Annotated in this window: 53 protein-coding genes and 1 pseudogene (1 of these 54 running past the window's edge); 28 read left to right on the plus strand and 26 right to left on the minus strand. The window is 44.3% G+C overall.

The window, feature by feature from the left end:
- Nucleotides 1-898: 898 nt before the first annotated feature.
- The 3 genes from AC1DV1_RS14800 to trxA all read right to left on the minus strand — a co-directional run bounded on the left by AC1DV1_RS14800 (nucleotide 899) and on the right by trxA (nucleotide 3,352).
- The gene (locus tag AC1DV1_RS14800) at nucleotides 899-2,266 is read right to left on the minus strand and encodes an ABC1 kinase family protein (RefSeq protein ID WP_477360462.1); all 1,368 of its coding nucleotides are present in this window, start codon (nucleotides 2,264-2,266) and stop codon (nucleotides 899-901) included.
- Nucleotides 2,267-2,291: 25 nt separating this feature from the next.
- Complete coding sequence (locus AC1DV1_RS14805) at nucleotides 2,292-2,927, minus strand: TetR family transcriptional regulator C-terminal domain-containing protein (RefSeq protein ID WP_477360464.1); 636 nt, start codon at nucleotides 2,925-2,927, stop codon at nucleotides 2,292-2,294.
- 128 nt (nucleotides 2,928-3,055) lie between these two features.
- Nucleotides 3,056-3,352 (minus strand): thioredoxin, encoded by a 297-nt coding sequence (gene trxA, locus AC1DV1_RS14810; protein ID WP_090652262.1) that lies wholly within the window; start codon nucleotides 3,350-3,352, stop codon nucleotides 3,056-3,058.
- A gap of 147 nt (nucleotides 3,353-3,499) precedes the next feature.
- On the opposite strand from trxA, the gene AC1DV1_RS14815 reads away from it, so the two are divergent.
- Nucleotides 3,500-4,396, plus strand: a complete 897-nt coding sequence (locus AC1DV1_RS14815; protein ID WP_477360466.1) for an alpha/beta hydrolase — start codon at nucleotides 3,500-3,502, stop codon at nucleotides 4,394-4,396.
- 313 nt (nucleotides 4,397-4,709) lie between these two features.
- Here the strand turns inward: AC1DV1_RS14815 and AC1DV1_RS14820 are convergent, their stop codons facing one another.
- The 4 genes from AC1DV1_RS14820 to AC1DV1_RS14835 form a co-directional block, all read right to left on the minus strand.
- Nucleotides 4,710-5,654 (minus strand): hypothetical protein, encoded by a 945-nt coding sequence (locus AC1DV1_RS14820; RefSeq protein WP_477360468.1) that lies wholly within the window; start codon nucleotides 5,652-5,654, stop codon nucleotides 4,710-4,712.
- 192 nt (nucleotides 5,655-5,846) lie between these two features.
- Complete coding sequence (locus AC1DV1_RS14825) at nucleotides 5,847-6,215, minus strand: hypothetical protein (RefSeq protein WP_477360470.1); 369 nt, start codon at nucleotides 6,213-6,215, stop codon at nucleotides 5,847-5,849.
- A gap of 97 nt (nucleotides 6,216-6,312) precedes the next feature.
- Complete coding sequence (locus tag AC1DV1_RS14830) at nucleotides 6,313-7,197, minus strand: hypothetical protein (RefSeq protein ID WP_477360472.1); 885 nt, start codon at nucleotides 7,195-7,197, stop codon at nucleotides 6,313-6,315.
- 81 nt (nucleotides 7,198-7,278) lie between these two features.
- Nucleotides 7,279-7,710, minus strand: a complete 432-nt coding sequence (locus tag AC1DV1_RS14835) for a hypothetical protein (protein ID WP_477360474.1) — start codon at nucleotides 7,708-7,710, stop codon at nucleotides 7,279-7,281.
- Nucleotides 7,711-7,922: 212 nt separating this feature from the next.
- Between AC1DV1_RS14835 and AC1DV1_RS14840 the strand changes: the two genes are divergently transcribed.
- The 3 genes from AC1DV1_RS14840 to AC1DV1_RS14850 all read left to right on the plus strand — a co-directional run bounded on the left by AC1DV1_RS14840 (nucleotide 7,923) and on the right by AC1DV1_RS14850 (nucleotide 10,031).
- Nucleotides 7,923-8,066 carry a hypothetical protein gene (locus AC1DV1_RS14840; protein ID WP_477360476.1) on the plus strand — a complete coding sequence of 48 codons (144 nt, stop codon included), beginning with the start codon at nucleotides 7,923-7,925 and terminating at the stop codon, nucleotides 8,064-8,066.
- 687 nt (nucleotides 8,067-8,753) lie between these two features.
- Nucleotides 8,754-9,194 carry a hypothetical protein gene (locus AC1DV1_RS14845; RefSeq protein ID WP_477360478.1) on the plus strand — a complete coding sequence of 147 codons (441 nt, stop codon included), beginning with the start codon at nucleotides 8,754-8,756 and terminating at the stop codon, nucleotides 9,192-9,194.
- 318 nt (nucleotides 9,195-9,512) lie between these two features.
- Nucleotides 9,513-10,031 carry a hypothetical protein gene (locus AC1DV1_RS14850; protein ID WP_477360480.1) on the plus strand — a complete coding sequence of 173 codons (519 nt, stop codon included), beginning with the start codon at nucleotides 9,513-9,515 and terminating at the stop codon, nucleotides 10,029-10,031.
- Nucleotides 10,032-10,077: 46 nt separating this feature from the next.
- On the opposite strand, the gene AC1DV1_RS14855 is transcribed toward AC1DV1_RS14850, so the two are convergent.
- A complete protein-coding gene (locus AC1DV1_RS14855; RefSeq protein ID WP_477360482.1) occupies nucleotides 10,078-11,247 on the minus strand; it encodes a hypothetical protein in 1,170 nt (389 codons plus the stop codon).
- A 376-nt stretch (nucleotides 11,248-11,623) separates the two neighbouring features.
- Here AC1DV1_RS14855 and AC1DV1_RS14860 point away from each other — a divergent pair, with 376 nt between their 5' ends.
- The 3 genes from AC1DV1_RS14860 (at nucleotide 11,624) to AC1DV1_RS14870 (ending at nucleotide 14,595) form a co-directional block, all read left to right on the plus strand.
- Complete coding sequence (locus AC1DV1_RS14860) at nucleotides 11,624-11,941, plus strand: hypothetical protein (protein WP_477360484.1); 318 nt, start codon at nucleotides 11,624-11,626, stop codon at nucleotides 11,939-11,941.
- Nucleotides 11,942-12,050: 109 nt separating this feature from the next.
- The gene (locus AC1DV1_RS14865) at nucleotides 12,051-14,237 is read left to right on the plus strand and encodes a TonB-dependent receptor (RefSeq protein WP_477360486.1); all 2,187 of its coding nucleotides are present in this window, start codon (nucleotides 12,051-12,053) and stop codon (nucleotides 14,235-14,237) included.
- A gap of 34 nt (nucleotides 14,238-14,271) precedes the next feature.
- Nucleotides 14,272-14,595 (plus strand): hypothetical protein, encoded by a 324-nt coding sequence (locus AC1DV1_RS14870; protein ID WP_477360488.1) that lies wholly within the window; start codon nucleotides 14,272-14,274, stop codon nucleotides 14,593-14,595.
- Between the two features lie 43 nt (nucleotides 14,596-14,638).
- Here the strand turns inward: AC1DV1_RS14870 and AC1DV1_RS14875 are convergent, their stop codons facing one another.
- From AC1DV1_RS14875 to AC1DV1_RS14890, 4 genes are all read right to left on the minus strand, one after another.
- Nucleotides 14,639-14,881, minus strand: coding sequence for a hypothetical protein (locus AC1DV1_RS14875; RefSeq protein ID WP_477360490.1), 243 nt, complete (start codon nucleotides 14,879-14,881; stop codon nucleotides 14,639-14,641).
- A 22-nt stretch (nucleotides 14,882-14,903) separates the two neighbouring features.
- On the minus strand, nucleotides 14,904-15,296 hold the full coding sequence (locus AC1DV1_RS14880; protein WP_477360492.1) for a DoxX family membrane protein: 393 nt from the start codon (nucleotides 15,294-15,296) through the stop codon (nucleotides 14,904-14,906).
- 244 nt (nucleotides 15,297-15,540) lie between these two features.
- Entirely contained in the window at nucleotides 15,541-15,831 is a 291-nt protein-coding gene (locus AC1DV1_RS14885; RefSeq protein ID WP_477360494.1) for a putative quinol monooxygenase, read from the minus strand.
- On the minus strand, nucleotides 15,797-16,435 hold the full coding sequence (locus AC1DV1_RS14890) for an NAD(P)H-dependent oxidoreductase (protein ID WP_477360496.1): 639 nt from the start codon (nucleotides 16,433-16,435) through the stop codon (nucleotides 15,797-15,799). The genes AC1DV1_RS14885 and AC1DV1_RS14890 overlap by 35 nt, the downstream gene beginning before the upstream one ends.
- Nucleotides 16,436-16,534: 99 nt before the next feature.
- Here AC1DV1_RS14890 and AC1DV1_RS14895 point away from each other — a divergent pair, with 99 nt between their 5' ends.
- On the plus strand, nucleotides 16,535-17,431 hold the full coding sequence (locus tag AC1DV1_RS14895) for a LysR family transcriptional regulator (protein ID WP_477360498.1): 897 nt from the start codon (nucleotides 16,535-16,537) through the stop codon (nucleotides 17,429-17,431).
- 15 nt (nucleotides 17,432-17,446) lie between these two features.
- Here the strand turns inward: AC1DV1_RS14895 and AC1DV1_RS14900 are convergent, their stop codons facing one another.
- From AC1DV1_RS14900 to AC1DV1_RS14910, 3 genes are all read right to left on the minus strand, one after another.
- Complete coding sequence (locus tag AC1DV1_RS14900; protein WP_477360500.1) at nucleotides 17,447-18,244, minus strand: polysaccharide deacetylase family protein; 798 nt, start codon at nucleotides 18,242-18,244, stop codon at nucleotides 17,447-17,449.
- Nucleotides 18,225-19,193, minus strand: a complete 969-nt coding sequence (locus AC1DV1_RS14905) for a glycosyltransferase family 2 protein (protein ID WP_477360502.1) — start codon at nucleotides 19,191-19,193, stop codon at nucleotides 18,225-18,227. Before AC1DV1_RS14905 ends, AC1DV1_RS14900 begins: the two co-directional genes overlap by 20 nt.
- Before the next feature lie 299 nt (nucleotides 19,194-19,492).
- Nucleotides 19,493-20,665, minus strand: a complete 1,173-nt coding sequence (locus AC1DV1_RS14910; protein WP_477360504.1) for a glycosyltransferase family 87 protein — start codon at nucleotides 20,663-20,665, stop codon at nucleotides 19,493-19,495.
- Nucleotides 20,666-20,994: 329 nt separating this feature from the next.
- Between AC1DV1_RS14910 and msrA the strand changes: the two genes are divergently transcribed.
- The 5 genes from msrA to AC1DV1_RS14935 all read left to right on the plus strand — a co-directional run bounded on the left by msrA (nucleotide 20,995) and on the right by AC1DV1_RS14935 (nucleotide 24,913).
- Nucleotides 20,995-21,546 (plus strand): peptide-methionine (S)-S-oxide reductase MsrA, encoded by a 552-nt coding sequence (gene msrA, locus AC1DV1_RS14915; RefSeq protein ID WP_477360506.1) that lies wholly within the window; start codon nucleotides 20,995-20,997, stop codon nucleotides 21,544-21,546.
- Between the two features lie 368 nt (nucleotides 21,547-21,914).
- A complete protein-coding gene (locus AC1DV1_RS14920; protein WP_477360508.1) occupies nucleotides 21,915-22,718 on the plus strand; it encodes a 5'-nucleotidase, lipoprotein e(P4) family in 804 nt (267 codons plus the stop codon).
- Between the two features lie 76 nt (nucleotides 22,719-22,794).
- Nucleotides 22,795-22,923 carry a DUF2256 domain-containing protein gene (locus AC1DV1_RS14925; RefSeq protein ID WP_477360510.1) on the plus strand — a complete coding sequence of 43 codons (129 nt, stop codon included), beginning with the start codon at nucleotides 22,795-22,797 and terminating at the stop codon, nucleotides 22,921-22,923.
- 48 nt (nucleotides 22,924-22,971) lie between these two features.
- Nucleotides 22,972-24,267 (plus strand): DASH family cryptochrome, encoded by a 1,296-nt coding sequence (locus tag AC1DV1_RS14930; RefSeq protein ID WP_477360512.1) that lies wholly within the window; start codon nucleotides 22,972-22,974, stop codon nucleotides 24,265-24,267.
- A 46-nt stretch (nucleotides 24,268-24,313) separates the two neighbouring features.
- Nucleotides 24,314-24,913 (plus strand): hypothetical protein, encoded by a 600-nt coding sequence (locus AC1DV1_RS14935; protein ID WP_477360514.1) that lies wholly within the window; start codon nucleotides 24,314-24,316, stop codon nucleotides 24,911-24,913.
- A 35-nt stretch (nucleotides 24,914-24,948) separates the two neighbouring features.
- Here AC1DV1_RS14935 and AC1DV1_RS14940 read toward each other — a convergent pair whose 3' ends face one another.
- Nucleotides 24,949-25,164, minus strand: a complete 216-nt coding sequence (locus AC1DV1_RS14940; protein WP_147053055.1) for a hypothetical protein — start codon at nucleotides 25,162-25,164, stop codon at nucleotides 24,949-24,951.
- Nucleotides 25,165-25,451: 287 nt separating this feature from the next.
- Here AC1DV1_RS14940 and AC1DV1_RS14945 point away from each other — a divergent pair, with 287 nt between their 5' ends.
- The gene (locus tag AC1DV1_RS14945) at nucleotides 25,452-28,280 is read left to right on the plus strand and encodes a 2-oxoglutarate dehydrogenase E1 component (RefSeq protein WP_477360516.1); all 2,829 of its coding nucleotides are present in this window, start codon (nucleotides 25,452-25,454) and stop codon (nucleotides 28,278-28,280) included.
- Nucleotides 28,281-28,423: 143 nt separating this feature from the next.
- A complete protein-coding gene (gene odhB / locus AC1DV1_RS14950) occupies nucleotides 28,424-30,016 on the plus strand; it encodes a 2-oxoglutarate dehydrogenase complex dihydrolipoyllysine-residue succinyltransferase (RefSeq protein ID WP_477360518.1) in 1,593 nt (530 codons plus the stop codon).
- Between the two features lie 64 nt (nucleotides 30,017-30,080).
- Here the strand turns inward: odhB and AC1DV1_RS14955 are convergent, their stop codons facing one another.
- On the minus strand, nucleotides 30,081-32,417 hold the full coding sequence (locus tag AC1DV1_RS14955; protein ID WP_477360520.1) for a M1 family metallopeptidase: 2,337 nt from the start codon (nucleotides 32,415-32,417) through the stop codon (nucleotides 30,081-30,083).
- On the minus strand, nucleotides 32,414-33,004 hold the full coding sequence (locus AC1DV1_RS14960) for a HupE/UreJ family protein (protein ID WP_477360522.1): 591 nt from the start codon (nucleotides 33,002-33,004) through the stop codon (nucleotides 32,414-32,416). Before AC1DV1_RS14960 ends, AC1DV1_RS14955 begins: the two co-directional genes overlap by 4 nt.
- 66 nt (nucleotides 33,005-33,070) lie before the next feature.
- Here AC1DV1_RS14960 and AC1DV1_RS14965 point away from each other — a divergent pair, with 66 nt between their 5' ends.
- Nucleotides 33,071-33,547 (plus strand): DUF6702 family protein, encoded by a 477-nt coding sequence (locus AC1DV1_RS14965; protein ID WP_477360524.1) that lies wholly within the window; start codon nucleotides 33,071-33,073, stop codon nucleotides 33,545-33,547.
- A 180-nt stretch (nucleotides 33,548-33,727) separates the two neighbouring features.
- Here the strand turns inward: AC1DV1_RS14965 and AC1DV1_RS14970 are convergent, their stop codons facing one another.
- Nucleotides 33,728-34,090: a nuclear transport factor 2 family protein gene (locus tag AC1DV1_RS14970; RefSeq protein WP_477360526.1), complete on the minus strand. Its 363-nt coding sequence runs from the start codon at nucleotides 34,088-34,090 to the stop codon at nucleotides 33,728-33,730.
- Nucleotides 34,091-34,387: 297 nt separating this feature from the next.
- Here AC1DV1_RS14970 and AC1DV1_RS14975 point away from each other — a divergent pair, with 297 nt between their 5' ends.
- Nucleotides 34,388-35,383, plus strand: a complete 996-nt coding sequence (locus AC1DV1_RS14975) for a hypothetical protein (RefSeq protein WP_477360528.1) — start codon at nucleotides 34,388-34,390, stop codon at nucleotides 35,381-35,383.
- Between the two features lie 137 nt (nucleotides 35,384-35,520).
- Here AC1DV1_RS14975 and AC1DV1_RS14980 read toward each other — a convergent pair whose 3' ends face one another.
- Nucleotides 35,521-36,060, minus strand: coding sequence for a 5' nucleotidase, NT5C type (locus AC1DV1_RS14980; protein ID WP_477360530.1), 540 nt, complete (start codon nucleotides 36,058-36,060; stop codon nucleotides 35,521-35,523).
- A 90-nt stretch (nucleotides 36,061-36,150) separates the two neighbouring features.
- Here AC1DV1_RS14980 and AC1DV1_RS14985 point away from each other — a divergent pair, with 90 nt between their 5' ends.
- The 3 genes from AC1DV1_RS14985 to AC1DV1_RS14995 all read left to right on the plus strand — a co-directional run bounded on the left by AC1DV1_RS14985 (nucleotide 36,151) and on the right by AC1DV1_RS14995 (nucleotide 39,068).
- A complete protein-coding gene (locus AC1DV1_RS14985; protein ID WP_477360532.1) occupies nucleotides 36,151-36,900 on the plus strand; it encodes a DeoR/GlpR family DNA-binding transcription regulator in 750 nt (249 codons plus the stop codon).
- A 6-nt stretch (nucleotides 36,901-36,906) separates the two neighbouring features.
- Nucleotides 36,907-38,076, plus strand: a complete 1,170-nt coding sequence (locus tag AC1DV1_RS14990) for an MFS transporter (protein WP_477360534.1) — start codon at nucleotides 36,907-36,909, stop codon at nucleotides 38,074-38,076.
- A gap of 512 nt (nucleotides 38,077-38,588) precedes the next feature.
- Nucleotides 38,589-39,068, plus strand: a complete 480-nt coding sequence (locus AC1DV1_RS14995) for a M15 family metallopeptidase (RefSeq protein WP_477360536.1) — start codon at nucleotides 38,589-38,591, stop codon at nucleotides 39,066-39,068.
- 305 nt (nucleotides 39,069-39,373) lie between these two features.
- Here the strand turns inward: AC1DV1_RS14995 and AC1DV1_RS15000 are convergent, their stop codons facing one another.
- Nucleotides 39,374-40,831 carry a serine hydrolase domain-containing protein gene (locus AC1DV1_RS15000; RefSeq protein ID WP_477360538.1) on the minus strand — a complete coding sequence of 486 codons (1,458 nt, stop codon included), beginning with the start codon at nucleotides 40,829-40,831 and terminating at the stop codon, nucleotides 39,374-39,376.
- A gap of 190 nt (nucleotides 40,832-41,021) precedes the next feature.
- Between AC1DV1_RS15000 and AC1DV1_RS15005 the strand changes: the two genes are divergently transcribed.
- Nucleotides 41,022-41,321 carry an ArsR/SmtB family transcription factor gene (locus AC1DV1_RS15005; protein ID WP_477360540.1) on the plus strand — a complete coding sequence of 100 codons (300 nt, stop codon included), beginning with the start codon at nucleotides 41,022-41,024 and terminating at the stop codon, nucleotides 41,319-41,321.
- 29 nt (nucleotides 41,322-41,350) lie between these two features.
- On the plus strand, nucleotides 41,351-42,454 hold the full coding sequence (locus tag AC1DV1_RS15010) for an NADH:flavin oxidoreductase (protein WP_477360542.1): 1,104 nt from the start codon (nucleotides 41,351-41,353) through the stop codon (nucleotides 42,452-42,454).
- Between the two features lie 133 nt (nucleotides 42,455-42,587).
- Here the strand turns inward: AC1DV1_RS15010 and AC1DV1_RS15015 are convergent, their stop codons facing one another.
- Nucleotides 42,588-44,615, minus strand: a complete 2,028-nt coding sequence (locus tag AC1DV1_RS15015; RefSeq protein ID WP_477360544.1) for a glycoside hydrolase family 127 protein — start codon at nucleotides 44,613-44,615, stop codon at nucleotides 42,588-42,590.
- 5 nt (nucleotides 44,616-44,620) lie between these two features.
- Nucleotides 44,621-47,056 carry a 3-keto-alpha-glucoside-1,2-lyase-like domain-containing protein gene (locus AC1DV1_RS15020; RefSeq protein WP_477360546.1) on the minus strand — a complete coding sequence of 812 codons (2,436 nt, stop codon included), beginning with the start codon at nucleotides 47,054-47,056 and terminating at the stop codon, nucleotides 44,621-44,623.
- A gap of 113 nt (nucleotides 47,057-47,169) precedes the next feature.
- Here AC1DV1_RS15020 and AC1DV1_RS15025 point away from each other — a divergent pair, with 113 nt between their 5' ends.
- Nucleotides 47,170-48,051, plus strand: coding sequence for an AraC family transcriptional regulator (locus AC1DV1_RS15025; protein WP_477360548.1), 882 nt, complete (start codon nucleotides 47,170-47,172; stop codon nucleotides 48,049-48,051).
- An 85-nt stretch (nucleotides 48,052-48,136) separates the two neighbouring features.
- Here AC1DV1_RS15025 and AC1DV1_RS15030 read toward each other — a convergent pair whose 3' ends face one another.
- The gene (locus AC1DV1_RS15030) at nucleotides 48,137-48,541 is read right to left on the minus strand and encodes a winged helix-turn-helix transcriptional regulator (RefSeq protein WP_477360550.1); all 405 of its coding nucleotides are present in this window, start codon (nucleotides 48,539-48,541) and stop codon (nucleotides 48,137-48,139) included.
- Nucleotides 48,542-48,685: 144 nt separating this feature from the next.
- On the opposite strand from AC1DV1_RS15030, the pseudogene AC1DV1_RS15035 reads away from it, so the two are divergent.
- A pseudogene (locus tag AC1DV1_RS15035) lies at nucleotides 48,686-49,288 on the plus strand (FMN-dependent NADH-azoreductase).
- A gap of 271 nt (nucleotides 49,289-49,559) precedes the next feature.
- On the opposite strand, the gene AC1DV1_RS15040 reads toward AC1DV1_RS15035, so the two are convergent.
- Nucleotides 49,560-51,938 (minus strand): ABC transporter permease, encoded by a 2,379-nt coding sequence (locus tag AC1DV1_RS15040; RefSeq protein ID WP_477360552.1) that lies wholly within the window; start codon nucleotides 51,936-51,938, stop codon nucleotides 49,560-49,562.
- 446 nt (nucleotides 51,939-52,384) lie between these two features.
- Between AC1DV1_RS15040 and AC1DV1_RS15045 the strand changes: the two genes are divergently transcribed.
- Entirely contained in the window at nucleotides 52,385-53,725 is a 1,341-nt protein-coding gene (locus AC1DV1_RS15045; protein WP_477360554.1) for an alpha-L-fucosidase, read from the plus strand.
- A gap of 283 nt (nucleotides 53,726-54,008) precedes the next feature.
- On the opposite strand, the gene AC1DV1_RS15050 is transcribed toward AC1DV1_RS15045, so the two are convergent.
- Nucleotides 54,009-54,134, minus strand: a complete 126-nt coding sequence (locus AC1DV1_RS15050; RefSeq protein ID WP_477360556.1) for a hypothetical protein — start codon at nucleotides 54,132-54,134, stop codon at nucleotides 54,009-54,011.
- A gap of 710 nt (nucleotides 54,135-54,844) precedes the next feature.
- Here AC1DV1_RS15050 and AC1DV1_RS15055 point away from each other — a divergent pair.
- The 3 genes from AC1DV1_RS15055 to AC1DV1_RS15065 all read left to right on the plus strand — a co-directional run.
- The gene (locus AC1DV1_RS15055) at nucleotides 54,845-55,426 is read left to right on the plus strand and encodes a hypothetical protein (RefSeq protein ID WP_477360558.1); all 582 of its coding nucleotides are present in this window, start codon (nucleotides 54,845-54,847) and stop codon (nucleotides 55,424-55,426) included.
- 216 nt (nucleotides 55,427-55,642) lie between these two features.
- On the plus strand, nucleotides 55,643-56,863 hold the full coding sequence (locus tag AC1DV1_RS15060) for a GmrSD restriction endonuclease domain-containing protein (RefSeq protein ID WP_477360560.1): 1,221 nt from the start codon (nucleotides 55,643-55,645) through the stop codon (nucleotides 56,861-56,863).
- Nucleotides 56,856-57,671: the 5' portion of a DUF3696 domain-containing protein gene (locus tag AC1DV1_RS15065; RefSeq protein WP_477360562.1), read on the plus strand. Its footprint extends 303 nt past the window's final position; only the first 816 of its 1,119 coding nucleotides appear in the window; it begins with the start codon at nucleotides 56,856-56,858; its stop codon lies off the right edge, out of view. Before AC1DV1_RS15060 ends, AC1DV1_RS15065 begins: the two co-directional genes overlap by 8 nt.

Consider the following 57,671-nt stretch of genomic DNA (forward strand, 5'->3'; position numbering starts at 1 on the left):
TTCCGTGTTACTCTACATGATTTTCTATTTCTTAAAAGAACTTTCTCGCTGTGTTACTCTACATGATTTTCTATTTCTTAAAAGAACTTTCTCGCTTCATCATCCGAATCCGCTATATGTTGTCGAAGTTTTACCTTCTTAACTCTTCATTTTTATTACCGGAATCGCTCCGGCTTTTTAACTTCTTTTGCTCCTCAAAGCAACCCTCCGTTTGGGTCTGCAAAGGTAGTAAACCTTTTTACTTTTCCAAAACTTATTTTTTCTTTTTTTTATCTCTCGATCTCTAAAGAATCTCTTCCGTTTTGTCTGCCTAACCCTCTCTCTTTTCTCCCTCCGTGGCGGGGTGCAAAAGTAGTAAACTTTTTCGCTTTCCGAAATTTTATCTGAAGTTTTTTTGARCCTTCGTTTTATTCTCTCTCACCTACCCCCGCTTCAAAAAAGMCCTTCAGTAACCTTTCTAAGAACAATCCCGCTTCCTTATTTGCGGGCTGCAAAGGTASAYRCTTTTAACACTTATCCAAACTGTTTTTAACATTTACTTTACAATAAAMKRTAACTMGCTATYGATCAGAGAATAAAAATAAAGCGAGTACCTATTATTAGCGAATTATTGAGGGATATGCAGCGGCTAACTTAACTATATGGTATACCTATATATTAATAGTATCATTCACCACAACTTTGCCGCATAGCCTTTTTTGTGTTATTCTCGGAAAATCATGTGGCCGTAATCAACATTGTAGGTCTCCTGCTGCACAGGGCCATCAAAAATAAGATACCGCACAACAGTCAATCTTATTCCGGTTAATATATATCAACACACCAATATGAAACCACTTAATAAAACTTGATATGTAAATTCAAAAGCCCCCTCCAGAAAGAGAGGGCTGGGTAAGTGTCAATATTCCAAAACCACGTGTGGTTTAAATGTATCTGTCTTTACTTCGGCCTTCAATTCATGCAATATATTGTATAGGCCAAAGTTGGTGCGGTTTACATATATAAAGTGTTTAACGCCCCGCGCCTGTTTAAACTCGGGCATTTTGGATAGGCGCTCGCCAAAAGCAAAAAGCTTGTCGAAGAACTCTGATTGGCTGAAATCGAAGTGATCATCAATATAAGGCATGGCAAACAGGCTTATCATTTCTTTAAACTGGCCGTAAAAAAACTCAACCTGCGCCGGGGTATCATCTTTACGGATCATATCCAGCAAACGGAAGGCTTTAATAGTTTCTTCCTTATTATCCAACAGATTGGTTGAAGTAAGCGAGAAGAAAGGGTAGTAAAAATCCTCCGGCATCTCTTTAATACAACCAAAATCGATACATCCCAATTTACCTTCGGGAGTTATCAGGAAGTTGCCAGGATGCGGGTCGGCGTGCACAGCGCGCATCTCGTGTTGCTGAAAATTGTAAAAATCCCAAAGGGCCTGCCCTATCTGGTTCCGCAATTCCTGCGATGGGTTGGCGGCTAAAAACTCTTTAAGGTGTTTACCTTCCAACCAATCCATAGTAATAATACGCTTGCTGCTCAACTCCGGGTAATAAGTAGGGAATACTACATTATCCAAATTGGCGCATGCGGTAGAAAATTCAATAGAGCGGCGTACTTCCAGTTCGTAGTCGGTTTCTTCCAGCAGGCGCTCTTCAACCTCGCTCATGTACACATTCAATTCCTTTTCGCTCATGCCCAGCATCCTGAAGGCAAATGGTTTGATAAGTTTCAGATCGGACGAGATAGATTCGCCCACACCGGGATACTGAATTTTTACGGCCAGTTTCTTACCGTTGAGTTCGGCCTGGTGAACCTGCCCTATCGATGCGGCATTGTTTGACCGGATGTTGAATTTATCGTAGATCTGATCGGGATTTTTCCCAAAATATTTCCTGAACGTTTGCACAATCAGCGGCCCCGAAAGTGGCGGCGCATTGTATTGCGATTGTGTGAACTTATCTACATATGCCTGTGGCAGCAGGTTTTTATCCATGCTAAGCATCTGTGCTACTTTAAGGGCGCTGCCTTTAAGCTCGCTTAATGATTGGTAAATATCAGCTGCATTATCCTCGTTCAGCTCAGATTTATCCATATCCGGTTTAAACAATTTTTTTGAATAATGCTTAATATAATTGCCGCCTATTTTAAAACCAGTTTTTACAAACTTGGCGCTGCGTTCTACTTTGGTTGTCGGTATGCTATTTTGTTCGGGCGAAGCTCCCTGTGAATATTCTCCACCGGCCGATGGAAAATCTGTTTCGCTATCTGTCATAATAATTTTTAAAGTCCATACTCCTTTACATCCCGCCGTTTTTCACCAGGAATTTTCCGTATTCAAATAAATTGTCGATGGGTGAGCGTTGGAAAAGGTCGAACGTTACATTGACGCCTTTTTCAATAGCCTCATCCGTTTTCTCAAATCCCGTAGAATTATCATTTACCCAAAAGTTGAGTACAAATACAAATTGTACCCAAAGCGCATCTTTATAGCGTTTGCTGAAAAATTTACGGTCGGTAAGTTCCGTGGTTTCTATGCCTTCCTTCAATATATCTTCGGCAAAGCTTTCGAAAGCAGTTTTCATCGGTTCAAACACGCGGGGCGTAGTAAAACCTCTTGGCTGTTTTTTGATGGAATATATTGCAAAGCTGCGGCCGCCCTTAAGCAGCTCAAAAAAACCGTAAAAGTAAGATAAAGCCCTTTCGCGGGCAGAATATTGTGCCCAAACTTCCTGGCTTTTTATTTCGGCGATTGTTTTAGTTGTAAAACCTGCCCAAATAGCTTGCTCCACGGCTTCAAACGAGCCATAAAACTGGTAAAACTCAGCCTCGGTCATTTCATTTTGCTTGGCGAATACATATACCGAGTTAGGCTCCGAGCCTTCGGTTAGCACATAATCAATATATGCGTTCTGGATACTTTCGATAGTTGCCATATTTGATTTGGTTGGCCTCACCTAAATCCTCTCCAAAGGCGAGCACTTTTGATTGGCGCGTTAGTTATAAATTTATTTTTCAAATTGTTATTTGTACCCGTCCCCTCTAGAGAGGGCCCGATTGAAGCTTATATAAACATCTCCACAGTACGCTGCAGCTCTCTTGCCTGTACAACACCCGCCTGGCGCCATTTGGTTTGTCCTTTTTGGAATATCATTAACGTTGGTACACTTTGTACACGGTATGCGCTTGCCGCTTGCGGGTTTTTATCAATATCAATTTTGATGATTTTTACTTTATCGCCAAGGGCGTGTTTTACATCCTTTAGTATAGGAGGCATCATTTTACAGGGGCCGCACCACTCGGCCGAAAAATCGACCAATACCGGAATTTCTGAAGCTATTATATCCTGGAAATTTGCCATGATTTTTTTGCTGTTTAGTCGATTGCTGATGGTTAATAGTTATCTGCTATCATTATCAATAATAACCATTATTTTAGATAAAAGTTTACTGAACAGACGCTTAATTGGAAATATGACTTTCCGACTATGAACCCTTAACTATTGACTATGAACAAGACCACAGCAACCAGCATTTACCTAACGCTGGCACTTTTTATTACATCGTTTGGGGCGTTTGCGCAAGACAAACCCACCGTTATACCACTTTGGCCAAATGGTGCACCCGGCTTTGAAAACAGGCGAAATGAGCCCGAGCAGGCTAAGGATTACTGGGTAAAAAACATTGACAATCCCTCGCTTACAGTTTTTACTCCGCCGGCAGGTAAAGCCAATGGCACGGCTGTGGTGATATGCCCTGGCGGCGGCCACCGGTTGTTAGTTTATACCGCCGAGGGGATTGAACCGGCAAAATATCTTAATGATCTGGGTATTACTGTATTTGTGCTAAAGTACCGTTTAGGCCGTGATACCCTATCGCCATATAAAATTGATGTGCACGCCAAACAGGATGGGTACCGGGCAATGCGCCTGGTACGCAGCAAGGCGGCCGAATATGGCCTGGACACCAACAGGATAGGCCTGATGGGCTTTTCGGCAGGCGGCGAGGTTGTTGATATGGTTGCTTTTGGCGATGGCAAAGGCGATCCTAATGCCCCCGACCCAGTTGACAGGCAGAGCGCCGGCCCTAAGTTTATCATACAGATTTACCCCGGCCCCTTATACATACCGGACGTGGTACCGGCCAACGCCCCTCCAGCCTTTTTATTAGCAGCCAATGACGACCCATGTTGCGCGGTGCCGGTGGTAAGTTTGATGCAAAAATACCGCGATGCTAAGGTGCCCATCGAAGTGCATTTGTATGCCCGGGGCGCCCACGGTTTCAACATGGGCAAACGCTCAAAATTACAAAGCATCAGTACCTGGCCACAACGTTTGGCCGACTGGCTGGCCGACAACGGTTACCTAAACCCGGCAAGTAAGGAACGGAAGAAAATTTTGCATTAATTATCAAGAAAACTTCTTAAAAGGCCATTTCCATGCCAAAATAGGGTAAAAAACAGTAAATTTTGAGCATTAAATTGGCACCCATTAATAAAAAAACATGCAAAAATCTTACAAAAAATACATTTTTTGCAACTTTAAAAAGCACCCATCCAACTGTCGACAATCAATGAACCCGGCACACCGTTTCATCGTCGGCTAATCATAAAAACAGCCCTGCTATCACCATCGATAACCGGGCTGTTTCGTTATTATTTTCCTTCCCCGACATGCATCCCTGCAAATCAAAAACACCCCCTTCAGGGGGCTGGGGGGATTATTGTATTTTATAACAACTTTCGGTAAAGGCTGTGCTTCTGGAAGCTGCGTATACTACGTTGTTTAATATTTGGTAACCGATGGTAACACTTCGCATCTGGCGTACCAAAACAACGCCGGTAGCATTGTCAATCACATAAACACCGTTGGTATTGCTATTTGAATAAGTTTGGCGCTGTGCGCTTTCAAAGGCGATAGTAGTGGTTTTATCTGTTTTCGATTCTATCCAGAACGTATTTTTTACACTATTACCAGCGCCGGCGGTGGTGGTATCCACCCAGGTGTAACCTTTTTTCATGGTTTGAAACGCTGCGTAATCTACGGTTAACCCTAAAGAGCTGCCTTTAACCAACTGATCATTTTGTAAACCTGTAAATGCAAATAGCGTATCATTAAAGGCCTGGTTACCGCCACCTTTGATATCAAAAATAGTGTCGCGGGTGCCCAGGGTAACATTAGCCGTTTGCCCAACCATAGCGGTAAGCCGTTTTTGGATATACGAACTGGTATCTGATGGCAGATCGGAGTTATAGGCCATCGATTTGCCCATAGCAAACAACGTATCGGCAATGCGTTTGGTAGTAACCGCAACCGCGAAACCCGACTTTGTGGCATCGGTAACATTGTAGTTTTTTGTCACCGATGAGTTGCTGCTGATACTAAACTTTTGATCATACCGCTGCAAAACGGTGTTTGAGTTTACCAGGGTAGTTTTTTGATACCCATCGCCTTTTTTAAACGCAAGCTGCCGGTGCTCATCAGCAACTGCCGCAGGCAGTATTAAAGGTGTAATCACTGTAGCATTTAACAGGGCGCTTGCCGGCAGTTCCGTCGCTTTTTTCATATCAAGCTTGCGGGGTGCCGTTTGTGCAAAGCATATTCCGGCTACCACCGCAAGCGATAGCGTTAAAATGGCTTTTAGTTTTTTTATATGTGTTCTCATTTTATCTTTTTTATGATTGAGGCCGTAATTTGATTTTGTTTATGGCTTGTTCATGGTCCATAAGTCATGGTTCATAGTTTTGTCCGTGGCTTATTTAAATCATCGTTCATGGTTCATAGCGCGAAAAATTGCCCTAAACCTGTTCTGTAGAATTTAAAAAAAGGCTATGAACCATGAACAAACAACCGTGAACTACCCCACATTTACCATTAATGCAACGGTTTTAAGCCAGGTATTGGCGGCGGCATTTTTATCGGCGGCGGCGTTGGTATCGGCGGCGGCGGTACTATCGGCGGCACCTGCGGTATCGGCGGCGGCGGCGTTATTGGCGGCGGCGGCGTAATCGGCGGTGGCGGCGTTATTGGTGGCGGCGGTGTTATCGGCGGCGGCGGCGTTATTGGCGGTGGCGGCGTTATCGGCGGCGGTTGCGTTATCGGCGGCGGCGTTGGTATCGGCGGCGGCGTTGGTATTGGTGGCGGCGTCGGTATTGGCGGCGGCGTTGGTATTGGTGGCGGCGTTTTTATGGGCGGTACCGGCGGTATCGGCGGTGGTACGTTCCAATCCGAGCGGTTGCTTTGCGCTTTGGCATGCTTTACACCTGCCAGTAATGTTGCCATGGCAAACATTGATGTGATGATTATCTTTTTCATAATGTAAATTATTTGGTCATTAATCGGGTAAGTGAAAGTGGTAGTCCAATCGAAAAAACCATATTGGCCCTATCTGATGAGTATTTTGTTAAGTTGGCCACACCAATGCCCAGGCTAATTGGCGTTTTAAATGGACGTATACCAGCCGATAGGCCTAAGTTCATACCCGTCCACTCGGCGTTGAAAGTTAAATGGCGCACTACTTCAAATGATACGCTTCCAAACACAGCTGTGCCGTGCTTGCCTTTGCCGGCAGCAATATCTTTGGGGCTTTTTTCATAAAACCGGCCACTACCCAGGCCAATGGTATAGCTAAGCCTCGAACTGCCAGGCGTTAACGACGGCACCGTTTGTACCGCATGGCTTATCGCCATAAAAAAGGTTGCTCCCGGCGAATCCGAATATTTATCGGCTGCAAATACCTGAAGCGCCCCCGCCGCTATACTTGTACCGGTAAACAGTTTACGGCTCAGGATAAAATTTGCCGAAAAATTCTGGAGCCTGTGTACATCGGTCATGTTTAAGCTGGCTGCAAAATTTACCGCTTCAACCGGGTCACCTACGCAAGCGCCCAGCGAGGCAATTAAATCGGCTTTATTGTTTCTGTACACTTCGGGGTACGCACCGCCCAGGCCGCCAAAAATATACATCCCGTAACCGCCAAAGCCGGTTGGCGTTAAAAGGGCCGACGGTGCATCGCTGGGGTAAAGTTCGCGCTGGCCCACCTGGGGCACTTCCTCCGTGACAACCACATTGGGTTTCACTGCTAAAAACGAATCGATTTGTTGCTTTAATTCTTTTTCGAATGAGTTTTGGCTAAATGCTGATTGAGCTAACAGGCAAAGCGCTATTACCGCACAATACAGGAATGGCAGCCGTGATTTACAAATCATGGTGATGAAAATTAGGTTAAGTAATAAGTAGGTTGATAATTATAGCACCTGCTGATTGGCAACAGGCTGGTTATGCTTTAACTAAGTTGTAATTTTTTTATGACAAAACAATATTCTTTGCCAAATAAATTCAGCGGGCTTAAACTGTAGCAATGTGGCCATATATCCTCCTGTTTCTGTTGAGTTACTAACGGCGGATGGCTGCTGATAACGGTATGCCCACGGCGATTGCAGCATCGTTACATGGCCATGCCGGGCAGGCAAATACAGGCTTACCGCCCGGCCCCCGTTTATCGGGACTGCATCCAAACAAAGCATGCCGGTAAACTCAGGCAAATTTGTAAAGGGCAGGGCGCAAATATGTTTTGCCATTTGCTTTGCATACGCCTTGCTTGTTTTTAGGGGCTTGGGCTTATCCCTTGATATTATCATTGCGCTTTCGGAAGATTTTTCCTGCGCAAGCGCTGTTATACAAAACAGCATAATTACAATTGTGGCTATCAGGTATTCCATTTTTTTAGGTTAATGGGGTTTTAAAAAAGGGGTGTAGGGAGCGGGTGTGTAAGCAATTCACCTGTGCGGTTAAGGGCTAAATAAGTATATTTTTATCATGGTGGTTTTGGTTGTTTGTTAGTACAATTTTACGGCGCAGCGAGGGGGCGCGCAATACAAAGTAGTTTGTATTTTTGGGGGAGATTGGGGCTCGGAGCCTAAGGTATGAAACCATGATTTTAGCATTAGATGTACATTATAAAGCAGCAGGGGCCAAAGCAGTTGGCGTTTTGTTTAATTGGGAAGATACTTTTGTTGAAGAAGTAATCATCGAGTACATAAACGAGGTAGCCGACTATGTACCCCGCCGACGTTGATGAAGCCAACAACAGGGGCCCCGCGGATACGCCTCACCGAAGTTTGAGCTTTTTAAACAACATGTTTTACTGAGAGGCACCACATCGGGTGGGAATCCAATGCAGGATGCAGGCAAAACGAATTAATATAATGAAGCCGATGATGAGCTGGTGGCTTTTTTGTAGACCTATAAAACTATGCCATTGCGAGCAACAAAGCAATCGGCGACTGTGCAGGGATTTGCAAGTGGGAGATTGCTTCGTACCTCAATGACGGTAGTTTAGTACATTCGTTTAACTATATCCGTAGCACATCATAACGATTTTTTTCAGATTTTACCTGATAGGCAACTCGCAATTACGCATGAGTATTTATGATCAAAAAACTTGATACTTACTACTTGCTATTAAGAGGGCGTTGCCTGCGGCCAGGCTCTATGCTCATACTGCACAGGCCTTAACCACCTTGGCCGGTATCCGCGCCGATCCTTAACGCAAAAATTGTCTGAACCGGGATTTTAAGCAGATTTATCAGATTTTTGGATTTTGAGTCCTGCATAGCGGATGGCCCATATATTAGCAACGGGTTTTAACCTGTTGACCCGGGACAACGCGACTGGAGTTGCGTAGGAACGGCACATATCTGTGCTGAACCGATGAGGCTTTCTCAACAACAGCGAAATTGGTTACATTTGGTTTTGAAGCATTATGGAAACAACAACCTTTACCTACACAAAAGTGCGGCCTATACTGGGTATAACGTTTTTTGGCAGCTTTACAATTTTGTCACTTATTTTGGGCATTCTTATTCAGGACATAAAATTTCGGTTATTTCTTGCTCTTCCTGTTGCATGTTCAATATGGGCAATTATTTATAGTATAAAATACCGCCTCATTCCCGCCATCAGGAATTATCCCATACTCGAAGTTGATGCCGAAAAGTTGGTATTTTATTTAACCGACCGCACCATTTACTGGAAAGACGTGGTTGAGATATCATGGTATTTTAACAAAGGCAGATACCTGTCATTTGAAATGGTGGATGGAAGCAGCAATTTAACCGTGGGAGTTAGCTGGATTGCAGGAAGCGATGATGTAATTTACAGTACTGTTCAGCAGTACTTCGGCCAATCGTTGCAGGAAAAATAAAAAATGCATGGATAGTTATATCGCAAACTGGCATATTGTGTGCAACAATAAACAATTCGATGGTGAGTTTTTATTCCTTGGTAGCAATAGCCACAGATTACCTTCCAATCGTCAGTACAAATAGATAGTGGGATCAATTATCTCCCAGTTTGTAAGATCTTCATAATATATGAACGTTTTTGGCGTATTTGTTTTCATTTAATTGTGTTGATAAGGCCGCGCAATAAAATTATTCTTTTGCCTCGTATTGCCGTTATTTGTGCTGACCTTAAGTGAAAAAGATTTTAAATTTATCTGAACCTGCCAACCAAGTTTCCTATGACACCCAACGACAAAGTTTTAATTGAAGCATATTCACAACAGAAAATTTCACGAGAAAAGCTTTTGGCAAACTACTCAATTGATTTACTTACAGACAAGCAATACGTAATTACCGAACTGGAGGGTGCAATGAAATCAAAGGATTCAACTTATATGGAACATGCCATCACTCTTCTTTATTTATCGGATGTTACTACTGAGTTTGTCGATATATTGAATAGGTTACTTGTATATCCGTATCATTTCCATCATCAGGCAATAACGAAGTTTATACAGGAGTTAAAAAGTCCAAAAAGTATTGCCTATATTGAAAAAGTACTGGCAACAAATTTTGATTTCTTGAAATATACAGCATCAGAAAACGGGGCAATAGCAAAATGGTTTAGTTGGGCTTTATACAGCATCGGCACCAAAGAATCATTTGATATAATCGAAAAATATTCCAACTCTTCGGATGAAGGGATCAGTAATGAAATGCTATATAGATTGAAAAAGATGTCAGTTGATAATTCCTAATCAAGCCGATACGGTTAACAGTTCGCCGGCTTTATTAACTTGCCATCTACAACTCATATGACGATTTCCTGCTCACCTCACTTACCAATTCTTTAATCAACTCCCGTCCGCTTTTCCAGCGTTTTAAGCGATTGGTTTGTTGAATATCCAGCCTGGTTTTAATTTCATTGTCGGGTTGGTAGTAATCCTGCATTATGGTTTTCATAGCATCGTGTACATCAGCTGCAATGCCGTTTAGCAGGAGCTCCGGGTTGGTTTTCACCAGGTCGGCAAGCGCATCGGCCATGCTGGTGGCGTAGTAGGGGCAGTCCCAATCGTGGCGGTAGGGGTTATCGCCTTTAATGTTTACTTTTTGTAAGGGGTGCGAAAGGTCTTCTATTATCTCGGCTATCGCGTCGCCAAATACATGCGAGTATTCGGCAATAAAATGGTTCCACCAGCGCGGGTGATGGGGCAGGTCTTTAAGCAGGGTATCGCAAACCATTACACGGCGGGGGAAATCGGGATTCGCAGGATCCATGATCACCAGCGATGTTCCAAAATGTCCCTCTTCGGGCGAATGTCTGCTGTAGATGACAAAAAACTGGAGTTGGGTCTCTCCTGCTTCATGCATTTGGGCTGTAAGCTCTTTTACATCATATAAACGGTCTTCCAAAAATCCACGCTTAAAAAGCACGTGCAAATTGCCTGCCGACTTTGCCGTGCAGTGCCTGCTATGCTCATCAAATACGTTTCCGTTTGCCGGGCGGCTGCTAAAATGATTGCCACTGTTATACCGGATTTCTTCCGATCCTTCGGGATAGGTGCTGATATCCGCGGTATCGCCAGCCTCGGTTTGCTTGTTGGGATGAACCGAGCGGAAAGGCACATGCATGCGTTCGCTGTCCATCCTGCGGGCAAGGTTATAAATACGCTGTTCAGTGGGCGCCAATAAGGGGTCGCCGGTTATCGGATCAAAATAAACAGCCCGTGCACGCCGACCCAGGTGGCAGGCTATTGACCGGTTGGTTAATAATTGCTGTATAGGGTGCCGCGTATTCAAAAATAAATCGCGCAGCGCGTCATTTGCTAAATAGTCGTCTAATGGCTGATCAAACTGGAGCAGCGTTTTATCCTCGTGGTTATGCACCCATGTGCGCAAAAAATTGTGCACTTCCCACTCGAAACTGCGGTTGGCAGCTTCTGCTATCTCCTTAATACAAGTGCGTTGCTTCATAAACTCCATGGGGGCCAACAGTATCGCGGTGAAAAGCGCGATAAAGGCCAAAAGATACTCATAAATAACAGGATTCTCTTATCTGAACCGGAATTTATCGAATTAAAGAATTAACATTTTTTTGTCTGAACCGGAATTAAACGAATTAGAGAATTAACAGAATTTAAAAGCAAATTCGAGAAATTCTAAAAATTCGTTTAATTCCGGTTCAGACAAAAGTATTAGCGATAGCAGCGGATACCGGCCCAGCGCCTAAGGCCATGTGCGCGAGCGCGGCCCGCAGGGAATGCCATAATTGGAATTATTACTCACCTATAATAAATTCATCCTGCTTACATAGCTTTCACTTATCGTTAAATCTTATACCTTTGCCCCTGTGAAATTCCTTTGTTATCTATCGGCTATTATTGTGCTGCTGCTTACAGCAAAGCCTTGTTGTGCCGATAATGATTGTGGCATTAAAAACACTATCACCAAAAACACCCCGGCCAAATCGTCATCCAAAGAAAAAGATTGCCAGGGTTGTTCGCCATTTTTTGCGTGTGGCGCGTGTACCGGGTTTATTGTTGCCAAAGCGGTTAATCACAGTCCGTTTTTATTGCCCGAAACGCATGTTAAGCATGTTATTGCTTATCATCGCCCATACCCCGAAGATGTTGCCCTTTCCATTTGGCAACCACCCCAGATAAGTTAGTACAATCCAAATTACAGCTATGCAGCTGGCCATTTTGAATTACAATAGAGTCTATTAGCTTTAAGCTTTGTGCATTCTGCTTTTAGCCTCTACATAACTAATTATATTTATGAAAAAAATCATAGTGCTTTTTACAGCACTTTCATATACCGCTACGGCGTATGCCCAGGATACGTTTAAAGCAATTATTAAAGACGCCAAAACTAACGAAACCCTTATTGGTGCAACAGCATTACTACAGGGAATTAATAAAGGGGCTACTGCCGATGCCGCAGGCCTTATAATATTAACCAATATACCCACCGGTAAACAGGTTATCCGCTTTAGTTATATAGGATATGAAAGCCGGCTGGATACCTTAACTTTCCCGTTTACCCAAACAGAACCAATAACCATATTGTTGCAACCTAAAGGAAAAGGCGATGGCGAGGAGCTGGGCGAGGTTACCGTTTCATCCACCCGAAGCAGCCGTACTATTGCCAATATTCCTACCCGGGTAGAGGTGATATCGGGCGAAGAACTGGACGAAAAGGCCAACATGAAGCCCGGCGATATCCGTATGATGCTGGCCGAAAGCACGGGCATACAAACACAGCAAACATCGGCTACCAGCAATAACTCCAGTATCCGCATCCAGGGGCTCGATGGCAAGTACACGCAAATTATACGGGATGGATTCCCGCTGTACTCCGGCTTTTCGGGCGGTTTGGGTTTGCTGCAGATAGCCCCGCTCGATTTAAAACAGGTGGAGGTTATCAAAGGGTCATCGTCAACCCTGTACGGTGGTGGTGCCATAGCGGGCTTGGTTAACTTAATATCTAAAACACCAACAGATCAAAGGCAGCTCAACTTCCTGTTAAACGGCACATCGGCATTGGGTTTGGATGCCAGCGGTTTTTATTCGCAGAAGTTTAAAAAGGTGGGCGCCACCATATTTGCGGCCTATAATCATGGCACAGCTTACGACCCGGCCCATATAGATTTAACGGCCATTCCTAAGTACAACCGTTTTACGCTTAACCCTAAAGTGTTTTTTTATCTTGACGATAAAACCACGCTGATAACAGGGATAAACAGCACTATTGAAAACCGCATAGGGGGCGACCTGCATTATATTGAAGGCGATGGCAATGCGCAGCATAGTTATTTCGAAAAAAACAAAACGGGCAGGTACAGCACCCAACTGGAGCTTGACCGTAACCTGAGCGATAAAGAAAAACTGGTGGTTAAAAACAGCGTAAGCTATTTTGACAGGGCTATTGACCTGCCAGGCTATCGCTTTTCGGGCCTGCAGTTTTCTACCTATAGCGAGGTCGCTTATTCGCGTAAAAGCGAAAGGTCTGACTGGGTTGCCGGGCTAAATTATCTTTCAGAAAAATTTAGCGAGGATAAGAACAGTAGTTTCGCACCCAGGGACTACAGTTACAATACCATTGGCGGCTTTATACAAAACACCTGGGATGCTACCCAAAAGCTAACGGTTGAAAGTGGCTTGCGTGGCGACTATCACAACAGGTATGGCTTTTTTATCCTGCCCCGTATATCGGCTTTGCTGAAGATCAACTCCCATTTTTCGACGCGTTTAGGAGGCGGGCTTGGTTATAAAGCGCCTACGGTATTTACCGAGGACGCCGAACGCATTCAGTTTAGGAACGTGTTGCCTATTGATGTTAAAAACACCACAGCCGAGCGGTCATACGGCGCCAGCTATGACCTTAATTACCGTACCGGTTTATTTGACGATAAGGTGAGCTTTAGCATCAATCAATTGTTTTTTTATACCCGGATAGAGAAACCCATCCTGCTTGCCTCGCTGCCGGATGGTAACCTGCAATACCAGCAACCCCGCGGCGACCTGAACACAAAGGGATTGGAAACCAATGTAAAGCTAACTTATGCCGATTTTAAGCTTTTTATAGGGTATACGCTGGCAGATGTAACACAGCATACAGGCAGCAGCATTACAACATATCCGTTGGTATCCAAACACCGGCTAAATAACGTATTGGTGTATGAACTGGAGAATAAGTTAAAAATTGGTTTGGAAGCTTATTATTTTAGTCCGCAACGTTTAAACGATGGCAGCGCCGGCAGGGGCTACTGGACAACCGGGCTGATGGCCGAGAAGATATGGGAACGTTTTTCGCTATTTATTAACTTTGAAAACCTGACCGATACACGGCAAACCAAGTTCGATTCCATTTATACTGGCAGTATTGCCAACCCGGTGTTTAAGGATATTTATGCGCCCTTGGATGGTTTTGTTATAAATGGAGGGATAAAGATCAGGTTGTAATAATATTTTGTGGTAGTAATCGTTTAAAAAGCCAATGAAAGCAATTTCTTTTGTGATGTTAGTTTGCTTGCTGCTACTTTCCGTTATTTCGGCAAGGGTGATGGCTGTTGCTAATACGCCCAAAAAGGATTGCTGCCACAAAATGGCTTCTGCCCCTTGCGGGCACAGTTCAAAAAAAGCCTGCGATGGCGGTATGTGCGCTACCATGTTATCATGCGGCACGTGCTGCTTTGTAAAAACAGAGCCGATTATTGTTGCACCAATTACTGCCACTTTTGGGGCTAAAAATGTTACGCCATACCGTATGGGCCATTTGTCTGATTATTCCATCACCTGCTGGAACCCGCCAAAAGTTTAATAAAAACATCTGCCTTTTTCAGAACGTATTTTTTTATTAAACATTAATCATTCAAAATCATGAAAAAAATTCTTTTCATCACAACGTTGGTGCTTTTTACTATTTGTAATATATCATTTGCCAATACACCTTGCTGCAATACCAAAATGAACCAATGCAACAAGTGTGCTAAAGCATGTACCAAACCAAACTGTTTGGATACCTGTGGCAAAGCCTGCAAAGCATCGGGCGAATGCACACGGAAGTGTGGTAAATAACAAAAATGCCCCGGCCAAGGCCGGGGCATTTTGTTATGCTTAAAAAGAACCTTACAACGTTGGTTTTGCCGTAAAAATACTTTTGTAATATTTAAAGTAAGCAATGCCTAAAAACAGGTTTAAAATAACTACCCCTAAACCCATTGGCATACCGGCAGGTGCCAGCAGGGTATGAAAAAGAAAGATATTTAACGAAATAGGAAAAAGTACAAGTACAAACAGGGCGGTGTAACGGTTAATGAGCAAAAACAGGCCGCCAACAATCTCAATAACTTTCATGTATTGGAAAAAGTAGCCCGAGCCAAACAATCCGCCGCTAAAGGCCTGTGCTTTATCGCTCATAGCCGGCTGCGCCATGGGGATAAAGTGGAAAAAGAAATTAAGACCAAATACTACGAATACCAGGCCCAACAATATGCGGGCAATTAATACAGCAATTTTCATAATGTGTTAGCGTAAAGTTTAAACACTAAGTTTGTTAATTTAAGCGACAATACCAAATTGTCATCCGGCTAATTAACTAACCTACAAGTTACTTGCATGTAGTTTAGTATCAAATTGTTTCTGCTGTTTACAGCGGCATTAAACGAAAGTGACTCAAATCGCGTCAATTCAATATATCGGCACAGTCCTGGAAAATGCAAAAGCCCGGAGCAAAGCCAGGCTTTTATTTATACAATGCGGCTGCTTAGGCTACCCTGTCTGTTTTATAAATGGTAACTCCACCATCAAGTATCGGGCTGGCTTGCGCTACAAATTTTTTGATGTGCGGTTGCTGGTTGTGCACATCCAAGCCTTCCTGGCTGGCCCAGGTTTCGTGGAAAATAAACTGGGTATCATTATCGGTTGATTGGTACAGCTCATACTGCAGGCAGGCCTCCTCTTTGATCGATGCTGCTACCAACTGCTCAAGGTAACCTTTTAGCTCGTCGGTATTACCTGGTTTACACTTCACTAAGGCTGTTAAGTATACTTTCATGGTTGTTGTGGTTTTTGATAAATAGCTTGTTTAAATGCTCCTGGTAATGTTGCAGGTTGGCTGCAATGTTAGCGTTTTTCATCACATCATAAAAATGAATACTTTCCAATGGTTCCATACCTGTAAAGGCATTCATGCGGTGAAAGCCAAACAAAGGGCCTTCATCAACGCTGTGCTCATTAAAAAATTCGCCGGGTAGGGTAAAAGCTGTTACCGGCGCGTTCCATGAAGTGGTTAGCAGGTATTTTTTGCCATGCATTAAGCCGCCGGTACCATAGTTAATGCCGGGGTTCTCGGCCGTGCGGCCGTCGCTGCGGTATATGCCATTTTGGTAGCCCGCTGTAAAAACCTCATCAATATACTTTTTAAAACCATGAGGTAGCTGAAACCACCAAACCGGTGTATGGTAAATAATTACGTCGGCCCATTTGTAGTTTTCGGCCTCCTGTGCGGGGTCATAAGCGTTGTTGATATCGGTCGACCGCACTTCAAAATCAGGGTTTTCCTCAAAGTATTTTACGGTTGTATCCAGCAATGTTTTATTGAACAGGCCGCCGGAATGGGCGAATATCTGCCCGCCATTTATAACAAATATATTTTTCATTTTTTATCTCGTGTTAACTGGCATCAAAATTACGGCACTATTTTCTATAATTAAAATAACATAAATCATACATTTGTATTATAATTATAATGATTGATTATGGTGAATTTAGAATGGTTCCGTACGTTTAAGGCGATATATGAAACAGGTTCGTTAACCGGCGCGGCCGAATCTCTGTTTATTTCGCAGCCAGGGGTAAGCCTGCATTTAAGCTCGCTTGAAAGTTACGTGGGTTACAAGCTGTTTGATCGCTCATCGCGCAAAATGGTATCAACAGAGCGGGCAAAGATTTTGTATAACTATATACAGGAGTCGATTTGTAAATTGGAAGAGGCCGAGCGGCATTTTCATAAAAGTACCGAGAAGGATGTGCCTACCATCAGCATTGGCATGTGTTTTGAAACTTTTCAGTTCACGCTGGAATCGTACCTGCCCACACTGCCTTTTAACGTGATCATTAAATTTGGCGATTATCCTCAAATGCTGGCCGATTTGGATAGCGGTATTCTTGATATGATCATTACCCCGCAAAAGGGTGATTATAAGGGTTTGGAATATAAGCCTTTTTTTAAAGAGCGTATTGTAGTACTGGCGGGGCCGCAAACCGATGTAGATGAATTTAATAAGCTGCTCAAAACAAAAGATTTGCCCAAAATACAGGATTGGCTAAAGGCCCAACGCTGGTACGGCTCATCGGGCGACATGGAGCACCTGCGGCGTTTCTGGCACACCAATTTTGGTAAACGCCCCGATTTTAAACCCAATTTTATAGTGCCCAACATGGGTTCCATTATCCGCTGCCTTAGCGGTGGGAAAGGTATTGCCGTAATCCCCGATTTCCTGTCAAAAACCGAGCGCGACCTGGGTAACATTAAACTGCTTTGGGAAGGTTATAATATTATAGAAAACACGCTGTATTTTGGCACTCGCAAAAAATCAATCTATGCCAGGGAAGTGGCTATGGTGCAGGAAATTTTTGAACGCGAAATGGCGTAAATAAAAGGTAACCGCCTAAGCAACTAAGGTGAGCTTCTTTTTATCTACCCCTTTGGCAAATTCATCTGTCCGCATAAATTCGTAGCCCTTTGACTTTCCCCAGCTGATAAACTCTTCCAGCCTGTTTGCAAAAGGTTGCCCCGAGTTTTTAACCACATATTTGGGAAATCCAAATCGGGCATCGTGCAGGTTAGTAAATTCCCAGGGGTGAAAATACAGGTTAAGGTAGCCATCTTTTTTATGGGTGATACCGCTCATCCACTTTAACAGCCCCATGGGCAGGTTATGAAAGCTGAGCCAAAATAACGGGAAACGGATCAACGGCGATACGGATGCCGGTATCTGCAACACATCCTGATCGTAAAACCAGCTGCGGGACTTGCCAAAGTTATTGTACCTGCCGGGGATAAATGTGGGATTGATGGATGAATTGTAGGTATAGCCAGCTTTGGCTATTTCGCGTTCATCAACCGGCATCATCCTGGCCATACGGAAGCCGGTTACCCCGGTTCCGGATATTTCTTCGAGTTTGGTTTTTGATTGCGCCAGGTGCTCGGGTTTAAAATCTGAATGATAGTAACCGTGCGAGGCTATTTCATGGCCTTCATTTACAATCTGGCTAATAACTTCCGGCTTATGCACGGCATAATTTGCTGTGCAAAAAAAGGTAGCGTTAATTTTTGCCGCTTTTAATATGGCCAAAATAACGTTAGTACCCTGGGTTGATATAGAAAGCTGCTCGGCAAATGATATTTGTTTGCCATACTCCAATGGCATATCAAACTCCTCGATATCAAACCCTAATAAGATCATTATTTACATTTACAAGGTTGGTAGACCTGATGAGATAATTTGGACGTGCTTTTGACTGCATAAATATTTTGCCTACGTATACGCCGATGATGCTTAATACCATTAACTGCAGGCCCCCAAAAAATGCTATGGTAGCTATAATAGATGCCCATCCGTTAACGGCATAACCTTCGGCAAAGCTAATTAAAACATAAGGGATGTAAAAAATAGTCATCAGGGAAACTGTTAAGCCAACGCCTGTCATGATATACAAAGGCCTTGCACTAAAAGCCATAATGCTGCCCACAGCCAGCTTTACCAGTTTTATAAATGAATAGCTGACTTCGCCGGTATGCCTTTTTGAGGGGGTGTAGGGTATGCCGTATTGTTTAAAACCGGCCCATTTAATGATGCCCCTTAAAAACAATTCATGTTCATCAATTTGTTTTAATTGCCTTACAACCTTTTCGTCCATCAGCCTAAAGTCGGCAGTGCCATCTTCCAACTTAATGTCCGATAGCATGTTTATGCCTTTGTAAAAAAGTTTTGAAGTAGCTTTCTGGTAAAATTTTGCATGCGGATTTGCGTTTTCGCGGTATGTATAAACAATGTCATAGCCTTCTTCCCAAAACTGCAGCATTTTTATTATCAGGCTGGGCGGGTGCTGCATATCTGCATCCATGGTTATAACGGCATCGCCGGTAGCAATACCAATGCCGGCCTTAAGGGCATTATCTTTCCCAAAGTTCCTGGAAAGCTCAATGAAAAATACGTTCGGATATATTTCGGCGTTGAATTTTATCTCATTAACAGTGTTATCGCTGCTGCCGTCGTCAACAAAAATCAACTCGAAATTATATTCAGTTTCGTTTAGCGTTTTGGTAAGCGCCTGGATCAGAAACCCCACATTATTCTGCTCATTATGGCAGGGGATAATGATAGAGAGCTTCATCTTTAAATCGGAAATCATATTGCTCAATAGGTTTTAAGGTTGCTGCAGGTCAGCTTTTACCGTATGAATATTTAATTGGTCATTAAAAAAAACACATAAATCAATAGCAACTGTGCTTGTTTTACTGTTAGGATTCCAGTACACCAATGCCCCGCTTTTCGTCAATACGTAGTTTTTTGTATAAATGTAACTTTCTCTTTACAAAAATAATAATTTATGTATCATTTTAATTACAAAGCGCATTTTAATGCTTAAATCTGAAGAAATTCTGAAGTATTGAAGGATAGAAGAAAAGGTGTAAAAAACAGACATTGAAATTATAATGCAGGCCTGGTTTCTGACTTTACAAAAGTCCGGCTTAGTGTTTCGTACACTATTTTCAGCCAGATTAAAAAACAGGGCAGCGACTTTAATTTGTAAGGCAGCACATACGTTTCGCGAATGGATCGTGGGAAAAGATCAGATGGCGACAGGGTGGTTAAGATGATGGCCAGTACCAGCAAAAATATTTCGAAACCGGTTACGGGCCTGTTTAAATTCATAAACCAGATACCCACACCCGCAAACGCAATGATATAAGTAGGCGACTCGGATCCGCTACTGAAAATTACAGCAAATATTAATGCCGATGACAGGATAAGTAAACGGTAAGGCGTCGATTTAAAACAGTTTATCCGCAGGTATGAAACGGCGAACAACGCCATTGCAGGGATAATTACCACCGTGTTTTTAAGCCCCGGGTAGTTTAATATTTTGCGAAAGAAGCCCATTACACAAATATCCTGCATAATAGAGCCTTCGTTTTGTAGGTTTTTACCTTTCAGGTCTATATACCAATCGCGGTAGGTTTGCACAATAAACGCTGGCGACGATATGAGCATCGGCAATACAAACATGACTACCGACCAAAAAATAAAGCTGGCGATGAACTTGAGTTTGTTATCGGAAAAAAAGAAGAACGCCAGGCCTACAATACCGTACAATTTGATGAACGTGCCCAGTGCAATCATTAGCGCCGCCCAAAAATCCTGTTTTTTGTTGATGAAATTGAAACTTAGGATAATAAGCCCGGCCACCAGGGGGTTACTTTGCACGTTGGCCGATGCTGTCATTAATTCATGGGCGCAAATAAGTAATACAATCACATATTGATTTTGCTTCAGCGGCAGCAGCTGGATGGCTTTAAACAGTACAAAAGCGTTAAACATTACCCAAAGCATAATACCCACGTAATCGGGAAAAAACGTAAAGGGCGCAAATATGATTGAAAATATAGGGCCGTAATGATTCAGGTCGTAATAATGTTCGGGATAAGCGGCGTACAGGTTTTGCTGGTGCAGCGTATGTAAAAAATTGTATTTGAAAATAGTGTAGTTATTAAAACCCTGGTGGTTCAGGATCTCTTTCAGCACGATGAGGAAACTCAAACCAAACCACGCAGAATATACAAAGGGTTTATAATAAATAAGTTTGGATAGTTTTTGAATCATGGGGATAAAGCAGGGCTCAAATATAGTAATCTATCAAGAATGTTACGTGGGTTTTAATGAGTTGATGGTTATCCGCATTAACATTAAGCGCTTCCCCCTCCCCACAAAATCCTTACACAGTAATGAAACAAAAAGGCTCGCAAATGAGTATTTTTACATTACGTAACGGCTCCGGTATTAAGTTAGTGGCCTTCAGTTGGAAGTCTTAAGTCGAAATTTGTCCATTTCCGGCTTAGAACTTAAGACTTTCGACTCAAGACTATGTGGCAATTTATGATTGAAACAACACTTATTATGGAGCTGTTTATCAATTTAAACAAAACAATAAAATGCCTTCAAATATTCAAAAAATAACTTTCGGCAACGGGTGCTTTTGGTGCACCGAAGCCGTTTTTCAATCGCTTAAGGGAGTAATTTCGGTAACATCGGGCTATATGGGCGGCCATGTTGATAACCCCACCTATAAACAGGTTTGCACCGGCACTACGGGCCATGCCGAGGTTATTGAACTGGAGTACGATGCCGATGTATTATCTTTAGACGAACTGTTGCTCGTTTTCTTTAAAACTCACAACCCTACAACCCTTAACCGCCAGGGTAATGATGTAGGGACGCAATACCGCTCGGCCATATTTTATACAACCGCTGAGCAAAAGGACGCGGCCATTGCCATGATTAATACCCTAACCAATGAAAAGGTTTTTGACAGCCCGATAGTAACCGAGGTAACGCCGGCCAGCCAGTTTTATCAGGCCGAAGATTACCATCAAAATTATTTTAACGATAATCCGGGCCAGTCCTACTGCGCGTTTGTTATCCAGCCGAAACTGAATAAATTTGCCAAAGAGTTCACGGATAAAATTAAGCCTGAGCTGTTGTAAAGCTATTTTGGTGCTGGAATATAGGGTTTTGCGAAATTTTAAAATGGTTTGTGACGGTTAATTAAGTTGCTATCATGTGTTTTGGTTCAAATAGTTATCGGCTTTAAACGCAGGCGAAGACTCACCCGGCCAACGCTGCGCTGGGCCACCCTCTCTTCAACTTCGTTGGAAAGAGGGGCTTGAACGACGCATATTATAATAAAAAATGAGCAAACCAGGTAATGAAATTTCCAGCCCCTCTTTCCGGCGCAGCCGAAGAGACGGTGGCCCTCGATGCATCGGGGCCGGGTGAGTCTTCGCCGCCGTGCGATATACGTCATCGCCCCAGCAGAATTTGACAAAATCCAAATCTCAACAATATACTACCAATGAAAAAAATACACCTACTGCCCGTAATCCTATTATTTACAGCCTGTGCCGCAACAAAACCCGTAGCTACAAACAGCGCTTCATCCATCACTAATAACGGTAAAGCATGGGCGTCTATATGGCAGCAAAGGGCGGCAGAGTATAAGGCTKTATGTTTCCAGGCCTATAATATTGCCAGGCTTAGGGTTGATGAAGGTGTAAAAAATCCGGGCGGCAAGCCACTGGCCATTGTTACCGATATTGACGAAACCCTATTGGATAATAGCCCCTATGATGCAGCCCGTGCCTTGCAAAACAAAGACTATACCGATGCAACCTGGAAGGAGTGGACCGACAAGACTGTGGCCGATACGGTACCAGGTGCCCCGGCGTTTTTTAAATATGCCGCCTCAAGAGGCGTCACTATTTTTTACATCACCAACCGTAACGAAAATGAGCGGGCAACAACCCTTAAAAACCTGCAGTTATATGGCTTGCCAAACGCCGACGACGCACACCTGCAATTAAAAACGGGTACATCAAGTAAAGAAGCCCGGAGGTTAAACGTGCTGAAAACCCACAATATCCTGCTGCTTTGTGGCGATAACCTGCCCGATTTTGATATACTGTATGATAACCACCCCACAGAGGAAAGCCGGGCGGCTACCACCCAAAAGCTGGAAAAAGAATTTGGCAGCAGGTACATCATCATCCCTAATCCATCTTATGGTGATTTTGAGGGAGCACTTTTCGGGTTTAATTATAAGCTTACGAACGCGCAAAAAGATTCAATCATCAGGGCTAAAATCAAGACGGATAAGTAAGTTTTTATTCAGCTTTTTTGGCATTTGATAATGACCAATGTGTTTTTTTGACACAGATAGCCTATCTTTAGCCATTATGTCTGCAAAAAACTTGCCTCATAAAACCTGTGCAGTTTGCAAAAAGCCTTTTRGTTGGCGCAAAAAATGGGAAAAATGTTGGGAAGATGTCAAATATTGCAGCGAACGGTGCAGGAGAAATAAATAAATTGCAAATTTGTAGCCTGCATTAATACAGTTAACTCCCTGTTTAACTATGAGCGATAGAACGATACTGGTTTGGTTTAGAAATGACTTGCGGATACATGATAACGAAATTTTGTTAGAAGCCGTACGCAAGGCTGATAAAGTTCTGCCGGTATATTGTTTTGATCCGTATTATTTTCAGCAAACAGCATCTGGCGCCAGCAAAACAGGAAGTTTCAGGGCCCGGTTTTTATTGGAGGCGGTGGCCGATTTACGTAAAAACCTGCAGGGCTACGGTGCCGAACTGATTATCCGCATAGGTAACCCGGCCGAAATTATACCCCAGCTTGCAAGTCGATACCAGGTAAGTGAAGTATATCACCACCGGGAGGTAGCCTACGAAGAAACTGCAAAATCGGAGGAGGTTGAAGCTGCCCTTTGGAAACTGCGGCTTAACCTGAAGCACTTTATTGGGCATACCATGTACCACAAGGAGGATTTACCCTTCCCGATAAAAGATATCCCCGATAGTTTTGCCATATTTAAAAAGAAAGTTGAGCGCGACAGCAACGTACGCCCATGTGTACCCACGCCCGAACATATTTATACCCCCGATATTGTCGACTGGGGTGAATTGCCAACCCTACAGCAGTTAGGCTTAAACCAACCTGTTGACGATGTGCGGGCAACCAATTATTTTCAGGGTGGCGAAACAGCCGCGCTGGTACAGTTGCATAAATATTTTTCAAAAACCGACCTAGCCGTTAAAGCCAAGGGTAAAGCAGGCATCATTACCAATACCTCAAAATTATCCCCATGGCTGGCTGTAGGCTGTATTTCGCCAAGACAGGTTTACTGGGAAATATTTAAGCATAACGATGCCCAAAGCAGCATGCTGAAACTGGAGCTGTTATGGCGCGACTATTTCAGGTTTATGTTTAAAAAACACGGACAGAAATTCATCCAGGCAAAAGTTACTGAAGAAACGGTTGCCATAAACAACGAAAACTTTGATAAATGGTCGGCAGGCAAAACCGGCATCCCGTTCATTGACGCCTGTATGCATGAGTTAAATGCCACAGGTTACATTTGCAACCAATGCCGCCAGATAGTAGCCACTTACCTTGTAAATGATTTAAAAGCCGATTGGATTAAAGGGGCCGCCTATTTTGAAGAAAAACTGATAGATTACTCGCCTGCAAGTAACTGGGGCAACTGGGCCTTTATTGCCGGTATAAATGATGCCAAAGTAAGCAAGTACACCATAGCGGCAATCCCGCAAAAAGAACTGGATACCAAAAGCGATTTTGTGACCACCTGGGAGTCATCACCTGTAGATGAGGCCGGGGATTTGGTAGGGGTGTGATGGGGCTTTTCGTTTTTTAAGACAATTTTATTTACTGTAAAATATCATGCCTGTTGGAGAAAAACAAAAGTTAATTACTGAAATTGTTAGCTCGATTTTAGGCGAGAGACCTCGATCAGAAAAGTTTCACTGGTTTATAAATCAACATCAACAAGGTCATTTTAAAGAGTCCTACCATATAATTGACAAGATACATTCTGACTTGGGAGGGAATAATTCGATTAAAAGGAGAGTTCAATTACAATGCGATGCCTATTTTGGTGGGAAATATAATTTCCTTTTTGAATTTGATGAATTTCAACATTTTAGTACAGCTCGACTAACGGCGTTGAATAATTATCCAAAAGATTTGAAACTAAACTATTCCGTCGATGAATGGAAAAAACTATGTTTAGCACATGCTGTCCGTGCAAATAAGTATAGATCAAATAAGGTTACTATAGACTTTAATTTTGTAGGAGGGCGCACCCATCAAAGGGCTTATTTAGACTGCTTTCGTGACTTGCTTCCTCAACACAATAACTTGAATCCAACATTAAGAATATCAGAATTCGAGGTAATTGGAATCAATCAAATAAATGCTGAAACTATTGGCAGAATAACGAGATTAATCGAGGGAAAAATAAAGTATAACGGTGATGCGTAGTATTTGCAATTAAAAGACACATTGGGACACCGTAATTACCACTGTCTTTCCTGATCTACATATTCATCAATGTCTAAGTTGCTCCATAAAGATGAGCCTATGCCGGACAGTGAAGATAGTTTTGTCTGTTTTTGTTTTCGTTCAGATTTACGGATCATTAGTGCAAGCTTTTCTAAAAGACTTAGCTGATCTTCTTTGTCCAGCCGTTCAACCTGCAACAGGATTTCATTGATGTTTAAATCTGCATTCATATTAACAAAAATAATAATATTTGTTCAATAATTGCTCTCCATAAAAATTCAAAACTTTACGCGGGGACCAAGGTTCCGCACCCGCTAACAGTTCTATTTGATAGCACGAGGAGAGATATGGCCAGATTAAGTTTTAGTCTTTTCAATCATAACCAACCGTATTTTATCCTCCAAACCATTCATTCCCATCAAAACTGCATCATTTTTAACTGAATTTCTTTACAATTAATTGTGAAGTATATTACCGTATATGCTTACTTTTGCACTGTTTTAAAGATCATTTTCACATGGATCGTCTAAATTATATCAATAGCGGCAACGCAGACTACATCAATTCCTTATACGAAGCATACAAACAAGACCCCGAATCGGTAGATTATGGCTGGCAAAAGTTTTTCGAGGGGTTTGAATTTAACATAAACACAAATGCAACAGGCACAGCAGCTTCAACAGCTGCACCTGGCGTTGATGATAAAACTTATGATCACTTTTTAAAAGAGATCAAAGTGCTTAACATGATAGATGGGTACCGCTCACGCGGCCACCTGTTTGCTAAAACCAACCCGGTTCGGGAGCGCCGTCACTATTATCCGGGTAAAGAGCTGGAAACATTCGGCTTGAGCGAGGCCGACCTGGATACCGTTTTTAACTCTGGTGTTGAAGTTGGCCTGGGCGCTGCTAAGCTGAGCGACATTCGCCAATTACTGGAAGATACTTACTGCCGTGCCATTGGCGCCGAGTACAGGTACATTCGCAATCCTATCAAAATCAAATGGTTTGAGGATAGGATGGAAAAAAACCGCAACACACCGTCTTTCACCATCGACGAGAAAAAATCGATGCTGAACAAGCTCAACGAGGCTGTTACGTTCGAAAACTTTTTGGGTACTAAATTCCTGGGGCAAAAACGTTTCTCGCTCGAAGGAGCCGAGGCGCTGATCCCATCCATGGATTCGGTTATTAAAAAAGGTGCCGATTTGGGTATCGAGGAGTTCATCATCGGTATGGCCCACCGCGGTCGCTTAAATGTGCTTACCAATATTATGGAGAAAACCTATAAAGAGGTATTCTCGGAGTTTGAAGGTAAAAACTTTGATTCTGAATCGCCTTTTGGTGGTGATGTTAAATACCATTTAGGCTTTTCAACCGATGTAACCACATCAAACGGAAAAAAAGTGCACCTGAGCCTTTGCCCCAATCCATCGCATTTAGAGGCGGTTGACCCGGTTGTAGAAGGTATCACCCGTTCCAAAATCGATTTTAAATATAATGGCGATCACTCAAAAATCGCCCCTATATTGATCCATGGCGATGCATCTGTTGCAGGCCAGGGTATTGTTTACGAAGTTTTACAAATGGAAAAACTGGATGGCTACCGCACCGGCGGCACTATTCACCTGGTTATCAATAACCAGATAGGTTTTACCACCAACTATAAAGATGCCCGTTCAAGTACTTATTGTACCGATGTGGCAAAAACAGTTTTGTCCCCGGTATTCCACGTAAATGGCGATGATGTGGAGGCTTTGGCCTACGTTGTTAACCTGGCCATGGAGTACAGGCAGGTATTTAACGAGGATGTATTTATAGATATCCTGTGTTACCGCCGCTACGGCCACAACGAGGCTGATGAACCAAAATTCACCCAGCCGTTGTTGTACAAGGCTATTGAGGCGCATGCTAACCCGCTGAAAATTTACAATCAAAAACTGATTGATGAAGGCAGCATTGATGCCACTTACCTGAAAGGGGTTGAGAAAGCATTTAAGGATGAGTTGCAGCAAAAGCTGGATGAATCAAAAGCCGAAGACAGGTTTACCGATACCATTGCCATGTTTGAAGGCGCCTGGAGCGGTTTACACCTGGCCAGCCATAAAGAGTTTGTGAAAGCAATTGATACATCGGTACCCGAAGAAGAACTATTAGCAATAGGTAATAAGTTAACCACACTGCCGGCCGACATGGAGTTTTTCAAAAAAATTGAAAAGCTGTTTGAAGACCGCAAAACGATGGTGAACCAGACCAAGGTTTTTGACTGGGCCATGGGCGAACTTTTAGCTTACGGAACCTTATTAAAAGAGGGCTACCCTTTAAGGTTAAGTGGTGAAGATGTTAAGCGCGGTACTTTCTCGCACCGCCACGCGGTATTAACCCTTGCCGATTCGGAAGATGAGTATACGCCATTGGCAACCATCGAAACAGATGCTAAACTGAGTATTTACAACTCCCTCCTATCTGAATATGGCGTACTTGGTTTTGAGTACGGTTACGCTTTGGCTAACCCTAACGCACTAACCATCTGGGAAGCTCAGTTTGGCGATTTCTTTAACGGTGCACAGATCATTGTTGACCAATATATTGCCAGTGCCGAAACTAAATGGCAACGCGGTAATGGCCTGGTGATGTTGCTGCCTCATGGTTATGAAGGCCAGGGCCCAGAGCATTCATCGGCCCGTGTTGAGCGTTTTATGGAGCTTTGTGCCGATGATAATATCCAGGTAGCTAACTGTACTACGCCGGCAAACTTCTTCCATATATTAAGAAGGCAAATGCACCGCGATTTCCGCAAGCCGCTTATTATATTTACGCCTAAGAGTTTATTGCGCAGTCCTAAGTGCGTATCGCCGATAGAAGATTTTACCAGCGGTAAATTCCACGAACTGATTGACGATACTTACGCCGATCCTAAAAAGGTAAAACGCGTACTGCTTTGTACCGGTAAAGTTTATTACGATTTGCTGGATAAACAACAAGCCGATAAGCGCAAAGACGTAGCCATCGTTCGTGTAGAGCAACTATACCCAACCCCGGTTACGCAAATACTAAAAGTAAAAGCCAAATACGAGAAAGCTACCGAGTTTATCTGGGTACAGGAAGAGCCCGAAAATATGGGTGCGTGGCCATACATTTGCCGCAAATTCCACAACGATACGGTAATTAACCTGAATGTGATATCACGTAACGAGGGCAGCAGTACCGCTACCGGCTTTGCCAAACAGCATGCCGCGCAGCAGGCCTACATTGTTTCAAAAGCATTTGAAGCGCCAGCCGGTAAAGTGGTAAAAGAAGCAATAAAAAAGACAACCAAAAAAATGGCTGATGCCGGAGCGGATTGAGTTAGGTGATACGTTTTACGTGGTACGTTATACGTGCTCATCAAAAACGTACAACGTATAACTTACAACGTTAGCTGACTATGCAAAACGTACAACTTAAAACGTATAACGTACAACCATTCAAAAATATACAATACTAAAATATGAGTTTAGCGATCAAAGTACCTACCGTAGGTGAATCAATAACAGAAGTAACCCTGGCAAGCTGGAAAAAAAAGGATGGCGATCACGTGGAAATGGATGAGGTTATTGCCGAGTTAGAATCGGACAAGGCCACTTTTGAACTTACTGCCGAGCGTGCAGGTACTTTACAAATTGTTGCCAAAGAGGGCGATACTTTAGCCATTGGCGCATTAGTTGCCAATATTGAAGAAGGCGAAGGCGCTGCTGCTCCTGCACCGGCTGCACAACCACAGCCCGAAGTTGTAGCTAACGCACCAGCACCGGCCCCAGTTGCCGCTGCCGCGCCTGTTGCTGCTCCGGCACCTGTTGCAGGTGGTGGTTCTTTAGAAATTAAAGTGCCAACCGTAGGTGAATCAATCACCGAGGTTACTTTATCCCGCTGGATAAAAAAAGATGGCGATGCTGTTGAAATGGACGAGGCCATTGCCGAACTGGAATCGGATAAAGCCACATTTGAATTAACTGCCGAAAAAGCCGGCGTATTAAAAACCATAGCCAAAGAGGGCGACGTATTGCCAATTGGTGCTATTGTGTGTACTATTGAAGGTGTAGGCGCTGCCCCTATTGCAGTTACCCCCGCAGTAGTAAGCGCAACCGACGAATCGCCTCGTGGCGGTGCGGCGGTACAGCCCGGGGGTGTTACTTATGCCTCAGGCACCCCATCGCCCGCAGCTGCTAAAATATTAGCCGAAAAAGGCGTTGACCCTAAAGCCGTATCGGGTACAGGTGTTGATGGCCGCATTACCAAAGGTGATGCATTGGGTGCACAAGCTGCAAGCGCAAAACCAGCAGCCCCGGCTACTCAGACCACAGCCCCCACGCCTCAGACCTCAGAACCCGCAACTCAAAACTCAAGGAGCGAGAAACGCGAGAAAATGACCTCGTTGCGTAAAACTGTGGCCAAACGTTTGGTAGCTGTTAAAAACGAAACAGCCATGCTTACCACTTTTAACGAAGTGGATATGCAGCCTATCATGGAATTGCGCAGCAAGTACAAAGATAAATTTAAAGAGAAACATGGCGTTGGTTTAGGCTTTATGTCGTTTTTCACCAAGGCAGTTACCGAGGCGCTGAAAGACTGGCCGGCTGTAAATGCCCGTATAGAAGGCGAAGAGATTGTATACAGCAACTACGCCGATGTTTCTATCGCAGTATCGGCCCCTAAAGGGCTGGTTGTTCCGGTGATCCGTAATGCCGATAGCCTTAGCCTTGCCGAAATTGAAAAAGCCATCGTGGTATTGGCCGGTAAAGCCCGCGAAAACAAACTCACCATTCCCGAAATGACCGGTGGTACCTTCACCATCACCAACGGTGGTGTGTTTGGATCAATGATGTCGACTCCGATATTAAACTCGCCGCAATCGGCCATTCTGGGCATGCACAATATTATTGAGCGCCCTGTTGCCGTAAACGGACAGGTGGTTATCCGCCCGATGATGTACCTGGCGCTGTCATATGATCACCGTATCATCGACGGCCGCGAATCGGTAAGCTTCCTGGTACGCGTAAAACAACTGCTGGAAGATCCTGCAAGGTTATTGTTAGGGGTATAATAAATCCTACTTAAATATTAAAAAAGAGGCTGTATCATAAATCATGATCAGCCTCTTTTTTATATTAATTCGTTTTCCTGGCATCCTGCATCGGGTTACTGCCCGATGTGGCTCCTCTTGGTAAAACCTGTTGCTTAAACAGCTCGAACCTTGTTGGGGCGTATTCGCGGGGCCAGCTGTTGTTGGCTTCGTCAATGTCGGCGGTTTCACGGTATGGGTCAAGTTTAATAGATTTTACTTCTTTGGCTTTGGCAAATACCTTGCTTACCTTAAACTCGTTTTTGCGCCAGATATAGGCCGGCAGTTTGTCAACCTCTTTGGTGCCATCGGTGTAAGTCCACTCAATGATGATTGGGCTTACCAGGCCGCCTTTGTTGCTGAAGGTAAGTTCGTAAAAATTGGTTTTGCTATCGTAAAACTTCTTTTCGTCGGGGCTTAAACCAGCATACATATCCTGGTAGGCTTTAGCGGTTAAAGGTGTTGGGGCAAAGCGGTCCCATTTGCTGTAAAAATCCTGCAGGGAGGTATCGGCCTCTACGGTAGTTTGCATACCTGCCGCTTTGTTGCGGGTTGTGCTGATGTTTTCCAGGTTACGGTCGTAAGCGGCACGGTCTGTAGCGCTTTCAAGGGCGGGATTTTTACTGTTTAATTTGTAGTATTTCACGCTATCTAATGATACGTCTACAGGTTCGGTTCCGTAAAACCATCCGCGCCAAAACCAATCCAGGTCAACCGCCGATGCATCTTCCATGGTGCGGAACAAGTCTTCGGGCGTTGGGTGTTTGAAGGCCCAGCGTTTGGCGTAAGTTTTAAAGGCATAATCAAACAACTCGCGGCCCATTACAGTCTCGCGCAGTACGTTAAGCGCGGTAGCCGGTTTGGCGTAAGCGTTAGGACCAAACATGATAATGTTTTCGGAGTTGGTCATGATAGGCTCCAGCTGATTCTTCGGCATTTTCATGTAATCAACAATTTTGTAGGCCGGACCGCGTGACGATGGGAATTTGGGGTCCCACTCCTGCTCGGTAAGGTACTGCGTAAATGTGTTCAGGCCTTCGTCCATCCAGGTCCACTGGCGCTCGTCCGAGTTCACGATCATCGGGAAAAAGTTATGGCCAACTTCATGGATAATTACACCTATCATCCCGTTTTTGGTGGCCTCGCTGTAAGTACCATCCTTTTCGGCACGGCCGAAGTTAAAGCAGATCATCGGGTACTCCATACCGTTTGCCGCCTCAACCGAAATAGCAACGGGGTAAGGGTACGGGATGGTATGTTTTGAATACGTTTTGATGGTATGCGCAACCACTTTAGTTGAATATTTGCTGTACAGCGGGTAAGCCTCGGGGCCGTAGTATGACATGGCCATCGCTTTGCGGCCGCCCTCAATCTGGGCGCTCATGGCATCCCAAACAATACGGCGTGATGATACCCATGCAAAATCGCGCACGTTTTCGGCATGGAAACTCCATGTTTTGCGGGCGGTTGCATGGCCTTTCATGGCATTTTTAACTTCATCCAAAGTAACTATCTGCACAGGTGTGGTTGCTGTTTGTGCCTTATTCCAGCGGCTTAGCTGCGCGCCGGTAAGGTTTTGGGCATAGTTGGAGCACTGGCCTGTACCGCCTACCAAATGATCGGCAGGTACATTAATGTTCACTTTAAAATCACCAAAAGTTAAGGCAAACTCACCGCTGCCCAAAAACTGTTTGTTTTGCCACCCCTGGAAATCGCTATAAACAGCCATTCTTGGGTACCACTGCGTCATGGTGTACAGGTAGTTGTTATCCTCGGCAAAGTACTCGTACCCGCCGCGGCCGCCAATAGTCATCCTGTCTGATATATTGTACCACCAGTTAATTTTAAACTTAAATTTTGCGCCCGGTGCCAAAGTGGTTGGCAACTCAATACGCATCATCGTTTCGTTAATAGTATAGCTAAGGGTACCACCATTGGCATCCTTTACGCTCTCAATGTGGTTACCCAAATCAAGGTTGTGGCCCATAACGCCTTGCAGCTGGCGCATGGTCATCTTGCCCTGCATTTTGCTTTCGGCAGTAGTAAAGCTTTCGGCATCCTTCATGTGCTGGTTTTCATCCAGCTGAACCCACAGGTAGGTAAGCGCATCGGGCGAGTTGTTGCTGTACGTAATGGTTTCCGATCCATCCAAACGCTGCTTATCATCGTTAAGGGTGGCGTTAATTTCGTAGTCGGCTTTCTGTTGCCAGTACTTGGGCCCCGGCGCACCCGATGCCGAGCGATAGCTGTTTGGGGTGCTTAGCATGGTACCCAGCTGCTCAAAACGGTTACCGTGATTGGAGCCGGGATTGTTGTCGTGTTGTGCCCATGATGCCGAGGCCATCAGCAGGCACGAAAATAGGGCAGGGTAAAATTTATTCATCTGAATTTAATTAGGAAAAAACGTTCGATACACATTATAAAAGCAATTCCAAATATAGCCGACGACAGGAACATCGTCCAGTCGCGCTGTGGAGTTTTGGCAAATTTGACGAGCAGGAATGAGATAAGTAACGCAGATATTACAATTAATACCTGCCCAAACTCCAGCCCGAGGTTAAAAGCGAGCAGCTGGCCGGTGATATTAGTAATGGTGCCCAGCAAACTTTTTAAGTAGTTTGAAAAGCCCATGCCATGTATAAGGCCAAAAAATAAGGCCAGCGCATAGTTAAGCCGCATAGTGCCCGTTGTGCGCTTTTTATTAAGCACATTAACCAAACTTGTAAAAACTATAGTAACGGGAATTAAAAACTCGATAAGCGAAGTGTTGATATGGATAACGTTTAACACACTTAAAGCCAGCGTGATAGAGTGGCCAATAGTGAAGGCCGTAACGAGTACCAACACCTTGCGCCAGTCGGCCAGCAGGTAGGTACCGCAAAGCACGGCGACGAATAAAATATGGTCGTACCCCTCCCAGTTACAGATATGTTGCCATCCTAACTGGAAGTATAATGAAAAGTCAGTCATTGAGCTAATTCGCAATTGCCAATAAAAATAACGTTTTTTGTCGAAAATAAAACACCCGGACGAGAGATGTTACAGTTGATGATGATAAGCTTGTTCAGCTTATTCCACCCTTTTTTTGTAAGTGTTACCGAAATTACCCACAACGCCAAAACCCAAAGCGTTGAGGTAAGCTGCCGCATTTTTTACGACGACCTGGAGCGTACCATAGAAAAGCAATACAAAACCCCGGTTGATATTGTACACCCCAAGAACAAGGCGAAGCTAAACGAGATGCTGAATGATTACATTAAAAAGCACCTGGCTATAAAAGCCGATAATAAAGTTATTGCCCTAACCTACCTGGGCTACGAGATTCAGGAAGATGGCGCCTGGGTTTACTTTGAAGCCAAAGGCATCAGCAAACCCAAAAAGGTTGATGTGCACGACGATTTGCTTTATACCGAACACCCCCAGCAAATAAACATGCTGCACGTAACCGTAGGCGGCGAGCGCAAAAGCGATAAACTGGATAACCCGGATAGTGAGGCGGGGTTTACTTTTTGATGTGCAGATTTCAAATATCAGATGTGCAGATGTTTTTTAATCATAGCGAAAGCCACCTGTCATGCTGAGGTACGCAGCATCTATTCGCAAACTGTGCGCGTACTTTGCAAGGCGTAGAATAGATGCTTCGTACCTCAGCATGACAGTATTCAATGGCAACATGGTTATGCAACAATACCCCTACTGCAACGGCGGAAAAAAGCTCACCAACCTTACTATCTTCCCATCCGCATCAAATTCAATATAATCTGTACCGCCCTTGGCTTCTTTACCGGGGATATCAACCGTCCAGGTGTACAAAGCCACGTTATGGTGATGCTCGGGCAGGGTGTGTAAGTGAAATATGCGGCCCGGTGCTAACTGGTGCGAGCCTACGCACAGCGCGGCAATGCCGTCAACCCCGGTTACATTTTCATAGTTAGGATCAGTGTAAATAGCATGGGCGGCCCAGCATTTGGCAAATGCCGCTTTAATGTCGTCCTCGCCTTGTACGTTCCACGAGGCTACGTATTGTTTAATAGTTTCTTCTGGTGATGTTTTCATTTGTATTACGTTTTAATGTGATACAAAGGAACTGAGGCGTAGCCGCAATAAAATTAAAGTAGTTTAATAAATAAAAAAGGGGGTGCGGTGGCAAGTCGATGCACTCCGAACATCGCTATGTTCATCTTGCCGTCATTATCTTCAAAGCATAGCCTGGTTGTTTCCCTTTTCATGATATGTGCAGGTAATGTAGGAGTTTGATGTACATTACCGATTAACATTATTTACTAACTTCATTGCGCATCAATTGAAGTATAGATTTATCGACATAAATATTAAAACAACAAAAATCATTACGTGAAACACTTTAGAATCCAGGACCAGGCAATCATCGACGAACAGATTTTAAACGACCGGTTGTTAGATAATGACGAAGTAATCATACAGTTTTCAAAACCAGTTTATACATCCGCAACTCTTTTACAAATAGATAAGTTAGTTTCAAAAAACAACTCCAGGTTAATGGTAAGGTTTTACAATGATGGATTTGATTGTGCAACGCTTGATGAAATTCCCAATGTGAAAGCCCTAGCTATTGACTGCGTGAGGAGCGTTAAGAATATTGAAAACTTAAAAAAGTTAAAATATTTAAATAAGATACGCTTAGGGATATTTGAATTAGAAAATTTAGAAATATTGTCCTTTGATAATCTAAAGAGCATTAATGAGCTGTCAATTGGTGATACAAAAAGTAAAGCGCTTAATCTTGATTACCTTAAAGATTATACCGATTTAAGAGATCTGCAAATAGTTGGGCATACAAAAAATATCAGTGCCTTATCAAGCTTAACACAACTAAAAACACTTCGATTGAATTCAGTCAGCAAGGTGCCATTAAGTTTTGTTAACGATCTTAAATATCTTGAAACATTGTCAATAATACTTGGCGGCAGGACAGATATCAACGAGATAGATGAAAATAGTATTGAAAATCTTGTTATTGATTGGGTTAGAGGATTTAATGACCTATCAGCTATTAAAAAGTTTAAAAACTTAAGAACATTGCATGTTGAAAATGAAATTCAATTAAAAGAGATAGATTTTCCGGAATTAAAGCTTTTAAAAGATATAAAAGTACTGGATTGCAAATCACTGAAATCAATGACTGGACTTGAGCTACTAAGTTCGCTTGAAGATTTAAGAATTTCGAGTTCGGCGATAGATTTTGAAAAGTTCATCACCTACAAGTTCCCGGAAAAATTAAAAACACTGGCATTTTATACCTGGAAATCTAAACAAGATAAGTTAAACAGGGCCGTTTTAGATAAAATGGGATACCATGAGTTTAGTTAAAACAGGGCAATAATGCGATGCGGTAAATAGAGCCTTCTTTCTCCAGGATGACAGGGAAGTTGAATATTTTATAGGTAATAAGCACTACCTCCTTCTGTATTATTAAGCCTACTCCAATCCATCCCTACAAAACTGTCTTAATTCTTGATTCCTTCCCGTTCTCCCTCCAGCAGTTCCAGCACCTCGGCCCAATTATTAACCCTTTGGTGGTGATGCAGGTTGGTATTATGGAAAGCATCAAACATAATGGGCTTGCCGTGGCAGTAGTCCAGGTTTTTGCAGTGGTCGTCAATTAAAAAGTCGGTTTTGATGATGCTTTTATCGCCGCAAAAAACAATATTTCGCCAGTTGATGAACGGGAAGTGCTCGGCCAGCCATTCGTATTTCTCGGGAAGCGATAGCGGGAACTCCATGGCTGCCGATACAATATACACCTCAAAATCTTCCATTAATGATTTTACCGCCTCAACGGCTCCTTGCATCAGCGGCAACGTTCTGAAAAAGCCGGGTTTGTTCACCATCCCGTGGCCTTTGCCTTTAAAAGCGTCGTACTCGGTCATGCCTGCAATATCCTGCCGGGTAAGCCTTATGCCGGTTTCCTGTTCATAGTAGTCAAAAAAATGGGGCTCGGTATCGGCCATTACGCCATCCATGTCAATCGCTATCGTTTTTTTCATCTGGTTTGCAATATTTTTCTGCAAAGAAAACCATTTTATGCAATATTTTGCAACTTTTATTTTAAGTTTGCAATAAATTGCAATTAAGCTATGATTAAGGACGAACGCTTAGAACAAATATTGGCGCATGTGGCAAGGCAGCGCAGCGTATCACTTACCGACCTCAGCAACGCGCTCAATGTATCAGAAGATACCATCCGTCGCGATATCAAAAGCCTGTCGGACCAAGGCCTGCTGAAAGCCGTTCGCGGCGGGGCTGTGGCGCATTCGCCTACGCCGCGGCACTTCCGGGCAAGGGAAAAGCACGATATGGACCAAAAACGTATTGTAGCCTCAAAGGCATTACAATTCATAAAAGACGGGCAGGTAATCTTCCTCGACGGCGGTACCTCCATCCAGGCCCTGGCCGAGTTGATCCCCGCCGATATGAAGATCACTGTGGTTACCCACAGCTTCCCGGTAGTGAGCGTGCTGGAAGATCATCCCACGGCCGAAGTGATATTTGCCGGCGGCCGGCTTTGTAAAACCGCTTTTACCACCATTGGTTATGAAACCATCCAGACTTTCAAAAACTTCCGTGCCGACTTGTGCCTCATGAGCGTTTGCAGCATTCACCCAACCATGGGCTTAACTACCGTAAACCACGACGAAGCACAGGTAAAACGTACGATGATGGAAATGGCCGGCCAAACCATCGCACTATCCACCATCGATAAATTAAACACCGCCGAATCGTACTACATAAGCCCCGCGACAGCTATAGATATTATTGTTACCGATGCCGAAGCCAACGACGATAGGCTAACCGCCTACAAGCAAGCCGGCATCACCATAATTTAACCCCAATTGAAAAAGAATTTAATTCCCCTTACCCTTGGCGGCCTTGGCATAGGCACCACCGAATTTGTAATGATGGGGCTACTGCCTGATATCGCCAAAGATTTCCGGGTGAGCATCCCCGTGGCCGGGCACCTCATCTCCGCCTACGCGCTTGGTGTAGTTATCGGCGCGCCTTTACTGGTGGCCATCAGCAGCAACTATCCGCCTAAAAAAATACTGATCGCCTTAATGGTCATGTTTACCGTTTTCAACGCGTTCTCGGCTTTCGCGCCCGATCATAATGCTTTGTTTATCGCCCGGTTGTTATCCGGTTTGCCACACGGCGCTTTCTTTGGCGTGGGCTCGGTAGTGGCAAGCCGCCTGGCCGAGAAAGGGAAACAGGCGCAGGCCATATCGGTCATGTTTGCCGGTTTAACCATTGCCAACCTGTTAAGCGTTCCACTGGGTACCTACATCGGTCACCATTATTCGTGGCGGTACACGTTTGGGCTTATCGCTTTTATCGGGCTGATGGCGCTGTTGTTCATCCAGCTTTGGCTTCCGGCTTTACCGGTGAGCCGTGAAGGCGATATTAAATCTGAAATGGGCTTTTTTAAAACCCGCGAGGCCTGGCTCATTTTGCTCATCACTGCTATTGGCACCGGCGGCCTGTTTTGCTGGATCAGCTATATAGCCCCGCTTATGACTGATGTGAGTCATTTTTCGAAAGATACCGTACCCTTCGTACTTATCATTGCCGGCCTGGGCATGGTAATTGGCAATTTTATGGGCGGCAAACTGGCCGACTGGGTTGCTCCCGTAAAAGCCTGCTTAATATTGTTAATCAGCATGGCCGTGGCGCTCATCACCATCTATTTCGTATCGGGCAACCAGGTGCTGTCGCTCATCATGACGTTTATAACCGGCAGCCTGTCTATGGCCATCGGCTCCCCTATCCAGATCCTTATGATCCGCACCGCCAAAGGGGCCGAAATGCTTGGTGCGGCAGCCACACAAGCCGCCTTTAATACCGGCAACGCCTTAGGCGCGTTCCTTGGCGGCCTGCCGATAGCCATGGGCTACGGCTTTACCTCGCCCGAGTTGGTAGGCGTTGTAATGGCAGTAACCGGGGCTTTGTTTGCGGTGGTGTTGTTTAAAAGGCAGGCAGCGGTGAAAAGAGAGCTTGAAGTGGCGTAGATAGCTTTGTATAATATGGGCGTTGCCTGCGGCCGGGCCATTCGTTCATACTGCACAGGCATTGGGCGCGGCCGGCCCGAGATGCCCGCGCAGGGCCGGTATCCACTTTTGTCCTTAACGCTAAGCTGCGGAGAGCGGGGGCACACCGCCTGTAATTTATTTTGTTGAAATGTTATTGTTTGCTGAAATATATTTGGTTAACTTTATGCAAACCAATACTTTATCAAAGATGACCTCATTTGTAATCTCACTCACAGGTGTTTCTAAAACTCAATATTCATTTTCCGGGCATAAATATACCCGAACGTGCACGGCTACTGTGGCGACATCGACCGAAGGTTACAACATACTGACTATTAGCCAGTTTGAATAAAAGTCACCTTATTTAAGACTACAAAACGATTATCGGCGGGAAATTGCGACAATTAACATTGATTTAGCCGCACAGCGACCGGAAACACCGCCACCGTAAGTAAAATTCATTTCAAAGAAGTAAATAAACCAACAAAGTAATGGAACCAACAAAAAGTTATTCATTCGGTGCAGCGAGCCAAAAAGCCCTGGTAGGGGTACATCCTGATTTAGTTAAGGTTTTAACCACCGCTATTACCAATAGCCCAATAGATTTTTCTATCAATGAAGGCGTTAGATCATTGGCTACACAGCAAAAATATTACACATGGGGGCGTACAGTTATAAACCCCAATACAGGTCCTTTACCGGGTAAACCGTTTGGTGATACAAATACAAATGCCGACGGCGTGGTGCATAAATCAAATCATCAAAAAAAAGCAGATGGTTACGGGCACGCAGTTGATCTGTACCCCTATATTAATGGTAAAATTGATTTCGGAGCAGGAGCAACACTTGTAACTATTGCTAACCACATTAAAAAAGTTGCGGAAACCTTGGAGATTGCAATTACCTGGGGTGGCGATTGGAAACCACCGGTTGCGCCGGTTGATAAACCTCACTTTCAATTGAAGCAATAAACCATCGCTATGGTATTTACTTTTTATCTTTCAACCCCGCGCAGGGCCGGTATCCACTTTTGTCCTAAACGCGAATGCAAAATCTGCGCGATAAGGGGCTAAACATTTAAAACGGGTGATATGAATTTCATTTATAAATATTGACTACCGCACTGTTTTTATATTGATATGCGCCATCGGTGCTGGTCAAATAAATATGGTTGTTGCTTAAACACGATGTAATACTCATTATAAGAAGGAATAAAATGGCGTGGTAAATCAAACCATCCATGCTCGGTTTTAACCCGATTCCTTGCCTTTCCATATTATTTCACCCGTTTAGTTTGTACTTTCTGACCATCGGCATACAACACCAAATTAATGGTCCCGCCGGTATCCTTTAAAAATTCAAGCTCATAAGGCAGGTCGCGCAGGAAGAATTTGTTTGGTGCTTCGGCAAATAGTTCACGCTTCATTTCGCCTTGCATCCTTACGTACATGCGCCCTTCTTCAAATAAAATTGTTAAAACCCTGTTGGGTGCCGGCTGAAATTGTCCTGTATAGGTTTGTAATACATCGGCAGGGGGTGTAGAAATCCGTTTTTTGATATTTGGATGGTACAGATCCTTAAACTCATAAACCTTTGCCACACTGTTTACCACTTCGGTTGCCAATTGCTGGCTGCCGCTGTTAAGCATAACTACTACGCCATTGCCGCCTTGCAGGCTGCCATAATAAATACTCTGGAAACCTACAGTCGATCCCGGATGGGTGAAATATTTTGTGCTATCCAATACATTTATAAAAGTGCCAAGTGCTATTCCCATTTTATTTTGGTACGGTGTAAACATCAGCCCGGCGCTTTGCTTTGTTAAAACTTTAGCCGATTTACCCTCATAAGCCAATTGGAGCCCGATAACAAATTTAGCCAGGTCGGTAGGGTTTGTCCACAAGCCGGCGGCGGCTTGTTCCGGGTAAATACGGTGCTCGCCGGGTATAGGGTTGCCGGTTATACTATAACCGGTGGCCAGCATGGCCTCATTAACTCCGGCCGGAGGCTGGCTGAAGGTGCTCTTATTCATGCCCAATTGTTTTAGCACTGCTCGTTGCATATAACCCGCATAATCCTGCCCGGTAATATCCATTACAATTTGCTGCGAAATGATGACCCCGCCGCCTGAATATTCAGGTCGCAATCCGGGTTCAAAAGCAGAACGTATATGGCGGCTGTTGGCCGGCTTTTCGCCATTTAAAACCTGCACTATGGTTGGCAGCGGCTTGCCTGGCTGGTAACCGCCAAAGCCTTGCAGGTTTATCCCACCGGTATGGCTCAACAGGTTTGCCATCGTGATCTTTTTTCCTTTAGATAAGCTATCATATGGAAACTTCCAGCTTTTTAGATAGACATTGATATCGGCATATAAATCGATTTTCTTTTCCTCAGCCAGTTTAAGTACAGCAACAGCGTTTAACGATTTACTTATGGAACCAGCCTGGAAAAGCGTTTGCGTGGTAACCGGCGTTTTTGAACTATCGTTGGCGAAGCCATACCCCTTTGCCCAAACCAGGCGATAGTTTTGAATAACCGCTATGCTTAACCCCGGCGTTTTATAAAAGGCCATCCTATCCAATATATTCCAGTTTTTTTCGCCCTCTATTTGTATAGGCGCAAACAAACCGTTTTCAACTTTGGCAATGTTTTCTTTTGTGTTGTTTTGGGCATAACCGGTTAATGTTGTTAATAATAGTAAAATTAAAGCGGATAATTTGCAAAGTGTATTCATACTAATTATTTGGTGTAGATGGATTTTATATTCAAATATTAAAATTTAATTCTGAAATATAAAAATAAACAGAATAAAATTTTATAAAATAGAAAAAACGCACAGAATGTTAATGACATTAACTATCAACCCAATGTCATCTCTCCACTATTAATTGGCATATCGGGAAAAGTCGATATATCTTTGTGCTATGGATCAGTTAGAGATATTTAAGGCGCTATCAAACAAAACCCGGCTGCAAATTTTGCAATGGCTTAAAGAGCCCGAGCTTAATTTTCCTTCCCAGCAGGAATATGGGTTTACCAATGGCGTTTGCGTAGGCCAAATTCAGGCTAAGGCCGGGCTTACACAATCTACCGTATCAGAGTACCTGGCATTAATGCAGCGCACCGGGCTTGTTACCGCTACCCGCGTTGGGCAGTGGACTTACTACAAACGCAATGAAGAAGCCTTTGCCGCCTTAAGTAAACTGGTACAATCGGAATTATAATTAAGCATTTATAAAACACAAACTATAACATGAGCACTAATAACACCTTGTTCAGGCCATTTAGCCTGAAATCGTTAAATATCAAAAACCGCATTGTAATGGCGCCCATGACGCGTTCATTTTCGCCAAATGGTATACCAACTGCCGATGTTGCAGGTTATTACCGTAAACGCGCTGAAGGTGAAGTGGGTTTAATTTTATCAGAAGGTACGGTTATAAACCGTGTATCGTCATCAAACGATGCCAACATCCCCCACTTTTATGGTACCGAAGCTTTGGCCGGCTGGCAAAATGTAATTAACGGTGTGCATGCCGCTGGCGGCGCTATGGGCCCGCAAATCTGGCATATGGGCATTATGGATAACCACCACTCTGGCTGGGTACCGTCGCAGCCATTTGAAGGGCCGTCGGGCTTAAACAGGCCGGGGAACACCAATGGCAACAGCATGGCCGATGCTGATATTGCCGATACCATTGCCGCATTTGGCCGCGCTGCCGCTGATGCCAAAAGATTAGGCTTTGACTGTGTTGAAATTCATGGCGCACACGGCTACCTCATTGACCAGTTTTTTTGGGACGGCACCAACACTCGCACCGACATTTATGGCGGTAAAACCCTGCCCGAGCGCAGCCGTTTTGCAGTTGAAGTAATTAAAGAAGTAAGGAAAAAGGTTGGCGATGATTTTGCTATCATCATCCGCCTGTCGCAATGGAAACCTGCCGACTATAACAACCTGCTTGCCAAAACCCCACAGGAATTAGAAGCATGGTTAAACCCCATGGCCGATGCAGGTGTGGATATTTTCCATTGCTCGCAACGCCGTTTCTGGGAAACCGATTTTGAAGGATCCGACCTTAACTTTGCCGGCTGGGCCAAAAAAGTAACGGGCAAAGCAACCATTACCGTTGGTTCTGTTGGTTTAGATGGTGAGTTTTTGGCTGCCTTTGGTGGCGCAAGCTCAAACCCAAGCTCGTTAGATGAATTGCTGCGCCGTATGGACCGTGGCGATTTTGACCTGGTAGCCGTTGGCCGCCCCCTATTGGCCGACCCACACTGGGCTCAAAAAATCCGCGATAACCGCACCGAAGAGTTAAAAGGTTTCAGCAAAGAAGCTTTAATGCAATTGGTATAAACGCCGGTTAACCTGGTTTTATAAAACGGGCCGCCCCAAGGGACAGCCCGTTTTTGCTTTTATAGCCTATAATATTCAGATAACGTCAATTTCCGCTTTTCTTAGTCCATGGCAAACAGGTGGGATTAGCACCTCACTCCGCCCGGTCAACCCAAACCTGGTAGGTTGATTTACCACGGTTACCTACCGAGTAAAACGGTACACCTGTAAGCGGCTGTTGGCTGCCTGGTATGGTAGCCTGCAAAACGTTTACACCATTAAGCAAAGCGGGTTGGTATTGCAGTTTAATTTGGGCATCAGCGGCAAGCGTGCTTCCTTTTAAATTGGCGTTGTCGTCACTTTCAAAAGCGTAAATTAGTGGGCCGGCGGCTACGGCCATTTTGTTATGCAATTCCGCCACCTGGCTGTTAGGTGTTACCAATCGAGGCTGCATCGGGATAACTAAACTAATTTTATCGCCCCTTTGCCATTTACGGTCAATAACGGCGTAACCTTTATCAATGCTTAAAGGGACAGTTTTACCATTTACAGCAAGTGTTACCTTGCCCGGCGATTTGGAACTATACAAATCATACGGATTCTCTTTACCCATAGCCCATCCGGGTATCCTGACGCGAACCGCAAAACTACCGGCAGTAACCGGGTTCACCTGTATTTGTATGTTACCCTGCAATGGGTAAGTTGTAGTTTGGCTAATGTATACCCGGTTTTTCCCATAGCCCGTATGGGCGGTACTTGCTATAAACAGGTTTACATAAATGCCATGTTTGTCGTCGGTAGCGTAAATGTATCCAGGCAGCGCACCTGCCATTTTCAATATCATGGGCGGGCAACATGGGCAGCCGTGCCAAACCCAGCGGGTATGGTCGGTAGCCATTAACGGGTTTTCATAATGGTAATGGCTGCCATCAAGCGATATGCCCGACAGGATATTATTGTAAAGCGAGCGTTCAAATTCATCCATGTATTTACCGTTGGCCTGCAGTTCGTTCATGCGTTCGCTAAAAAAAGCCGAGGCGATAGAGGCGCAGGTTTCCAGGTAGGCCGACTGGGGCAACTGGTAATCCTTGCCAAATTTTTCATCGTCGGCAATGGCACCCTGCCCGCCTGTTATAAAAGTGCGTTTGCCGGCCATGTTATCCCAATAGTGGTTGGCGGTGGCAATGTACCGCGGGTTGTTATCATAAGCGCCAATAGCAGCCACCGCCGTGCCCAGCAAGGTAGCGCGTACGGCATGCCCCTCAATGGTCTGCTGCTCAAAAACAGGCTTATCATCCTGGTTATAGCTGCCGTAGGCCTGCCTTGCGCGCGAGCCATCGGCATCGGCGGGCAGGCCGCGGTGTTCTATCCAGTATTTAGCCAAATGCATATAAGCATCGGGCGTTACCGGCGCCTTTATGTTTTGTGCCAGGGCCGGCTTGTTTTTAAACAGCAGGTAAAGCTTAAAAAATGCTTCTTCGGGGCCTGCATGGCCGGGTATCAGGTTCAGTTTTGGGGCATCGCCCATTACCCTGCACATGTAATTGGCCATTTTAACGCCAACTTGCAGCAGTTTTGTTTTGCCGGTGGCGTTGTAGTAATGTAAGCCAGCTTCAACCAGCATGCCGGCATTGTAAAGGTCGTGTTGCCAGCGGTCGTCGCCACCGTTAGTACCCCAGCGTTGGGTTGGGCGGTTCAGGGTGGTGTAGGTATCAATATAACCGTCGGGGTCAGCTGCCTGCGCGGCGGCTATCCTGTCAATATAGGCATCCAGTTTTTGTTCCAGCTTTTTATCGGGCTGGGCCACCAACAGGTCGGCAGCGCCGCGGATGGATTCATAAACCAGGCCATCATACCATGGCGGGCCGTCACTTTCGCCCGTATTTACCTTTCCCTGCGCAACCCTGTCAAAATTTAAAAACGCATTGCGGGTGCGTTTCATCTTTGCTTTTTCGTTAATCAGGTCTTCCCGGTCGGGCTCGTATTTTCCCTCAAGCTTGTCCAGTACATCGTACACGGTAACGGTATGTATCGTTTTTAACTTTGGCGACCAAAAGGCATCGTTAATAGTAACGTTTTTTAAAGTTACCGGCGTTACGCGCTGTGCCTGCGCGGTAATACCGCACAGGGCTAATATTGCAGAACCGGTTAGTACTTTTTTTGCAGAAGTAATTATATTCATAGCTGTTATTTTTGATACAGGCGGATAATGGTGTATGATGATGCCGGGATGGTGTAATTAAAACCATCCCTGTTAACATTTATCTTAGTTGTTTTTGGGCTGATGTGCGCCGGTTGCCCGGGCGTATTAATATCTGTTAACTTGCCTGCCAGTTGGGTTACCACAGCCTCTTTTAAATCTTTATCCATCCCCTTCAGGCTGATGCTGCCCTGGCATGCATTTGCCGCCGGGTTTACAATATGTATGGCTATCGTTTTACCATCTTCGCTACGGGTGGCGCTAACATCTATAACCCCGGTTGCATTAGCCTCGATATTTAAAGGCAAATGTGCTGCCGATGCCATTTGTTGTGCATAAAAAGGAGGCATTCCCCAAACCTGCGATGGCGTAAAAAACACCTGCCCCTGGTCCCAGCCGTTATCATTTTGGCCCAGGGCCTGTAATGCATTTGCCGCGCAGGATGTTAAAACAAAATCGCCATGGCGACGTACGGCGTTCAGCGTGCCTGCATGGCCCAAAGCCCTGGCCAGGTCATGATGATTGCCGTTCTCTTCAAATATAGTGCACTTTAAGCGGGTGTTTGCGTCCCAGGAGCGGAACAAGGCCCTCATCTGGGTTAGCGAGCTATCCACCTTCCGGCCGGAGTTTGCATCGTCGGCATCGGTATGCAGGTCCCAGTAATCGGCCTTGCCGTTTATTGCTTTAAAAACCCGCGCCATATTGGGCGATGCAGGCCGCCACCATGCAGAGCAGATGAATTTAATAGTAGTGTCTTTGGCGTGCATGGCGCTTTGCAGGAGGTTAAAGCGTTCGGTATAATGGTCGTATTCAGCTGTTACATCGCCATGAAAAATAACCTCTTCGTTGCCAATTTCAATATATTTTACTTTGTATGGGGCGGGGTGCCCATTGGCAGCACGTTGCCTGCCCCATTTGGTTGCGGTGCTACCTTTTAAATATTCTACCATATCGGCCATATCCTGCGGCGTTTCCTCAATATTGATGGCAAACGCGGCCTCAAACCCAGCAGCCTCGCAAAACTGCAGAAAATCCTCGATGCCAAAACCATTGGTGGAGTATGAATACCAATACCCTGTATATGGCGGCCGTTTAGCGCGCGGGCCTATCATTTTTTTCCATCGGTAACCTTCGGCGTTTACCATAGTGCCGCCGTACCTTAAAAAGCTAAGGCCTTCGCGCTGCATGGCCTTGCCAATATCGCCGCGGAGGGGCAGGTTTTTAAATTGTTCCTGTTTGCACATCAGCGTGGCATGGTCGGCCCAAAGCTTGCCTTTGCTGCTAATAGTTAAAACAAAGCTCGCTTTGGCATCAGTCTGTGTGGCCTTTAACATGATAGGGTATACCGCCCAGTTTGCCGATACCTTTTTTACCAACTGTGTGGCATAAACCTTTTTACCATCGGCACTTTGTAAGGCCAGGGTTACGCCGCCGGCAAGGCCTGTTCCTTTTAAATAAATATTGCCGGTGTAGCTGTTGCCTTTACGCACAGCTATACCCCAGCGGTTAAGGCCGCTATTGGCAACGCCGATAACTCCCTTATCCCCATTATGAATAACAACCTGCGATTGCCGGCCATTGTAAGCATCCTTATCATCCAGTAAAAAACCACCTGTGCCGGTTGTGTTAATGGCATCCCAGGCACCACTTATGCTGGGTAAGGGTTTAGCTACAAATTTTTCTAAAGTGGTAATACCCATGGTTTTTATACTAAGGTTTTTAAACTCCACATCGGCATTGTAGGTACGCAGGGCGATGGTGCCCGGCGGCAACGTATTCCGCTCGTCGGTAAGGGTGGCAACCGGTTGGGCGCTATTGTTCAGGTAAACTTTAAACACGTTCCCGGCAACATCTACCTTAAGTTTTATCCAATCTTTAAAATCTACAGAAACCTTTACCTCACGAATAGGCGTCCAGTTGTTTTGATGTTTGCCAAAAAACAGCACCTGTTTATTGGGGTCGAGGCTGATCTCGTATCCATCAAAGCTATCGGCGCCGTTACCGGTATTGTTTAGGTTTACAAGCACACCGGCGTTATCATTACGGCTGCCAAATTTCAGCATCACTTCGGCGGTGTAGTTTGCGCCCGGTGTTTGTTGGCGCACCAATTTGTAACCTTCGCCGGCTTTAACGCTTACGGCATCAGCTGTGGGCTGCCAGTTGCCGCCAAAGGCTTTCCAGCCGTTAATTACCGGGCCGGCTGTAGGTTCTTCAAAGCTTTCGCCAAATATGCGCTGGTTGTACAATCCTCCGTATATCTCGTGGTTTACATCCTCAATACAAGCCCCGTACAAATGACCCGGGATGCGGTTAAGCACGTGTTTGGCGTTAATTACGATATGGGTTTGCTGGCAAACAGCCGTAAGTGGCAGTAAAAAAAAAGGTAGTATGATAACATTTAACAGGCTTTTGTTTAAGCGCATAGGGTTTTAAATAGTAATTTTATAGATGTTTGTGTTAACAGAGTTCAAAAATGAGTGCAATACACTATAATATCTACTACTCCATTGCCTAATACTAACACCACATTGACCATATGAAGTTTTTTGAAGAAAAAATAATTCCCGGCGACCGGCTTTTTGTGGTGAAGGAGGAGCGCTTTCCGTACAATGATTACCCGCTGCATATACACCCCGAATATGAAATTATACTGGTGATGAAAAGCAGCGGCACCCGTTACGTTGGCGACCATATTGATGATTTTTTTGCCGGCGATCTATGCTTTTTCGGCCCCGACCTGCCCCATACCTTTTATAATAAACACATGCCTACCGACAGGGAGGTGCACCAGGTAGTTATCCAGTTTGGCGAAAACTGCCTTGGCGATGGTTTTTTTGATAAACCGCAATTTGGGCAGATAAAAGCCCTTTTTGAGCGCGCCCGGTATGGCCTGGCATTTAACGAGCCGGTACGCGCACGAGCCGCCGAAAAAATTAAGCTAATGGTAGATGCCGATGAAGATGAAGCTGTGGCCGGCCTGATAGGCGTATTGGCCCTGCTTGCTAAAACCACCCATTATGAGGTACTATCTGCCCAAAAACAACTAACGGCCAGCGTGCAAAAGGATACTGCCCGCATGAACCGCATTTACCATTACCTGCTTGATAATTTTAAAAACGATATCCCGCTTGATGTAATGGCCGAAATGGCCAACCTATCTGTAGAAGCATTTTGCAGGTATTTTAAGCAGCATACCCGCAAAACACTATCCGAGTTTGTGAACGACCTGCGCATTGGTTATGCCTGCCGCCTGCTGCAACAAAAAGAGTTTAGCGTGCTGCAGGTATGCTTTGAGAGCGGCTTTAACAATATATCGTACTTTAACCGCCGCTTTAAACGGCAAATAGGGGTATCGCCACTGGCGTACCGGAAAAGTAACGGGCAGGTGCCAAGGCCCGGCGCGGAAGGATTGATTTAGCGTGCGCTCATTATTGGCCACCGGCTTACGCAATAGGATCCTGTTGAGAGCATCCGCCAGGCACAAAAGTTAGTTTAATTGCCACTCAATTTATAAGTGATTGTTTTTGCAGCACGGTTTGTTTCCGCATGCTTTGCTTTACTTTTTCGCGGTGTTGTTCGCCCCAGGCGCTTAGCTCGGCTAAAACGTTTTTTAAAGTACGGCTGTACGCGGTTGCTTCATAAATAATGCTTACCGGGGTGCTGGGGTATACGTTACGTGTGATGAAATCATTCAGCTCCAGGTCTTTTAGTTCATTGGCTAATACTTTGGAGGATATGCCGGTAATTTCGTGCTGAATTTCTTTAAAACGCTTGGGCGATTGTACCAGGGAAAGTATCAAGGGCAGCTTCCATTTTCCATTCAAAACGTATAGCGCGTCGAGCACATTTTTAAGCGAGTGTGCGCATGCTGCCTTGCCCGGAATGATCTCATTTTTAATTACTTTCATAGATACAAAGGTAATCACTTACCTGGATGTAACCGCTTACCTTTGGGTAACTACTCACTTTTTACCACCTGGTAACCATAGTTTTGCTTTCGATAATTCGGGAGGGAAGAAGCCTTTCCGCATAAATACAAAAGCAAATTTATTATGAAACATGTCCTTCATTTAAAGTCAAGCATCCAGGGTGCATCATCGTATAGTATTAAGCTGGGTAACGCCATCGTCGGCAAAATTCAGGACAAATATCCGGGCAGTACCCTGGAAGAATTAAACCTGGCAGAGATCGGGATTCCGCACCTAAATGCTGCCGAGCTTCGTACATTTTTTATTCCAAAAGATCAGTTGACGTCAGAAGACAAAGCATCCATCAGCCTGTCTGATGAGCTGGTTAAACAATTATTTGCTGCAGATATCATTGTTATTGGCGCCCCGCTAATTAACTTCACCATCCACTCGGCCCTAAAGGCCYGGATTGATCATGTCACCAGGCCCGGTGTTACTTTTGGGTATTGAGAAAATGGCCCTATCGGAATGGTAACCGGGAAAAAAGTTTATGTGGCCATGTCTTCCGGAGGTGTTTATTCAGAAGGACCGGGCAAAGCCAACGACTTTGTTGCTCCCTACTTAAAAGCATTCCTTGGCTTTTTAGGGATGACAGACCTGACGGTGTTCCGTGCCGAAGGATTAAAAGTTCCCGGCGTGAAGGAACACGCTATGGAGCAGGCGCTTGACAGTATAAAAATTGATTAGCTATTTTGGGTAGCCTTAAAAACTTTACAGAGTGATCCATGATAATCGCGCCAAAGGGCTGAAATGATTTACCAAAGAGGTTTTGATGCAGGCGGGCTAATGATATGTGAAGCTTGCGAAGTTTTAGAAACTTTGCAAGCCTTTTGTCTTCTCCCCCCTTCCCCGCATTAGCGATTGCAGTGGATACCGGCCCGTGGCTAAGGCTTTGTGCGCGTATGAACGAAAAGCGCGGCCCCGCCTCTACCGGCGGGGAAATGCCCATACTGCACTCCTACTCTGCCTTCAAATTCCTTACCGGATTGGCGATAGCTGCTTTAACAGACTGAAAACTAATAGTAACCAACGCTATAAACATAGCTGTCAGTCCCGATGAAACAAACACCCACACCGGGATATTGATGCGGTAGGCAAAATTATTGAGCCAGTTGTGCATCAATAGCCAGGATATGGGCGATGCTATAAGCAGGGCAATTAAAATAAGCCGGATAAAATCATGCGATAAAAGCAGGGTAATGTTTATAACCGAAGCGCCTAATACCTTGCGTACGCTGATCTCTTTTTTACGCTGGGCTATGTTATAAGCCGACAGGCCTAACAGCCCAAGGCAGGAGATAACGATGGCCACAACGGCAAAGCAGATGAACAGTTTGCCAAAACGTTCCTGGGCTATGTACTGCTGGTTGTAGGCTTCATCCGCAAAAAAGTATACCAGCGGCACATCGGGCAGTATTTTTTTCCAGGTGGCTTCCAGTTGATGCACTGTCGACCGTACATCTGTGGATGTGATATCGATAGTGATATTGGTTAAATGGCTTGAATCAACCCGCACCGTTAGCGGCTGCACGGTTTCTAAAAAGGAATGATTATGAAAATCTTTGATTACGCCAACAATCTCGCCGGTGTGGTTTAGCTGTTTAAAATGTTTACCAATGGCATCCTCCGGTTTTTTGAAGCCCAGGCTTTTTAACATGGCCTGGTTAATGAGCATGGCTTTCATAGAATCGAGGGCTAAGTTTTTTTGAAACCCGCGCCCGGCAATCAGGTCGATATGGTATTGTTTCAGGAATACATCGTCAATAAAATAAACATCGGGCCTTTGCTGTTGCTTTTCGCCTTTGCTGTTCTCAATCATGGTATTAAACTGATTATTTGACGTGCCGGGAATAGACGACGACAGGCTAACCATACCAACGCCTGGGATTACTGCCAGTTGCTGCCTTATCCCATCGGTATGCTGGTTGATGCTGTTGCTAAACTGGTAATCAATCACCAGTTTATGATCTTTTTGAAAACCCAGCTGCTGGTTTTGCATAAAGTTAAGCTGCATATACACAATGGTAGTAGCCAGGATGAGGAATATGGAAATACAAAACTGCGCCACCACCAACGACCGCCGCAACATAAGCCCCGTACCCGACGAGCCCGTTTTGCCTTTAAGGCTGCTGATGGGTTTAAAACCCGATAAAAACAAAGCAGGGTACGCGCCGGATAATATGCCTACCCCAACAGCCAGCGCCAGCAGCCATAATACATGCTGCGCATGACGAAAAATACCATCGGCTATAATAGTGCCTGTTAGCTGGTTAAATAAGGGCAATAACAGCGATGCAAACAGCAGGGCTATGATAAATGCAATTAAACAAAGTATTACCGCATCCATAAAAAATTGCAGCATCAGCTGGTATTTTGATGCGCCAAGCACTTTACGCACGCCAATTTCTTTGGCCCTTTGTAACGAGAACGCGGTAGTGAGGTTAATAAAATTAAAACAGGCGATAAACAGCACCAGCAGCGCTATGATAGATATGATGTACACATTGGTAATGCTGCCGCTGGCCGATGTGCCTGTACGGTGCCCGCGTGGTTTACCATACAAATAAACCTTTTTCAATGGCTCGATAGATAGCTGGTACTTAAAATCGGCTTGATCCATATTGGCTTTTACCATGGCAGGGAACTTGGCCTGCAAAGCCGCCGACGATGCGCCGGGCTGTAATAAAAGATAGGTGTAAAAGCCAAAACGGGTCCAGTGATTCCAGTTTTCATCAACCAGGGTCGAGATAGAAAAAAGAACATCTACCCGCAGGTGCGAGTTATACGGAATATCCTTCATAATGCCGGTTACCCGGCATTTAGCTTTGCCATTGATGAGCATGGTTTGGCCCATAGGGTCGGCGTTGCCGAAGTACTTTTTGGCGGCGGTTTGGGATAGTACCACATCGCAGGGGGCGTTAAACAGGTGGCTAATATCGCCCCGCAGCAGCGGCCAGGAAAATATTTTAAAGGCCGACGAATCGGCGTAGGCTACTTCTTCCTTCACCGCGTTGTCGGGGTTGCTTTGCAGGATCATATCGTCCATAAACACCCTGGCCATATCTCTTACCTCGGGGAAGGCGGCTTTCATAGCCGGCCCCATGGGGGTCGATGAGCTTTCGTAATTAATGCCTGCAGATGTTTTTACATCGGTTACCAGGCGGTAGATGTTATCGGCCTTTTGATTATAACTATCGCGGTTTAATTCAAAATGAACATACAACAACGCGAAAAAACAAACGCAAATACCTGTAGCCAGGCCGATGATGTTGATGAGGGAGAAAACCTTGTTCTTCCACAGGTATCGCAACGTGGTTTTGAAGTAGTTTTTGAGCATGGTAGGTAGGTGTTGGGTAGAGGTAACGATTATAAACCCTAAAATAGGATTACAGGTTGGTATTTTAATGTTTATCGTAAATTTTAAAAGCTTACCTAACACCAAACCACCGCAACGGATATAGTTAAACGAGTGTTCTAAACTACCTTCATTGCGAGGTACGAAGATAACCGACCGCAGGGCGCTCATTAATACCAATAAAAACAAAACACAACATTAATAATCTCCGAACTAAGTGGGACTTAGCATGTAGGGGATTGCTTCTTACCCGCAATGACGGATATTTGATATTAACACCCAATAAAATGATTTCAATAACTAAAACTCAATTAGCGGTTTGTTTACCTTTGTGATGACCGGATGCAACGTGTTTATCGGGATAGGGTTATCACCGGTTTCAAGTGGGGTCAAGCCAGTTATTATAAATTTATTTTTCAAATTTGTTTATGCATAAACACCTTTCACTGCGCATTGTAATTGTTGCCTGTTTCTTTTCGTATTCCTTAACCGTTTGCGCTCAGCAAAAAACCGCACCCGATTCTATCCGGAAAAAAATGCAATGGTTTGCCGATGCAAAACTTGGCATTTTCATTCATTGGGGCATTTACTCGGTAAATGGCGTTGATGAAAGCTGGAGCTTTCATAACAAAAAAATAAGTTATAAAAGCTATATGGAGCAGTTAAAAGGCTTCACTGCATCCCGGTATAACCCGGCGGAATGGGCCGGTTTAATTAAGCAAAGCGGGGCTCGCTACGCAGTTATCACTACCAAGCATCATGATGGCTTTGCCCTATGGCCCACCAAGCAACATCATTTCAACGTGGTAGATAATTCCCCTGCAAAAAGGGATGTGTTAAAACCTTTTTATGATGCTTTGGATAAAGAAGGGATTAAACGCGGTGCCTACTTTTCCTTGATAGATTGGAGCCATGCAGATTATCCCGATTTTTTAAAAGACAGCAGCCGGTATAAAGTTGCCGATGAGCCTGAGCGCTGGCAACGCTTTCAGCATTTTTTTCAAGCGCAAATTGATGAGGTGAATAAAGCGTATAAACCCGACTTGTGGTGGTTTGATGGCGACTGGGAACACAGCGCTGCCGAATGGCAGGCAGAAAAAGTGAGGAAACAAATTTTAAACCTCAACCCGCCGGCTATCATTAACGGCCGGCTGCAAGGTTATGGCGATTACGAAACACCCGAGCAAAACTTCCCGGTTAGCCGCCCTAACTTTAATTGGTGGGAATTGTGTATGACAACCAACAACAACTGGGGTTACCATCCCGACGATACTAATTATAAAACGCCTTTTGAAGTCATCAGCATTTTTGTAGATGCGGTTAGTAACGGCGGCAATCTTTTATTAGATATCGGCCCCAAGGCAGATGGAACCATACCCGCCGAACAGGTAAATATTTTAAAAGAGCTTGGCGCCTGGAACAAAAAAAATGGAGAAGCCATTTTTGGAACACTACCCGGTTTACCCCAGGGCCATTTTTACGGGCCTACCACCCTATCAAAAGACTCAACAACCATCTATCTTTTTTTACCGGGACAAACCACCGGAAACATTATGCTGAAAGGCTTGAAAAACACCATTAAAGATATACAGGTAGTGGGCACAACCGCTCATTTACAGCCCAAAGTTGTAGGTAAAATTTCCTGGAGCCCGGTCCCCGGCCTTGTTTTCATCAACGTACCCGACAAATATAAAGACCCCTACATAACCGTTATCAAACTTCAATTAGACAAGCCTCTGCAATTATATCATGGACAAGGCGGCTTGTAAACCGGCATGCAGATATCGGGAAACGCATCTAAACATGGTTAACATAACTTAACACATTTCAAATATATTTTCCATAAACATTTAACAATCAATACTTTATATTTTATCATGGTTAACACAAAATTGATAGCGAAATTTAGGTGCATCCAAATATTTGTGCCTTGTGTTAAATAATGCAAGTCACTTCGGCACCCCTATTATTTAACCAGCATCAGCCATAAAAACATGGTATCGTTTGATGCTTAATTCTTGATTCTTACTTCTTGATTCTTAGCTCTTGACTCTACTTCATGGCAATGCCTGCGGCCCGGGCTGTACATTCATACGCGCACAGGGCCTTAGGCACCGGGCCGGTATCCATTTCCATCCCTATTGCGGGGCATTGGGGGTTGCTAAAACGATTGTGCATTGGGATGGATTCGAGCTGTCCACTTAATGTCCCCTCAGGGTCTCTCGAGAGGACCCTGAGGTACCCAATCCCCTCGCATAAACGCGGCTTTTGAATTACGACTAACTTTGTACAACCGCTGGGTCCTCTACGAGAGACCCCGCGGGGACGGAAAACGATTGTGCATTGCGAGGGATTCGAGCTGTCCACTTAATGTCCCCTCAGGGTCTCTCGAGAGGACCCTGAGGTACCCAATCATCTCGCATAAACGCGGCTTTGGAATTACGACTAACTTTGTACAACCGCTGGGTCCTCTACGAGAGACCCCGCGGGGACGGAGGATACCCCTGGCGATGCGGCATCAAGGTATTGGTAAACAAATCCTTCTGTCCCCTAAGGGTCTCTCGTAGAGGACCCTTAGGTACCCAATCCCCTCGCATAAACGCGGCTTTGGAATTACGACTAACTTTGTACAACCGCTGGGTCCTCTACGAGAGACCCCGCGGGGACGGAGGATACCCCTGGCGATGCGGCATCAAGGTATTTATTGGTAAACAAATCCTTCTGTCCCCTAAGGGTCTCTCGTAGAGGACCCTTAGGTACCCAATCATCTCGCATAAACGCGGCTTTGGAATTACGACTAACTCCCGTCCCCGCTGGGTCCTCTACGAGAGACCCCGCGGGGACGGAAAAATCGTAACTTGGCGCACTTAAATTGAACCCTTATCAAATTGAAAAAATTCGCATTCCTCCTACTCTTTGCCATAGTATTTACCAGTTGGCTAACCGGTACAGCGTACACAAAAGCGCATAAGCCAAAAACAAAACAGCAATCTAACGGCGCGTTAACAGCCGACGACCGAAAAAGCTATGTGGTAACCATTGCCCAAAACCAAATGAAAAAACCGGTAAGTGCCAGCAACGACCCGGCTTTTCCAACAAAGGTAGTTTATCTCGACTGCGTGCTAAAGGTGACCAACAACTCGAACGACACCTTAAAATACCTGAACAAATCATGTGCCTGGGCCGACATATTTAAAACAGATAACATCAAAATGCGCATCTGGAAAAATGGCTGCAGCTCGGATGGCACTATAGTGAGTTTTGTTCCCCCGCACAAATCAACAACTTATGCCATTACATTGGTGTACAATAAAACTAAAATGAGTGCAAATACGTCTTTTAAAGTTGGCGTAGGCTTTTTCAAATTTGTAAATAAACAACAGCTTGCAACATTTGATGCCACAAAAAAATTCGCTGAAACCGGCGAGAATAATCTGATCTGGTCGAATACGGTGGTGATACCGCGATAGGTTTTGGGTAATGGTCAAGATATGCTAATGAAATGTTTCGTTGATAAAGCCACAAATGATCTTGCCCTTGGGCAGCCGCACAACCTTGCGCTAAAAGGAGACACCCGCACTAAATGGAGGTTGCCTGCAAACTTTTTTACGTTTAATTCTGTAAGCTAAAATGATTAGATTTGCTACATAACCATATTAATTAGCAATAGAACATTTAATGTAAGCATGGCCAAATCCGATTCTATGGCAGTCAAAGATACTGATGAAATTGAACTTGAAACGGGAAACGACGATGTCGTTATTGAAGTTCCATTTAATCCCAATAATATAAAAGTCATTACCAAACCTTATTCCATAGGACAGATTGTTTCTGATCTAAGAGATGAAGTAATTGATTTAGACACCGACTTTCAACGATTACCGGGACTTTGGGACAATCAAAAAAAAAGTCGCTTTATCGAATCACTCTTGTTGAACCTGCCTATACCGGCTTTTTATTTTAGTGAAAAAGAAAACAATGACTGGGAGGTTGTTGACGGGCTGCAAAGGGTGAGTACAATCAAAAGTTTTGTTATCGATGGTGACCTTAGCTTATCTAAACTCGAATTTTTGAAAGAATTCAATGGCAAATACTTCAAAGATTTACCTATTGCCCTTCAAAAAAGAATTTCTCGCTTCGAAATTACTTTATACGTAATTGAAAAGGTTACTCCTTCAGAAGTAAAATATAATATTTTCAAAAGGATTAACCAAGGGGGACTTGTATTAAGCCCACAGGAAATCCGTCACGCCATAAACCAAGGAAAGCCCTCTGAACTCGTTGCTGATCTGGTTAGAGGGAACGACGATTTAAACAAAGATAAGGTTATTAGAATAAGAAAAAATATCGATAACACTCTCACTGAATTAAAGGCAACAGCTGAGGGTATGGCATTCCGAAAAGCAACTGATAACCGTATTGGTTCGTCAAGAATGGAAGACCGCGATTTCGCCACAAGGTTTGTCGCTTTTTACCTGATTCATTTTACAAAATATGAGCCAGATCTGGATACTTTCTTAAATAAAGGCATGGCGCGAGTAAAAGAGCTAAATACAGCTGAAATCGATAAACTCAAAGCTGACTTTAAAAAGGCAATGGTAGCTGCATATAGTATATTTGGTGATGACGCGTTTAGGAAGCGTTTCCATTCAAACGATAATCGAAAACCCATAAACAAGGCATTATTTGAAGTTTTAAGCGTTAGCTTTGGCAAGCTATCTGATCGGGATTTAGAAATCATAGTCAAAAATAAAGGCATATTTAAAAAGAAACTTATCGGGTTGCACAATACGAAAGATGGTAAATTTTTGCGCTCGATTACTCAAGGTACCGCCCAACGGGAAACAGTAGAACAGCGCTTTAGCGATATCGAAAAAATAGTAAAAGAGACGATACAAAATGATTAGAAAACTTGAAATCAAAAATTTCAAATCACATAAGTATACTGAAATAGCATTGGCTAATCTAACTGTGCTTACCGGGCAAAATGGTGTTGGTAAATCATCACTTATCCAAAGCCTGTTAACGTTACGCCAAACACATATGAAAAGTCGGCTTGGGTCTATTTTGGATCTAAATTCGCCTTTATGCTTTATAGGAAAGACTAAAGATGTCGCTTATCTTTATCCCGAAGGTGAAGATGCCGATCAGTTGGCCATCAAAATATGGGATGAAAATAAATCTTACAATTGGGCATTCGATATTTCAAAAGAATCTACTTTTTTAAGCAGGTTAAATACCGAACGAGAATCGGATGGATTTGAAAAGCTTTCGCTATTTAACAATAATTTTCAATTCATTAGCGCCGCACGCGGCGCATCTTATATGACCGACAACTATGCTGTAGAGGTGCAAAAACAACTGTCTATCAACGAAGGAAAAGGAGAACTTACAGCCCAGTATCTGTATTCATTTGGCAAGGAATTGAAAGTCAATCAATTGATGCGGCACTTAGATGAGGATGATCCTTATTTACTTTCGCAGGCCAATGCCTGGGAGCGGGAGATTAGCAATGGGGTAAATCTAAAGCCTACGCCTGTAGGGGATGGATATGAGGTGCGGTACAGCTTTGATAATGAAAGGTATGGGGAAACAGAGGCGTTTGCAGCTAATAACGTGGGTTTTGGATTGTCCTATGCACTTCCCATAATTGTTGGAATATTATCGTCTGAACCGGGGGCGATACTCTTACTTGAAAACCCAGAAGCACATTTA

This window comes from Mucilaginibacter sp. P4_D1 (assembly GCF_056401935.1).

Coding starts and splice junctions, on each gene's coding strand:
- AC1DV1_RS14800 (WP_477360462.1), bottom strand. CDS start 2,266: ATGACAGATAGCGAAACAGATTTTCCATCGGCCGGTGGAGAATATTCA.
- AC1DV1_RS14805 (WP_477360464.1), bottom strand. CDS start 2,927: ATGGCAACTATCGAAAGTATCCAGAACGCATATATTGATTATGTGCTA.
- trxA (WP_090652262.1), bottom strand. CDS start 3,352: ATGGCAAATTTCCAGGATATAATAGCTTCAGAAATTCCGGTATTGGTC.
- AC1DV1_RS14815 (WP_477360466.1), top strand. CDS start 3,500: ATGAACAAGACCACAGCAACCAGCATTTACCTAACGCTGGCACTTTTT.
- AC1DV1_RS14820 (WP_477360468.1), bottom strand. CDS start 5,654: ATGAGAACACATATAAAAAAACTAAAAGCCATTTTAACGCTATCGCTT.
- AC1DV1_RS14830 (WP_477360472.1), bottom strand. CDS start 7,197: ATGATTTGTAAATCACGGCTGCCATTCCTGTATTGTGCGGTAATAGCG.
- AC1DV1_RS14835 (WP_477360474.1), bottom strand. CDS start 7,710: ATGGAATACCTGATAGCCACAATTGTAATTATGCTGTTTTGTATAACA.
- AC1DV1_RS14840 (WP_477360476.1), top strand. CDS start 7,923: ATGATTTTAGCATTAGATGTACATTATAAAGCAGCAGGGGCCAAAGCA.
- AC1DV1_RS14845 (WP_477360478.1), top strand. CDS start 8,754: ATGGAAACAACAACCTTTACCTACACAAAAGTGCGGCCTATACTGGGT.
- AC1DV1_RS14850 (WP_477360480.1), top strand. CDS start 9,513: ATGACACCCAACGACAAAGTTTTAATTGAAGCATATTCACAACAGAAA.
- AC1DV1_RS14855 (WP_477360482.1), bottom strand. CDS start 11,247: ATGAAGCAACGCACTTGTATTAAGGAGATAGCAGAAGCTGCCAACCGC.
- AC1DV1_RS14865 (WP_477360486.1), top strand. CDS start 12,051: ATGAAAAAAATCATAGTGCTTTTTACAGCACTTTCATATACCGCTACG.
- AC1DV1_RS14870 (WP_477360488.1), top strand. CDS start 14,272: ATGAAAGCAATTTCTTTTGTGATGTTAGTTTGCTTGCTGCTACTTTCC.
- AC1DV1_RS14875 (WP_477360490.1), bottom strand. CDS start 14,881: ATGCCCCGGCCTTGGCCGGGGCATTTTTGTTATTTACCACACTTCCGT.
- AC1DV1_RS14880 (WP_477360492.1), bottom strand. CDS start 15,296: ATGAAAATTGCTGTATTAATTGCCCGCATATTGTTGGGCCTGGTATTC.
- AC1DV1_RS14885 (WP_477360494.1), bottom strand. CDS start 15,831: ATGAAAGTATACTTAACAGCCTTAGTGAAGTGTAAACCAGGTAATACC.
- AC1DV1_RS14890 (WP_477360496.1), bottom strand. CDS start 16,435: ATGAAAAATATATTTGTTATAAATGGCGGGCAGATATTCGCCCATTCC.
- AC1DV1_RS14895 (WP_477360498.1), top strand. CDS start 16,535: ATGGTGAATTTAGAATGGTTCCGTACGTTTAAGGCGATATATGAAACA.
- AC1DV1_RS14900 (WP_477360500.1), bottom strand. CDS start 18,244: ATGATCTTATTAGGGTTTGATATCGAGGAGTTTGATATGCCATTGGAG.
- AC1DV1_RS14905 (WP_477360502.1), bottom strand. CDS start 19,193: ATGATTTCCGATTTAAAGATGAAGCTCTCTATCATTATCCCCTGCCAT.
- AC1DV1_RS14910 (WP_477360504.1), bottom strand. CDS start 20,665: ATGATTCAAAAACTATCCAAACTTATTTATTATAAACCCTTTGTATAT.
- msrA (WP_477360506.1), top strand. CDS start 20,995: ATGCCTTCAAATATTCAAAAAATAACTTTCGGCAACGGGTGCTTTTGG.
- AC1DV1_RS14930 (WP_477360512.1), top strand. CDS start 22,972: ATGAGCGATAGAACGATACTGGTTTGGTTTAGAAATGACTTGCGGATA.
- AC1DV1_RS14935 (WP_477360514.1), top strand. CDS start 24,314: ATGCCTGTTGGAGAAAAACAAAAGTTAATTACTGAAATTGTTAGCTCG.
- AC1DV1_RS14940 (WP_147053055.1), bottom strand. CDS start 25,164: ATGAATGCAGATTTAAACATCAATGAAATCCTGTTGCAGGTTGAACGG.
- AC1DV1_RS14945 (WP_477360516.1), top strand. CDS start 25,452: ATGGATCGTCTAAATTATATCAATAGCGGCAACGCAGACTACATCAAT.
- odhB (WP_477360518.1), top strand. CDS start 28,424: ATGAGTTTAGCGATCAAAGTACCTACCGTAGGTGAATCAATAACAGAA.
- AC1DV1_RS14955 (WP_477360520.1), bottom strand. CDS start 32,417: ATGAATAAATTTTACCCTGCCCTATTTTCGTGCCTGCTGATGGCCTCG.
- AC1DV1_RS14960 (WP_477360522.1), bottom strand. CDS start 33,004: ATGACTGACTTTTCATTATACTTCCAGTTAGGATGGCAACATATCTGT.
- AC1DV1_RS14965 (WP_477360524.1), top strand. CDS start 33,071: ATGTTACAGTTGATGATGATAAGCTTGTTCAGCTTATTCCACCCTTTT.
- AC1DV1_RS14970 (WP_477360526.1), bottom strand. CDS start 34,090: ATGAAAACATCACCAGAAGAAACTATTAAACAATACGTAGCCTCGTGG.
- AC1DV1_RS14980 (WP_477360530.1), bottom strand. CDS start 36,060: ATGAAAAAAACGATAGCGATTGACATGGATGGCGTAATGGCCGATACC.
- AC1DV1_RS14985 (WP_477360532.1), top strand. CDS start 36,151: ATGATTAAGGACGAACGCTTAGAACAAATATTGGCGCATGTGGCAAGG.
- AC1DV1_RS14995 (WP_477360536.1), top strand. CDS start 38,589: ATGGAACCAACAAAAAGTTATTCATTCGGTGCAGCGAGCCAAAAAGCC.
- AC1DV1_RS15000 (WP_477360538.1), bottom strand. CDS start 40,831: ATGAATACACTTTGCAAATTATCCGCTTTAATTTTACTATTATTAACA.
- AC1DV1_RS15005 (WP_477360540.1), top strand. CDS start 41,022: ATGGATCAGTTAGAGATATTTAAGGCGCTATCAAACAAAACCCGGCTG.
- AC1DV1_RS15010 (WP_477360542.1), top strand. CDS start 41,351: ATGAGCACTAATAACACCTTGTTCAGGCCATTTAGCCTGAAATCGTTA.
- AC1DV1_RS15015 (WP_477360544.1), bottom strand. CDS start 44,615: ATGAATATAATTACTTCTGCAAAAAAAGTACTAACCGGTTCTGCAATA.
- AC1DV1_RS15020 (WP_477360546.1), bottom strand. CDS start 47,056: ATGCGCTTAAACAAAAGCCTGTTAAATGTTATCATACTACCTTTTTTT.
- AC1DV1_RS15025 (WP_477360548.1), top strand. CDS start 47,170: ATGAAGTTTTTTGAAGAAAAAATAATTCCCGGCGACCGGCTTTTTGTG.
- AC1DV1_RS15030 (WP_477360550.1), bottom strand. CDS start 48,541: ATGAAAGTAATTAAAAATGAGATCATTCCGGGCAAGGCAGCATGCGCA.
- AC1DV1_RS15040 (WP_477360552.1), bottom strand. CDS start 51,938: ATGCTCAAAAACTACTTCAAAACCACGTTGCGATACCTGTGGAAGAAC.
- AC1DV1_RS15045 (WP_477360554.1), top strand. CDS start 52,385: ATGCATAAACACCTTTCACTGCGCATTGTAATTGTTGCCTGTTTCTTT.
- AC1DV1_RS15050 (WP_477360556.1), bottom strand. CDS start 54,134: ATGCACAATCGTTTTAGCAACCCCCAATGCCCCGCAATAGGGATGGAA.
- AC1DV1_RS15060 (WP_477360560.1), top strand. CDS start 55,643: ATGGCCAAATCCGATTCTATGGCAGTCAAAGATACTGATGAAATTGAA.